This is a genomic window from Pedobacter sp. (assembly GCF_965227205.1).
Taxonomy (GTDB): Bacteria; Bacteroidota; Bacteroidia; order Sphingobacteriales; family Sphingobacteriaceae; genus Pedobacter.
In genome coordinates this window covers 1,557,134-1,614,804 of sequence record NZ_OZ245727.1, presented here as the reverse complement: position 1 = coordinate 1,614,804, position 57,671 = coordinate 1,557,134, and the positions used below count along the sequence as shown (strand labels likewise).

The window sequence follows — 57,671 nt, the reverse complement described above, 5'->3', positions numbered from 1 at the left end:
ATCCCGGCAAAGATTTTAGTTACAGCACTTAGTGGCACTGGTACAAATTGGGATGTTGTTTTAAGACCAACAACAGCTGCTGCAAAGGCTGCAATTCCTTACTCTGATTATAGATACATTTGGCCAATTCCGACTGATGAATTAAATGCAAACCCAAATATCAATCAAAATCCAGGATATTAGATTTTTTTAGTTTCCTATTTTCAACAAAGCTTTCTCGAAAGAGAAAGCTTTTGTTTTATATGTCCAAATAAGCCTGATTAAAACTCTAATTAATCGTGTTTAATTAGTTGAAAAACAATTATTTAATGTTAATAATTGTTAAAATAAATATTAAATATTATTGGTCGATACAATGTATTTATTCATCGATACACACTTTAAAACAGCCTTATTTTTCAAGACCTTTGATTCATCAAGAGAGAAAAAAAACTTGAATTAAAAAAAAATAATCGTCAAAGCTTGAAAAATCTGAGACGTTTTTATAAAGGCACTTCCTAGTAAAATTTAGGTTAGTTAATGATTAGTTAAAGAAAAGAGATATGGCTGGATAGCGTATCTCTTTTCATTTTTATATGTTTTTATGGTGCCAACCTGTTTTTTACCCAACTACCTTTTAAAAGTTCAAAGTTTATTCTATCGTGTAAACGGCTTCTGCGACCTTGCCAAAACTCAATTCTGGTTGGTTTTACAATATAACCACCCCAATGTGCTGGTTTAGCGATTGTCTTTCCATCACTTTTAGTTTTCAATTCCTCGAATTTTTCTTCTAAAAAAGTTCTGTTAGGGATAATCTGGCTTTGAGGAGATGCTACAGCACCAATCTGACTTGCAACCGGACGAGTAATAAAATATTCTTCAGATGTTTCTTTATCTAATTTTTCTACTGTTCCTTCAATTCTTACTTGCCTTTCTAAATCAGGCCAAAAGAAAACTAAAGCAGCGTAAGGATTGCGTTTTAATTCTTTTCCTTTGGCGCTTAGATAATTGGTGAAAAATCTAAAACCATCCTCATCAACACCTTTTAGTAAAACAATTCTGGCATCTGGCTTTCCGGCTTTATCGGCAGTGGCCAAAGTCATTACATTTGGTTCATAAACCTGTGCTTCCACGGCATTATCAAACCATTTTTTAAACTGAATAATAGGATTGTTATCTACGTCAGATTCATCTAACGTGGCGCTGATGTAATCTTGGCGCAGGTTTTGTAGAAATTCATTTGTAACTTGCATAAAACAAAAATAGGCATCTTTTACGGTGCTACAAATGATTATCATCATGCTTAATAATATAAAACCAAAAACCGGCCGATTATTGATTTCAGAACCATTTATGGCTGACCCAAATTTTAAACGTTCGGTAGTTTTATTAACCGAACATGGAGCCGATGGAACTGTGGGCTATATTCTAAATCAGGTTGGAAATTTATTATTGAAAGATGTTATTCAAGATTTGTGGGATGCAAACAATCACATCTATTTTGGTGGCCCAGTTGCTGCAGATACCTTACATTTTATCCATCGTGCTTACGATAAGCTGCAAAGCGGCGAAGAAATTGGTAATGGAATTTATTGGGGCGGAAATTTCGAAACCTTAAAAATTCTAATCAATACAAACGCAATCGACGAGAGTGAAATAAAATTCTTTATGGGTTATTCTGGTTGGGATGATGGACAACTAACCCGAGAATTGGAGCAGAATGCGTGGATGGTTGGCGATATTTCGCATCCCGATTTAATTTTTAATAACGATGATGAAAAACTTTGGAGAGATGTTATTGTAAACTTAGGTCCGAAGTATGCACATGTAAGCAATTTCCCTACTGACCCAAGTTTGAATTAAATAAGTTGTCATCTTGAGCTTGTCGAAAGATTATGCGTTTCTACAAGCTCAACGTGACATTTTATATTTGGTTCATTTCGTTTGCGCTTTCCTCAACTTTTCTTCTCAACTCATCTTTATAAGCCTGCATTTTAACCGTTAAAGATTCATCAGCCGTAGCTAAAATTTGAGCAGCCAATAAGCCTGCATTTTTCGCTGCATTTAAAGCCACAGTTGCAACTGGAATACCATTCGGCATTTGAAGAATTGATAGAATACTATCCCAACCATCAATAGAATTAGAAGATTTTACAGGAACACCAATAACTGGCAATGTAGTTATAGACGCAACCATGCCCGGTAAATGAGCCGCACCACCAGCGCCAGCTATAATTACTTTTAATCCCCTACCTTGTGCCTCTTTAGCATAATTGAACATGCGCTCTGGTGTTCTGTGGGCAGAAACAACCGTAATTTCATAGTCAATTCCAAATTCTTTTAAAACATCAGCAGCATCTTGCATAACGGGCAAATCAGATTTGCTGCCCATAATTATTCCAACTTTAGCACTCATTTTATATCCTAATCTTTAAATCTTTTTTCTTTATTCCTTAATCCTTGCTGTTTACTCTTTTAAGCAATAACTTTCAATGTTTTCTGTACGTATCTTGCTTTTTCAATAGCCTTTTCTCTATCAATATCAACAATCGTTACGTGACCCATTTTTCGGAAAGGCTTTGTATATTTTTTACCGTAAAGATGAACGAATACGCCATCAATCGCTAAAATCTTTTCTAAATTTTCATACTTTGCAACACCTTCAGAGCCCTTTTCGCCAAGCAAATTTATCATAATTGCATTTGTAATGCTGGTTGTATCGCCCAATGGCAAATTGTAAATAGAACGCAAATGTTGTTCAAACTGAGAAACATAATTTCCTTCAATAGTTTGGTGACCGCTATTGTGAGGGCGAGGAGCAACCTCATTCACCAACAACTCACCATCTTTACAAACGAACATCTCAACAGCCAAAATCCCTGTAATGTTCATCGAAGAAGCAATGTTTTTAGCAATGTTTTCAGCCTTTTGTTGCAAACTTTCGGCGTAAGTAGATGGAGAAATTAAAAACTCAACCAAATTAGCTTCCGGATTAAATTCCATTTCCACCATTGGGAAAGTTTTCATGTCGCCATTCGAGTTTCGGGCAACAATTACGGCAACTTCCTTTTCAAAATCGACTAATTTTTCAATAATACAAGGCGCATCAAAGGCCTTATCTAAGTCCGCAACGCCATTAATCCGCATTACGCCTTTACCATCGTAACCATCTTTGCGCAATTTTAAAATGTAGGGAAAAGGAATATGGCTATTTACCATATCCTCTTTTGTATTAACAATTTGAAAAGGAGAAGTAGGGATATCGTTTTCTTTAAAAAACTGTTTCTGAACGCCTTTATCCTGAATTAAACGAATCACTCTCGACTGCGGAAAAACCTGTTTTCCCTCTTTTTCGAGTTGCTCTAAAGCCTCAATATTAACCTTTTCTATTTCAATAGTGATAATATCGGCTTTCTTACCAAAATTATAAACCGTATTAAAATCGGTAATCGAACCATTTTCAAAATAGTTTGCAATATGCTTGCAAGGTGCGTCTGGGTCTGGGTCTAAAACTAACGAATTTACATTATAATTAATTGCCTGTTGAATGAGCATTCGGCCCAATTGTCCGCCTCCTAAAATACCTAGCTTTAATTCGCTTATCTGTTTTGCCATCAATAAAAGAGATTTTAAGTCGCAAAAATAGCAAAAAGAACAAGGATAAAGGCACAATGACAAATTTGTATCATTTAAGTTTCGAAGCGCAATTACACTGCAACTATTAAATGTCAGTCCCGCTTTTCGTTACAATCTTTTTGTCATTGTCACACTGAGCTTGTCGAAGTGCTGCACCAAAAAGTATTTCCACTTCAATCGAGGCTATTAAAAACAGATACTACAATAAACCTAAAACTTATAACTTTGCCACATGAATGCTGATGCAATAATTATTGGTGCAGGTGCTTGCGGATTAATGTGTGCAGTACAAGCTGGTTACTTAGGTAAAAAGGTTATTGTACTCGAAAAAAACGAAAAACCTGGCGCCAAAATCTTAATTTCTGGTGGCGGTCGTTGCAATTACACCAATCAATTTGCCTCAGCAGAACAATTTATTTCTGCAAATCCACATTTCATCAAATCATCTTTTACACAATGGACGGTTGATGATACCATCAGCTTTTTTGAAACCTATGGCATTCAAGGTAAGGAAAAAACATTAGGACAATTATTTCCTGATGATAAAAATGCTAAGGATGTTGTTCAAGTTTTTACATCCATTTGCGAAGATTTTGGTCAAGAGATTCGTTGCAATGCTGATGTGAAAGATATTGAGATATTACCAGATGGTTTCCAGGTTACTTATGAAAAGAATGGAAAAAAAGTTGTTTTAACATCCGAAAAACTCGTTATCGCCACTGGCGGATTACCAATACCAAAAATGGGCGCAACAGATTTCGCTTTGCGTTTCGCCCGAAAACACGATTTAAAAATTGTAGAAACTGCACCAGCTTTGGTTCCACTTACCATCACTGGAAAAGATGAAGAATGGTTTGCCCAGCTTTCTGGTAATTCTGTTTTTTGTGAGGTAAGCAACGATGAAATTTCTTTTGAAGAAAATATTTTATTTACGCACTGGGGTTTAAGCGGACCGGCAATTTTGCAAATTTCTTCATTCTGGAGAAGAGGCGAAGTGGTTAACCTAAATTTACTACCACATCATAATATCGCTTCGCTTTTAGATGATGAACGAAAATCTAACGGTAAAACGCTTTTATCAACTTTGTTGAATCGTTTCTATACTAAAAAATTTACCGATGCTTTAGGTAAATTCTTACCATTAACTAAACCGGTTGCAGCACTTACCAATCCTGAAATTCAATTAATAGAGCAAACCATTCACGAATTTAAAGTAAAACCCGCTGGCGATAAAGGTTACGATAAAGCCGAAGTAATGCGTGGTGGAATCGACACAAACGAAATTTCTTCTAAAACTTTAGAATGCAAAAAGATTCCAGGATTATTTTTCGGCGGAGAATGTTTGGACGTTACAGGTTGGTTAGGTGGTTATAATTTTCAATGGGCATGGGCAAGTGGTTTTGTAATCGCTCAGAATATTTAAACTTAGCTTTAAATTACTTCATTGCGAGGCACGAAGCAATCTTAAAGCGATAGGTATGAATAGCGAACGTTGTAGGATTGCTTCGTGCCTCGCAATGACGACCGCCTTAAAAGCCGCTTTAATCCCATTTTTTCTGTGCTTCCGTGACAATGCCTTAAATATTTCAATCTTAAAGCGATAGGTATGAATGGCGAACGTTGTAGGATTGCTTCGAGCCTCGCAATGACGACCGCTTACGAAAAGTATTAAATTCTGTGTTTCCGTGGCAAAATCACAAATAAACATTCGGCATGATTTCCCAAGCCCAAGGCTTTTTAAAAGTTTTAAAAGTCCTTAATTCAGAAAAATACAACACTTCACTGGTTTTACGATTGGTTACATCTCGTCGATGCAAATTACCAACTGTTGTAAACAATTCTCGGGTATTAAAATCGTAAATCCTTTCGGTCATGTCGCCTGTATTTTGGTTAAAATAGAGGTTTATTGCACTCGTTAAAAACCAATCTTTATTTTGAAATTTGAAAGTATAACCCATTTCCCAACGCCATTCTGCACCACCTTGAAAACGTAAATACAGTTGTTGGTCTTTAATGGCAATTTGTTGCAAAGGGTCGCCGAGTTTTCCGCCCTCTTCAGAACGAAGAATAAAATCGTTATTCTGGGTAGAGAGCTTGTAATTTCCGGTGGATTTATCCTTTAAAAAGATTGCCAGAATACGTGGTTTTTGAGTTTCTTTGATAATTTCAGAGTTATTATCGCCGTAAGTTCTGGTTTCACTGGTAATTTTATCCGATTCAAAAATTACGGCCATATCAAGTGCTCCATCATTATTTAAATCGCCATTGGCAGTTTCTATAACAGTCCAGTTGGTAGGAGTAAGTTGCTCAATGGAGTTTCCTTGAGGTTTTATTTTAGGGAATGTAAAAGTTTTTTGTGCAAAACTGATTTGAGCAAAAATCATTAGAGAAAATAAATACAAAACTTTCATTTTGGTAGAAATGGCGTTGATGTACTTTTAAAACGTTTGGAATGGAAATTTAGTTTAACAACTATACTAACAAACTCGTTATGCTGAATTTATTTCAGCATCTTGAAAGCGTAAAGATTCTGAAATAAATTCAGAGTGACGAAGGTATTATAACCCCAATCTTCTAAAATTCCCTTACTTTTGCAGAAAAAACACAATTCCTTTTGAAAGCCGAAATTTTTGCCATTACGCCGCCATTTACCCAACTGAATACTCCTTATCCAGCAACTGCGTATATCAAAGGTTTTTTGAATACTAAAAATATTTCTTCAACCCAAGCCGATTTAGGTATTGAAGTGATTCTGGAATTATTTTCAAAAAAAGGTTTAACCGATTTATTTGAGGTCAACAATCAGAAACCTAAAAGCGATAATGCAAAACGTATTTTAGCGCTAAAAGATGAATATTTAAAAACCATCGATGCTGTAATTGCATTTCTGCAAGGAAAGAATCCAACATTGGCATTGCAGATTTGTGGAGACGATTTTCTGCCGCAGGCTTCTCGCTTTGCGCAATTGGAAGAATTGGATTGGGCATTCGGTGCTATGGGAACGCAAGATAAAGCCAAACATTTGGCAACGCTTTACCTCGAAGATATTTCAGATTACATTGTGGAGTGTATTGATGAAAACTTTGGATTTAGCCGCTATGCTGAACGTTTAGGTAGAAGTGCCAACTCATTCGATGAATTGTATGAGGCTTTACAACAGGAACCAACTTACATTGATAATATCTTAATTTCAGTTTTAAAAGATAAAATTGAAACGATTCAGCCTAAGCTGTTTTTAATTTCTGTTCCATTCCCTGGAAATTTATACAGTGCTTTTCGTTGTGCACAATGGATAAAAACCAATCATCCCGAAATTAAAATATCGATGGGTGGTGGTTTTCCGAACACGGAATTACGTTCACTATCCGATAAAAGAGTTTTCGAGTTTTTCGATTTTATCACTTTGGATGATGGAGAATTGCCAATCGAATTGTTAATTCAGAACGTCAGTGGAACCGTTCCAAAAGAGATGCAAATGTACAAACGTACATTTCTTTTAGAAAATGGAGAAGTTGCTTATAAAAACGATTCGTTTAGAAAAGATTACAAACAAGCTGATGTTGGTACGCCAGACTATGCTGGTTTACTTTTAGATAAATATATTTCGGTTATCGAAATTGTAAACCCCATGCACCGCATGTGGAGCGATGGGCGATGGAATAAATTGACAATGGCGCATGGCTGTTATTGGGGAAAATGCACTTTTTGCGATATTTCTTTAGATTATATTAAAGTTTATGAGCCCGTTCAGGCGAAGCAAATTGTTGATAGAATTGAAGATTTATATACCAAAACTGGGCAAAACGGATTTCACTTTGTGGATGAAGCAGCTCCGCCAGCTTTGATGCGTGAGGTTGCCTTGGAAATTATCCGCAGAAAATTAGCAGTAACCTGGTGGACAAATATTCGTTTTGAGAAAAGTTTTACAGCCGATTTATGTTTATTACTTAAAGCATCGGGCTGTATTGCGGTTTCTGGTGGTTTGGAAGTTGCATCCGATAGATTATTAAAGCTAATCGATAAGGGCGTTACCGTTGAACAGGTCGCAAAAGTTACCCGGAATTTTACTGAAGCGGGCATTATGGTTCACGCTTATTTGATGTACGGTTATCCAACGCAAACCATTCAAGAAACTGTTGATAGTTTGGAAATGGTTCGCCAGTTATTCGAGGCTGGAGTTTTACAATCCGGTTTCTGGCATCAATTCGCTATGACTGCTCATAGTCCTGTGGGAATGTACCCAGAGAAATTTGGCGTTGTAAAGGAAACTGAAGCCATCGGTACTTTTGCCAATAACGATATTAATTACATTGATAAAACGGGTATCGACCATAATAAATTTAGCTTTGGATTGAAGAAATCGCTTTTCAATTTTATGCATGGAATTTGTTTTGATTACGAACTGCAAGACTGGTTCGATTTTAAAATTCCCAAAACAAAAATTCCAGCTGATTTTATTGAAAAAGCCTTGAATGATGATAATCATTTTAATACTAAACCAACCGCAAAGGTAGTTTGGATAGGAGGAAAACCTTCAGCAGAATTTTTTACCAAATCGAAAAAAGGAAATACCTGGGAAATGGCTTCACTCACTTTTCATGATAAAAAAGAAAGTTTTACCGTTCAAACCAATAAAGAAGAGGGTAAATGGCTTGTATCGATTTTGGAAAAAATCCATATTTTAAATGAAAAAGTTTTTTCTTTTGCTGAGGTTAAAGCCGATTTTGAAACGGAAATGGAAAATTTCGAATTGTTCTGGTATTCCAAACCAATTAATACTTTAAGGGATTTTGGATTGTTGGTTCTTTAACCATACTCAGAAGATATTGTCACGTTGAGCTTGTCGAAACGCTCTTATAAATTAATTGTTAAAAGTCCTTCGACAAGCTCAGGATGACATTTCGTGTAACAGAAATTTTTAGGCTGTCGTCATTCCCGTGAAAACGGGAATCTTAAAACGAACGTACATCACCTAAAACATTAAGATTCCCGCATATACGCGAGAATGACGAAAGCGTAGACCATATAAGGAACATAAGTTTCATTTAAGCTCAAAGCTTTGTATTTCCTTACGTCCCTTATATGGTAAATAAAAATAATTTAATCGCAATGTGGAACAGTATAATTCCACGTTTCTGATTCTCCATTTGGAATAATGAAACCAGTTCCTTTTGCACCTTCAAACCATAATTTTCCACGAAGTTTTTCTCTTGTACCAACTTCGTTCATGGTTACGCTATCATACAAGCGACCGTTAATCATCACATATTTAATTTTTTCAGAGTTGCGAATATCATCCAAAGGATTAGCATCCATAATTACTAAGTCAGCTAATTTTCCAACTTCTAGCGAACCGATTTCTTTATCCATCCCTAAATAATGTGCTCCATTTAATGTTGCATTTCTGATGGCTTGTAACGGAGAGAAACCACCTTGAACAAACATCCAAAGCTCCCAATGTGCACCTAAACCTTGAATTTGTCCGTGAGCACCTAAGTTTACTTTTGTACCACCATCAGCAATTTGTTTAGTTGCTTTTGCAATATCGATGTGATTGTAATCACTATATTCAGAAGTCGTTCTACGTCTCGCTCTCGAATCGATAATCGAACGTGGTGTATAAGTCATCAACTTTTCGTTTTCCCAAACATTGGTTCTATCGTACCAGTAATTTTCGCCCCACTGACCACCGTAAGCAACAATTAAAGTAGGCGTGTAACCAACAGTGGTACTATTCCAAAGCGTGGTCACATCTTTGTAAACTGGTAAAACCGGGATACTGTGTTCAATTCCGGTATGCCCATCTGCAACCATATTCATGTTATGGAAAAACGTAGAACCGCCTTCAGGAACAACTTCCATTTTTAATTGGCGAGCCGCTTCTAAAATTTGCTGACGCTGTTCTCTACGTGGTTGATTGTATGATTTTACCGAAAATGCACCAACTGCTTTTAAACGTTTTAGATTCGCCAAAGCATCATCCAAACTATTAATTACTACTTTGAAATCGCCATCGGCACCATATAAAATTCCGCCGGTTGAGTACACTCTTGGTCCAACCATTCTACCAGCTTTCAGCATTTCACTCTGACTGAAAACCATTTCCGTATTGCTTGATGGGTCGTGTGAAGTAGTAACGCCAAAAGCCAGATTTGCTAAATAACTCCAATCGCTTTGTGGTGAAATTCCATCCGGACTGGTGCGTAAATGCGCATGCACATCAATAATTCCCGGCATAATGGTTTTGCCGTTTACATCAATCACTTTTGCATTTGCCGGAATCGTTATAGCATCGGCTTTGCCAATTGAAGTGATTTTATTTCCATCGGTTAAAATTATCCCGTTTTCAATTACTTCATCGCCTTTCATCGAGATGATTCTTGCACCTTTAAGCGCCACTATTCCAGTTGGTGCATCCGATTTTAAAGTCAAATTGATATCAATTGAACTGGCCAGAGTTTTCGGTGTAGAACCATCAAAATTGAAAGCACTGTTTACATCAATGGTAAAATATTTCGGACCCAAAGTCCAGTGTAAATTTTTGCTGTCTGCACTCCATTGAATGTAAGTTCCGCCATCTGTAGTCACTTTTGCAACCGGAATGGCTTTATTTCCAGCCGATGCATCTTGCGCAACGCCAACATTTATCATCGGTGTGATGTAAACATTAAATAATTCATTAAAAGCTAACCATTTATTGTCTGGACTAACGATGAACTGATTGGCATATTGAGAAGTAAAATGCGTTCTTTCGTTTGCTCCGTTCAAATCAATACTTTTTAAAGCTTTCTTTCCGTCAGCATAACTTTGAAAATAAATTCTGGTATCAGTGTTATTAAATGATGGTTTTATTCCATTTTCCGAAACTAAAGTCTTAGCACCGCCGTTTGATGCCATCGTGAAGATTCCTGTTCCACGGCCATAATTGTATCCTAAAACATCATTTCCACTTCCTTTTCTGAAAACGATTTTATCACCTTTGGTAGAATATTGCGGTGAATAATAAAAGCCTTTTTCATCACTCAATGTAATAGTTTTGCCCGATTTTAAATCTGCTCTTTTAATTGACCCGCGAAGTTCATCGCTCCAACTAACATAAACAACATATCTTCCATCCGGACTAAAAGACGGTTCAAATTCAAAATCTAAACCATTTGTTAAACGCTCAGGAGCGCCATTTGGTAATTCCTGTTTGTATAAAAATCCGGCAGCATTAAATACAATTGTTTTGCCATCAGGCGATGTAGTTAATTGGCGTAACATTTTGGCAGAGAAATCATTATTGAAAACTTGTTGCTCAAAATGCAGAGCTTGTTGAACAGTTTGAACTGTATTTGCCTGAAAAGGAATTGTTGAAGTAATTAGCGATGCTAACTCAGTTTTCCTGATTTTTCCTTTTGCATAAAAAACTAAACTTTTGCTGTCTGGAGTCCATGCAAAGTTTGGATAAACACCAAAAATTGCCCAGGTTTCTTGCTGATCGTGAGATAAATCTTCGTTAACCGGCCATTCCTCCCCGGTTTTAATATTCTGAACATATAAGGTAGATTTTAACCTAACACGTTTAACGAAAGCAATTAAATTTCCATCAGAAGAAACCTGCGGACGACAAGCGCCACCTTGCTCATTAATTAAAGTTGTTAATTTTCCTGTCGTCAAATCCAATTGGCGAATGGCGTAAATTGTTCCATTTGGGTCTTTACTGTACTCAAAATTTGGTCCGGGTGTTACATCTTCGCTGAAATAAACATATTTTCCATCAGGCGAAACATTTGGCTCTCCTGCATCTTGCTGGTCGTTTTTACGTTTGGTTAGCTGCACGCCATCGCCGCCATTAATGTTGTACATCCACATTTCGCCTGCGCCTAAAGAACGGCCTGCGGTGAAGTGCTTTCTAGCAACAATATATTCGCTATTTGGCATCCAAGTTGCGTTGTTTAACAACCTAAAACTTTCTTTGGTTACTTGTTTTTTATTGGAACCATCGCGAGCCATAATCCAAATGTTATCGCCACCGCTTTTATCACTCGTATAAGAAATATATTTACCGTTGGGGCTAAATCTTGGCTGCACATCATAAGCGACTCCGCCACTTATCAGCTTTGCTTGTCCGCCTGCAATTGGCATCGTGTAAATATCGCCCAATAAATCGAAAACAATTTCTTGTCCATCCGGACTAACATCCAGATTCATCCAAGTACCTTCATCAGTATTTAATGTAAAGTTTTTAGTTGTGCCTTGGTATTTCTCTACATCCCATTTTTTTTCCTGGGCATTTGTAGTTAGAAATAATAAAGAGAGTGCTGAAAGAAAATAGAGTTGCTTCATTATATATTGAAATCTTATTTAAATAATTCGTGTATTTTTTGTTGTAATAATTTTTTATCGGGTAATTGGGTTTTGTATTCTGATACCAAAGTTGGCGAAAGACTTCGACTTAAAGCATATTCAACAACTTCATTGTCTTTATCTTTACAAAGCAAAATCCCAATACTTGGATTCTCATTTACTTTTTTAACATCTCTATCTAACGCTTCTAGGTAAAAATTTAATTGCCCTAAATGCTCTGGCTTAAACTTATCGACCTTTAATTCGAAAGCTACTAGGCATTGTAAACCACGATGATAAAAAAGTAAATCAATGTAGAAATCGCTTTTTCCAACTTGTATTTTGTATTCTTCGCTGATAAACAAAAAATCCTTTCCTAATTCCAGAATGAAATTTTTCATCTGGAGGATTAGACTTTTCTGCAAATCGCTTTCGTTATGAGGTTCAGGGAGATTTAGAAATTCGAAAACATAGCTATCCTTAAAATTGCTTTCTATGTCTTGATGCATTTCTCTCAGCACTGCTGAGAGTTTTATATTGCCTGAAATAGAGCGCTCAAAAAAACTTGTATTAATTTGTCTTTCCAATTCCCTTGAACTATAATTCTCTCTCTTACAAATTTTCAAATAGAATTCCTGCTCTTCAATTGATTTTGTGCGTGACAAAATGATTAGATTATTGGTCCAGCTAATTTCTCTCACCAGTGGCGAGAGTTTTGGGAAATCTTTATAATTCTCATAAAATTGTTTCATACGCCAAAGATTTTTATCCGAAAAACCCTTTAAATTAGGTTCCTGCTTTGATAAAAATTCTGCCAATTGTTTTACTACCGATTGCCCCCATTCGGCATTATTAACCTTGTTATGGATGTGTTCTCCAATGTTCCAATAAAGATTTATAAGAGCAGAATTTACGTTTTTTAAAGCTGTATTTCTAGCATCTTTAATTAAAGCAACGATATGTGCAAACTGATTTTCTAACATTAAATATTCTGTAAAACAAAGTTAATAATCTTTTTCAAGATGATTATTTTCAAATTCAATCAATTATCAATAATGAATTTGGAATAAATGTATAGTTTTGATACCGCCGATTTATGACAGCAATAGAGATTTTACAAAAATATTGGGGACACCAGGCTTTCAGACCCTTGCAGCAAGATATTATTACCTCGGTTTTAGAAGGAAATGATAGCTTAGCGTTGTTGCCAACTGGTGGAGGTAAATCTGTTTGCTTTCAGGTTCCGGCTTTGGTAAAAGAGGGGATTTGTATAGTGGTTTCTCCATTAATTGCCCTGATGAAAGATCAGGTCGAAAATCTGAAATCGAAAGGAATTGAAGCCATTGCCATTTACGCAGGAATGGGGAAACGTGAAATTGATATTCTGCTCGATAATTGCATTTACGGCAAAATTAAATTCCTGTATTTATCGCCCGAAAGGTTATTGTCTGATTTAGTTCGTGTGCGGATTTCTTACATGAACGTTAATCTAATCGCTGTTGATGAAGCACACTGTATCTCGCAGTGGGGTTACGATTTTCGTCCGCCGTACCAACAAATTGCAAAGCTTCGGGAAATTCATCCCGATGTTCCGGTTTTGGCTTTAACGGCAACGGCAACAGATTTTGTACGTAAGGATATTATCGAGAAACTGGAGATGAAAAATCCTCGGGTTTTTGTTAAAAGCTTTGCCAGAGATAATTTAAGTTATGTAGTTTTTAATAAGGAAGATAAATATAAAAAGCTAGTAGAAATTTGCAGAAATGTAAAAGGCACAGGTTTGGTTTATGTTCGCAATCGGCGGGAAACTGCAGAAGTTTCTAATTTTCTAAACCGCAACCAAATTAAAGCCGATTTTTACCATGCAGGTTTAGAACGCGATGTTCGTTTTCAAAAACAAGAAGATTGGAAATTGAACAAAATACGCATTATGGTGGCTACAAACGCTTTTGGAATGGGAATTGATAAAGCCGACGTTCGCTTCGTGGTGCATTTGGATTTGCCGGAAAGTTTAGAAGCCTACTATCAGGAAGCGGGTAGAGCAGGACGAGACGAAAAACGAAGTTATGCTGTTTTACTAGCTAATCAATCTGATATTTTAAGTCTTGAATCAAAATATATAAACAGTTTTCCATCACCAGATGAGATTAGAAAAGTTTATCATTATTTAGGAAATTACTTTCAATTGGCTTTTGGAGCAGGAGAGGGTTTAACCTTTACTTTTGATATAGCTGATTTCTGTAAACGATTTAATTTAAGTGTTTTAAAAACTATTTCTGCATTGAAATTTTTAGAACACGATGGGTATATCACACTTTCCGAAAGTGTTTTTCTTCCTTCACGGATGATGTTTCTTGCAAGTCACGAAGATATTTATCGTTTCCAAATTGAAAATAAAGCTTACGATAGCATTATCAAAACCATTTTACGATCTCACGGTGGCGCTTTCGATGGTTTCGTAAAAATTAATGAGGCAGATTTAGCCAAAAAAACCGGGTTATCTTTCAAAGAAATCATCGCTTTGCTGAATAAGTTACAATCTATAGAACTGCTAACTTATATCCAACAAACCGACCAGCCACAATTGCAATATATTCGCCCAAGAGTAGATATGGATCATTTTGATTTAGATGTAAAATACCTGGAGCTACGAAAAGAAATTTTGCTTAAACAAATCAATGCAGTGGTTGCTTATGCATCTTCTAATCTTTGCCGAAGCATTCAATTATTATCTTATTTTGATGAACATAATGCTTCAAAATGTGGCGTTTGCGATGTTTGTCTGGCCGAAAAGCGCATTGAAAATGAAGTTCATTTAAACGATGAAATTGAATTTGAGATTATTTCTTTACTTCAGCAACAACCTTTAAATTTAGATGACTTGGTTACCAGCGTAAAGAACGGCACTGAAAATGAACGATTGGAATCAATTCGTGAATTATTAGATGCCGGCAAAATTAAAACTGACGGTAAGAAATATTATCTTTAACCACTGTTTGGTTAATCGTAATAACTGGAGAAATTGGTTAAGCCACCATAACAATTAAACGATTTATCAATTTAAACAGTTAACCTCTTTAAAATTCAATGATAGAAAAAGACAATAAGAAAACCATCCGCTCATGGGCTTTCTTCGACTGGGCAAATTCAGCCTATAATTTAGTTATCACTTCAACAATTTTTCCGGTTTATTATGTTGCCATTACAACTACAAAAGAACATGGCGATGAAGTAACTTTTTTTGGCAAAACATTTATAAATACAGTTTTATCAAACTACGCTTTGGCATTTGCCTATTTAGTTATGGTGGTTCTACTACCAATTCTATCATCATATGCTGATGCAAAAGGTAAGAAGAAGTTTTTTATGAAGCTGTTTACCTATGTTGGCTCATTTGCTTGTATGGCTTTGTTTTTCTTTGATTTAAAACATTTGGAATTAGGAATAATCTGCTTTGTTCTAGCAGCAATGGGTTATGTTGGCGGGGTGATGTTTAACAATGCTTACTTGCCAATAATTGCTTCAACCGAAAACCAAGATAAAGTTAGTGCACAAGGATTTTCTTACGGTTACGTTGGTAGTGTTATTCTACAGCTTATTTGCTTTGTATTTGTTTTAAAACCAGAACTATTTGGAATTACAGATAAATCGCTTCCTGCTCAAATATCTTTTCTTTTGGTAGGTATTTGGTGGTTTTTGTTTGCTCAAATTCCTTTCAAGGCATTACCTAAAGATGTTGCTAATGAAGATTCCTTAAGCAAAGGCTTTATAAAAAGTAGCTTCAGCGAGTTTGCAAAAGTTTGGAAGCAATTAAAGCAGATGAGTTTCTTAAAAACCTATCTATTTGCTTTTTTCTTTTATTCGATGGGTGTACAAACCATTATGCTTGCAGCCGCTGGTTTCGGAGCGAAGGTTTTAAAACTGGAGTCAGGCAGTTTAATTGCAGTAATTTTAATTATTCAACTGGTAGCAATTTTAGGTGCATGGATGATGTCGAGATTAGCGAAAAAACTAGGTAATATAAACGTTCTGATAATTGTTGTAGTGATTTGGATTGCTTGCTGTATATATGGTTATTCTATTACTACTGAAAATCAATTTTATGGTTTAGCAGCAATTGTTGGTTTAATTATGGGCGGAATACAATCATTGTCTCGTTCTACGTATTCAAAACATATCCCTGAAAATACAACCGAAACGGCGTCCTTTTTTAGTTTTTATGATGCAACAGAAAAATTAGCAATCGTTATTGGCTTATTCAGTTTTGCTTTTATAGAAGGAATTACCCATAACATGCGCCAATCAATTATCGCTTTGGCATCATTTTTTATAGTTGGTTTAATCTTTTTGCTAATCTTGAGAAAAATCGAACGCAAAGAAACTCTAAAATTGTAAGTTTGTAGCTCGAATCGTAATTATAATAGATGAAAGTAGAATTGTTTGTTCCCTGTTTTGTAGACCAATTATATCCCGAAACCGCTTTTAATACTTTAAGATTATTAGAAAAATCGGGATGTAAAGTAGAATACAACTCAAAGCAAACCTGTTGCGGTCAACCTGCGTACAATGCAGGTTATTGGGATGAAGCCAAAGAAGTTGGGACTAAATTTTTGAACGATTTTACCGAAAACACCTATGTTGTTGCGCCATCTGCATCATGCGTGGGTATGGTAAAAGGTGGTTTTAACGATTTATTTACCAATACAATCGTTCATAACAAATGCCGCAGTTTGCAATCAAACATCTGGGAACTTTCCGATTTTTTAATCAACGTAGCTAAAAAAGATTATTTCGGAGCAGAACTAGAGGGCAAAGCCGTTTATCATGATTCTTGCAGTGCCTTACGCGAATGTAAAATTAAAGACGAACCTCGTCAACTTTTATCGAAAGTTCATGGTTTAGAAATGCTCGAATTACCTGATAACGATATGTGTTGTGGTTTTGGAGGTACATTCGCCGTAAAATTCGATGCAATATCTTCTGCAATGGCAGAACAAAAGGTTAATCATGCGCTTGCCCAACAAGCTGATTATATCATTTCGACAGATTTATCGTGTTTGCTGCATCTTCAAGGTTATATTGAAAAAAACAATCTTCCGATTAAAACTATGCATATTGCTGATGTTTTATGCAATGGGTGGTTAGAAAGCACTGAATATTAACAACTTTATTACCTCTGATTATTAGCTATTTAACACTTTTTAACAAGCATTAAGTTAAATCTAAAATACCTTTGTTAAACCTTTTTTTATCTTTCGTATCTAACAACAAAAACATAACAAAATGAAAAGAGTAATCTTCGCTTTATTAGGCGTTTTATCTTTAGCATCAGTGGCAAATGCACAAAAGAAAACTTCTGGAGCAATACAATTTGAAACCACAATAGACCCTGCCGCAATGATGGCCGCTAGTGGTGTTAAAATTCCTGAGCAAATGGCTGCAAGAATGCCATCAACTAGTAAATCAAATTTCGAATTATTATTTAATGCAACCAATGCAAGTTACATGCCTGTTGAAGAAACAGAAGACAGTAATGGTGCTGGTGGTGGTGGTGGCGGAATGGGCAGAATGATGAGAGGTTTCGGTGGTGCAGGTGGCAACAGAGAATATTATTATACGTTTGCTGATAAAAAATTAGTTGAAGTTTTCGATTTAAGTGATACTACTTACGTTATGCAGAGCGGATTAAAACTAAATACTTCAGGTCCAATTAGCACATTTGGTGGTATGGGAATGGGTAGAAATAATCCAAACGATACAACTAAACCAAAGCCAATTGTTCCTCCAAAAATTGAAGTTGTTAAAACTGATGCAACCAAACAAATTTTAGGCTTAACCTGTAATGAGGTTATCGTAAAATCTACACGTTCAGTTAAAATTTTGGATATGGATAAAGACGTAACTGAAGAAACGCACATTTGGTACACAAAAGATTTAGGTTTTGATTTTTCTCCAAACCCAAATATGTGGACTGAAGGAACGGTTTTAGCTATCGAAGGTAGAGGAAACAGCACTATTGCAAAAAGTATAGAATACAGAGGCGTAAGTGCAAAAGACGTAACAGCACCTAAAAAAGCAACAGCTATTACTGAAGCTGAATACAAGATTAAAATGGAAAATATGATGAAACGTTTTAGAGGAAACGGAAATAACAGACCAGGTGGAACTGGTGGACAAAGAGTTATTATGGTTAACTAGTTTCAAAAATAATTTTTAGAAGCCTGCTCAGTTAAATCGAGCAGGCTTTTTTTGTGAAAATTTTCATCATTAATAAAGTATATTTTTGGTTACACTTGGTTTAAATGGCAGCATATTTTTCAGGGCAATTACAAAATGATTATTATTGAGCAAAATTCATATTCTAAGCCAAATGCAAAACGATAATTCACTACTAAAAACAAAAAAACATTTCGAAATTTTAGATGGATTAAGAGGAGTAGCTGCAATATCGGTTGTATTATTTCATTTTATGGAGATAATATATCTCCCTAAAGAAAACTTTATGGCGCACAGTTTTATGGCTGTAGATTTTTTCTTTTGTTTATCAGGTTTTGTAATTGCTTATGCTTACGACAGCAGGATTGAGAAAATTGGTGTTTGGCAGTTTATAAAACTTAGATTAATCAGGTTACATCCTTTAGTAATTATTGGTTCAATTTTAGGTTTATTAACTTTTTTAATAGATCCTTTTAGTGATTTTTACTCCACATACGGATTTGGTAAAACAGTATTGTTGTTTTTATCATCGGTTTTTTTAATCCCATATCCGGTAATGTCTGAGCGTTTTTTTAATCTATTTAATTTAAACGCCCCCGCTTGGTCGCTTTTTTGGGAATACGTAGCCAATATTTTTTATGTATTAGTTTTATATAGATTAGGCCGTAACACCTTACAGATTTTTACATTTATCGCTGCTGGTTTAATTTGTTTTATTGCATTCAAGTCAACAAATTTAATGGGAGGTTGGAGTGGACCAACATTTTGGGATGGTGGTGTAAGAGTGCTCTATTCTTTTTTAGTTGGAATGTTAATCTATCGTTCAAACTGGGCAATTAAAAATAATTTCGGATTTGTAGGTTTATCAATATTGCTACTTTTAGCATTCATAGTTCCATTTAACGATAATTATAACTGGCTAACCGAACCATTAATTGTGCTGATTTATTTCCCGGTATTAGTTGCTTTAGGTGCAGGCGCAACGCTTAAGCCAAAATTAGAACCATTGTGTAAACTTTCTGGAGAAATTTCGTATCCACTATATATGACGCATTATCCATTCATCTTGATTTTTCTAACATATTTTGTAACTGTAAAACCAGATATGTCTTTACTTAAAATTACTGTGCCAATTTTTCTGGTCTTATTAATCATTTTCGCTTATTTGATAATGAGGTTTGTTGATGTCCCACTTCGTAATTACCTGAAAAATAAGTGGCTAAAAAGTAACTCTTAAATAGCTTGAATATTAGTTGTTAAAATAGATTCATTCAAGCCTAAACTTGCTTTTCTCTTTAAAAAACCGCATCTTTGCAGCAAATAAAATCACTTTGTATGTGATTTAGAAATAACATTATTTTTAAACCGTTCCAATATTCCAGCGTGATGAGGGGCAAAATCATAGTTGTAGATGATTAATATTACATTACCTGACGGCTCTGTTCGTCAGTACGAAAAGGGCACATCTGCTCATCAAATTGCATTATCAATTTCTGAAGGTTTAGCAAGAAACGTTTTAGCAGCCGAAGTTAATGGCGAAGTTTGGGATTCAACACGTCCAATCGAAGCAGATTCTTCTGTTAAATTATTAACCTGGAATGATGCTGAAGGGAAAACTACTTTCTGGCATTCATCTGCTCACTTAATGGCCGAAGCTTTAGAAGCGCTTTATCCGGGTACTAAATTCGGTATTGGTCCGGCAATTGAAACTGGTTTTTATTATGATGTAGATTTCGGCGACAAAGAATTTTCTTCGGATGATTTTAAGGCCATCGAAACCAAAATGATTGAATTAGCGAAGCAGAAAGAAACTTTCACTAGAGAAAGTGTTAGCAAAGCTGATGCAATTAAATATTTCACAGAAAAAGGCGATGAATACAAACTTGATTTAATTGATGGTTTGGAAGATGGTAAAATAACTTTTTACTCTCAAGGTGCTTTTACTGATTTATGTCGTGGTCCACACATTCCAAATACTGGTTTTGTAAAAGCAGTAAAACTGATGAATGTTGCAGGCGCATACTGGAGAGGTGATGAAACTAAAAAACAATTAACCCGTATTTACGGCGTAACTTTTCCAAAAGCAAGCGAGCTTACTGAATATCTAGCAATGATTGAAGAAGCTAAGAAACGCGATCACCGTAAACTTGGTAAAGAACTTGAGTTATTCGCTTTTTCAGAAAAAGTTGGTATGGGTTTACCATTATGGTTACCTAAAGGAACTGCTTTGCGTGAACGTTTGGTGAATTTTTTAACTAAAGCACAAGCAAAAGCTGGCTACGAACAAGTTGTAACCCCACACATCGGACATAAAAATCTATATGTAACTTCTGGACACTGGGAGAAATATGGTAAAGATTCATTTCAACCAATAAAAACGCCACAAGAAGGAGAGGAGTTCTTCTTAAAACCGATGAACTGTCCGCACCACTGCGAGATTTACAAAACTAAACCACGTTCTTATAAAGATCTTCCGGTTCGTTTTGCTGAGTTTGGTACTGTTTATCGTTACGAACAAAGCGGCGAATTACATGGTTTAACTCGTGTACGTGGGTTTACTCAAGATGATGCACACTTATTCTGCATGCCAGAACAAGTAAAAGAAGAGTTTAAAAAAGTAATCGATTTAGTGCTATATGTGTTTAAATCTTTAGGTTTTGAAAACTATACTGCTCAAATTTCGTTAAGAGATCCAGAAAACAAGTCGAAATACATCGGTTCTGACGAAAACTGGAGATTATCTGAAAATGCGATTATCGAAGCTGCAGCAGAAAAAGGTTTAAATACTGTAATAGAATATGGCGAAGCGGCTTTTTATGGCCCTAAGCTAGATTTTATGGTAAAAGATGCATTAGGTAGAAAATGGCAGTTGGGTACTATTCAGGTAGATTATAACTTACCAGAACGTTTCGAATTGGAATATACTGGTAGCGATAACCAGAAGCACAGACCGGTAATGATTCACCGTGCTCCATTTGGTTCACTAGAACGTTTTATTGCAGTTTTGATTGAACATTGTGCCGGAAACTTCCCATTATGGTTAAGTCCGGAGCAATTTATTATTCTTCCTATTTCAGAAAAATATGAAGAATATGCAAAAAAAGTTTTAGATGAATTAAATAATTCCGATATTCGCGGGCTGATTGACTTTCGAGATGAGAAAATCGGTCGCAAAATCCGCGATGCGGAGGTTAAAAAAATCCCTTATATGCTCATCATTGGTGAGAAAGAAATGGCTGAAGGTAAAATTTCAATCAGAAAACATGGAGAGGGAGATTTAGGAGAAATGACGTTGGAGGAGTTCAGCGGATTATTATTAAAAGAAGTAACAGTTTAAATTAAAAATTAATATTATACAAATTTGGCATTAGGAAGACCAGGATTTAACAGGGGACCACGTCCACCTTTTAAGAAAAAAGAAGCAGAACATAACATTAATCAGTTTATTAAATCGCCCGAAGTGCGTTTAGCTGGCGATAATGTTGAACCAGGGATTTATCCTTTGGCTAAAGCTTTGGCACTTGCTGATGAACTGGAATTAGATTTGGTAGAAATTTCTCCAAATGCTGTACCTCCGGTTTGTAGAATTATTGATTATAGCAAGTTTGTTTACGAGCAGAAGAAAAAGCAGAAAGAGATTAAAGCAAACGCTAAGCAAACCGTTATTAAGGAGATTCGTTTCGGTCCTAATACCAACGACCACGATTTCCAGTTTAAATTAAAACATGCCATTAGCTTTTTAGAGAACGGTGAGAAGGTTAGAGCTTATGTGCATTTTAAAGGTAGAGCAATTGTTTACAAAGAGCAGGGAGAGATTTTATTATTAAAATTTGCTCAGGCTTTGGAAGATGTTGGGAAAGTAGAGTTATTACCTAAGTTAGAGGGTAAACGTATGTTCTTAACAGTTGCGCCTAAAGTAGCAAAAAAATAAAAATAGGTTTATAAATTAAAAAACAGGTTATGCCAAAAATGAAAACCAATTCCAGTGCTAAAAAGCGTTTTTCGCTTACTGGAACAGGTAAAATCAAAAGAAACAACGCATACAAAAGTCACATCTTAACAAAGATGAGCACTAAACGTAAACGTGCACTAGGAAACGCTAGCATGGTAACAGCAGCAGATACTGGTAACGTTAAACGTATGCTTTGTATCGGAAAGTAATTTATTAATTCACCAGGTATCAGGCATTAAAGTTCCTTAAATTAAACAGGACGCCGCTTACCAAAAAACAACAACAACATGCCACGTTCGGTAAACGCAGTAGCTTCGAGAAGAAGAAGAAAAAAAATCCTTAACCTTGCAAAAGGTTATTGGGGAGCAAGAAGTAAGGTTTATACTGTTGCTAAAAACACAGTAGAAAAAGGTTTGCAATATGCATACCGTGACCGTAAAGTTAAGAAAAGAGAATTCCGCGGATTATGGATCCAACGTATTAATGCAGGTGCTCGTCAGCACGGTATTTCTTACTCTCAATTAATTGGTAAACTTGCTTCAAAAGAAATCGGTTTAAACCGTAAAGTATTGGCTGATTTAGCAATGAATCACCCAGAAGCTTTCAAAGCTGTAATTGATGCAGTAAAATAGAAATTTTCGCTTAGGCGATAATCATATTTGAAAAAGTCCTGATGCAAATCAGGACTTTTTTTGTTTTAAAGTGTTTGATCATCAATAGATGCATCGGGTGCATTAGTTTTTACAGATGCTATCCCGTTATCTCTAGAGCTTTCGCTTTCGTACATTTGGCTCGAACCAATAATTTGACCATTTGTTGCTTTCAAATTGAAATAAGCTTTACCATTAGTTGATGTTTTCTTTTCAAATTTCGAATCATCTTGCGAATTCTTTCTTACAGATTCGATTCCATTTTCGCAGCTGGATTTAGCTACGTAACCTTCGCTGCTTAAGATGGTTTGTCCATTACCTGCGTTTAGGTTAAACTGAAATTCACCGTTTTTTCTTTTACTGATTACAAATTTTCCCATTTCTAATTTTTAATTTATTGATTTAATTATTTATTAGGGACGATTTGAATTAAAGTTATAAATTCAGTTTTAAATAAAAAACTATTTGTAATCCATCTTGAATTTATTAAAATTCGGTTTATTGGCTTTCTTTCTATATAATTCAGATTCATAAATAGTTCTGCCTAAATTTTTCATAAAAGGAAAGCAAACGGTTTCATACTCATATTTGTTGTCATTGTAAATTCCATCTTCATTACTTTGAACCACCGCAGTTAATAGAAATTCAATTCCATTTTTAAAATCCACGAAGTAAGCGTTATCAATAATGAAACCGTAACTGTCTCCATATTTATTAAAAATCCTGATGTTCGAATCGAGATTTACGTTTTGTTCTCTTCCGTAATAAAGCATTTTAGCATAAGTTGGCCAAAATTCCTTAGCATCATATTTTCGAAAATCGCTTTCGGTAGGCAACTTGCTCATATAGGTATAAATCAATTTATAATCATCGGGTGTTAAATTATATTGTTCATTTTTTGGAAAAGCTTCAGGGAAAATTAGTTTTTTCATCAGTTTTTGTTGGTCTTCTATTGCAAAAGCATTTTTATTTTCCAAGCTAAAAGGTTTGTTTACTAATTTATCTGCGCTATCTAAATAACCTTTTCCCATAATTGTATTGGTTAATGTTAAATTATATTCTTTTGGGTCATACTGCGCATCTTGATTATAAACCAATTTCTCTCCATTATAAAATTTAATTGGATTGGTATGTTTTGACGTTTCTCCAGCATCGCCAACAGCCAAACGATTTAAAATTCTACTATTTATTAATCCGTTCTGCTTTAATTTTTCGTTTATTTCAGCACGACCAACAAATTCAAAAAGTCTGTTAAAAGCATCGTTATCGCTGGTAAGCAAAATCTTTTTTATGTAATGTTCTATTGATGCTAAGCCGTTTTTGCTAGAGGTATCTTGAGTAACTTTAGTTTGCCCTTTGAAAGCACTATCAGTTATCATTGTGCTTTTGGCAGTTAAGCTTGTATTTTTTAATCGATTAACCTTTTCTAAAGCAAAAATTACAGCAGCTAATTTGACTGTACTTGCAGGATAAAAATAATGATGGGCATCTAAATTATAGCTGAAACTTTTAAAACTTGGTTTATTTTTCGAATCGCGATTAATCTGGGTATATAAAATCTGAACTTGATTTTTATCTGGATGATTCAAGATGTTACCAAACAGTTCGGGTTTTGCCTTCATTAGCTTTTCTAAGAGCACTGTATCTGTTTTTTGTGCCATTGATGATAAACACATGATTAAAAGGAGTGAGGTAAAGAATGATTTCATGTTTTGCATTTGATCATTAAAGTTAAAATAATCATTTCTTAATCTTTTATTAAAATAGCTTAAAAAGCTTTTCGCTTTACACTTTGGTCTTTCATCTTTAATACCTACTTTTGCAGCGCTTTTGGTTTCCGGCCTTACAACCGGAATTAAAAGGGAATGCAGTGTAATTCTGCAACTGTCCCGCAGCTGTAAGCTCCAGAACGATTTTTCATTCAAAAAACCACTGATTCATATTCTGACTCGGGAAGGTAGAAAAAATCGGGAGTAAGTCAGAAGACCTGCCTTTAGCGAATAATTTCATAGCTTTCGGGGATTGAAGCTAGGATTGAGGTACTTAACGTTTTTCGTATTTTCATTTCCTTTCCTAATCTGTTGGCTGTGGGCAAAACTCACAATCAAATGAACAAAAAAAGAATTTTAATTGCAGCATGCCTGGGGTTTGCGCAGTTAACCTTTAGTCAATTAGCTAAAGCACAAGACAGTTTAAAACTGGAAGATGTTGTTATTAAAGCAACTAAAAACGACCAAAAGCAATCGCAAACTGGTAAGGTTGTAACTATCATTTCAAAAGAAGTTTTAGAACGTAGTCATGGTAAATCGTTACCAGAATTAATTAGCGAGCAGGCTGGAATTATCGTTGCTGGTTCAAGCAGTAATCCAGGTTTAAATAAATCAGTGTTTTTTCGTGGTGCCGGAAGTGCATACGCTGTTGTTTTAATTGATGGTATTGTACAAAACGATCCCTCTGGTAACGGTGGTGCTTTCGATTTGCGTTTAATCTCAATCGACCAAATTGACCAAATTGAAATTTTAAGAGGCGGACAATCGACTATTTACGGTTCTGATGCGGTTGCTGGTGTAATCAACATTATTACTAAAAAAGGTGGACCAAAAGGAAACACAATTTATGGTGTTGCAACTGCTGGTAGCTACGAAACTTACAAAGGAACAATTGGATTAAATGGTGGTGTTGAAGGATTTAACTATAACATCAACTATACTCAACACAAAACCAATGGTATTTCTGAAGCTGCAAACCCAGTTGGGAACAATACTGAATTTGATAAAGATGGTTTTAGAACGGGTGCTTTAAATGCAAACTTCGGAATTGAATTGGATAAAAACTTCACAGTTAACCCTTTTGTAAGATATTACTATGGCAACTATAGCTTTGATGGTGGTTCTTTTGTTGATGCTGGAAACTATTCAATTTTAAAGAATGTTGCCGCTGGAACAAATGCGAAATATGAATTTGGAACTGGTAAAATAACCTTAAATTACAGCTACGAGAGTACATCAAATGATGCACATAGCAGTTTCCCTAGCTTTAGTCAGGGTAAAATCAACATTGTTGATTTATTCTACAACCAAAAATTAGGAAACAAACTTGATTTATTGGTTGGTTTGGATAATAGATCAATGAAACTAAAATCAGGTACTCAAAGTCCTAATTCTAACATTTTTGCAGCATACACTTCATTATTCTTACATGATTTAAGCATCTTCAATTTAGAAGTTGGTGGTAGGTATAACAAACACGAACAATATGGAGAAAACTATACTTACTCTGTAACTCCAACAATTAATATCATTAAAGAAATTAAATTATTTGGAACAGTTTCAACAGCATTTAAAATTCCAACACTAAACATGTTGTTCGGTCAGTTTGGAGCTAATTTAGATCTTAAGCCTGAAAAATCTCAGAATTACGAAGCAGGTGTTAACTTCAGCTTTTCTGATGATAAATTTAGCTTAAGAATTGCAGGTTATAAACGCGATTTAACTGACGCAATTATTTATGCTTTTCCAGCGGGTTATGTTAATCAGGTAAGCCAAAAAACTAAAGGTTTTGAAGTTGAGCCTGCTGTTAAGTTTGGAAAATTTAACTTAAACGGTTATTACGGTTATGTTGAAGGAAATGAATTTAACTTCGTTGATAATGCAATTGCAGATTATTTATTCCGCAGACCAAAACACACATTTGGGGTTAATGCAGGCGTACAAGCTACCAGCGATTTATATGTAAGCGCAAATTATCGCTATTTTGGTAAACGTACTGATGGTAATTTTGCTACTTATACAGTAGATAATTTACCAGCATACAAACTGCTAAATGCTTATGTAGAATATGCTTTAGCTAAGAAACGCGTAAAGATTTTTTTTGATGCTAAAAACATCCTAAACGAGAAATACAACGAAATTATTGGTTATAATACCATGGGTTTCAACTTTAATACAGGCGTAAGTTTTAATATCCGCTAATAAAAAATTAACTTTGCGATATGATATCAGGCTTAATTCCTGATACTTTATACTTAATACTTTATACTACTCATGGCTCATTTAAAATTTAATCCACGTACGGCAATTTTATTATTGATGATTTTGATAATTACCGGATTTCGTTTGCTGGTAACTTTCAACTCTGATGAATTGAAATTTGCTAATTTTTCATCGATAGGAGCAGTTGCATTATTCGGTGGTGCTTATTTTAAAGATAATTTAAAAGCTTTTGCTTTTCCATTACTGAGTTTATTCTTAAGTGATTTTGTTTTAGCAACCACTATTTTTAGTAAATACAGTAATGGCTTTTTATACGAAGGCTGGTATTGGGTTTACTTAGCTTTTGCTTTGATGGTTTTAGTAGGCAGAGTTTTACTTAAAAATGTAACAGTAGTTAATTTGTTAACTTCAACATTTGCAATTGTTTTAATCCACTGGATTGTAACAGATTTTCCAATTTGGTACAATAATCCATCATATACTCAGGATTTAGCTGGTTTTTGGCTTTGTTTAGAAAGAGCAATTCCTTTTGAAATTAGATTCTTAGAAGGGACGATCATTTATGGTGCGATTTTATTCGGTGCTTTTGAAATTTTAAAGTCGAAATATCCAGTATTAAAATTGCAGACACAAAAAGTATAATTATTCTTTATACGAATTACTAAATCCTCTTTTGAAATTAATCAAAAGAGGATTTTTTTTAACTTTATTTCAGGTTCCATCATCCATTTTACCTATTACATCTTATGAAAGTTGTCTCTTTTCTTCCCGCTGCTACAAAAATGATTTACGACATGGGTTTGCAAGAATACCTCCATGGTGTTACTTTCGAATGTCCAAAAGAAGCTTCGGCTATGCCTAAAATTGTGCGATGCATATTAGAAGGTAAAAATTATTCAAGTATAGAAATTGATAAAATATTCTCTGCATCAAAAGCGCAAGGGAAAAGTTTGTATTGGGTAGATGATGAACTTCTAGAAAGTATTGCTCCAGATATTGTTTTTACTCAAGACATCTGCGAAGTTTGTAACATTGATACCGTTTGCACCGAAACTGCGGTAATGAAATTAAGCAAGCAACCTAAGCTTGTTCCGCTTTCGCCTAACAATTTACAAGATGTATTTGAATGCGCAATTACAATTGCTAAAGCTTTAGATAAGGAAGAAGTTGCATTGAAATACCTTGCTGGTTTGCAACAAAAAACTGATGCTATTTTAGACAAACTTAGAGCAAACAGAGCGCCATTAAAAAGAGTGATGTTGATGGAATGGATTCAACCAATTTACAATTGCGGACATTGGATTCCTTTTCAAATTGCTGCTGCAGGTGGTGTAGATATGCTTTCTAATCCTGCGGGGGATTCTATAGTTACCCAATGGGATAAAATTTTGAAATATAACCCAGAAGTTTTAGTAATTGCGCCTTGTGGTTTTGATGTTAACCGAAGTGCTGAAGAAATGAGTTTATTAACTTCAAAACTAGGATGGGATAATCTTGAAGCCGTAAAAAGTAACCAGGTTTACATAGCAGATTTTGACATGTTTACACAACCAAGCATTGGAACGTTGGTTGAAGGTATTGAAGCTTTAAGTTGTATGTTACATCCTGATATTTTTACACCAGATGAAAATATCGGCAAGAAATTTATCAATTACTCAGAAATAAAGGTTCATCATTAATTATGAAATTGGTTGTACTAACAGGAGCAGGGATTAGCGCAGAAAGTGGTTTAAAGACCTTTAGAGATTCAGACGGTTTATGGGAAGGTTACAATTTTTACGATGTGGCTACACCTGAAGCATGGGATAGAAATCCGGAACTTGTACAAAACTTTTATAATGAAAGGAGAAGGCAAGTTTTAGCGGCCCAACCAAATTTAGCACATAAATTATTAGCAGAATTAGAAAGCAATTTCCATGTTGAAATCATCACTCAAAATATAGATGATTTGCATGAAAGGGCAGGTTCTACTAAGGTTACGCATTTACATGGTGTGATAACTAAATCACAATCATGTAAAAATGCTTCGCTTACATATCTTATTGATGGTTCTGAAATTGAAATGGGACAACTCTGCGAACTTGGTTCGCAACTAAGGCCACATGTTGTTTGGTTTGGTGAGTCTGTTCCGATGATAGAATATGCAGCACAACTTTGTCAAAATGCAGATGTTTTTGCTATAATTGGAACATCGCTTGCGGTTTATCCAGCCTCAGGATTAATCGATTTTGTACCAAAAAGTATCCAAAAATATATTATCGACCCGAAAACGCCTGATGTTAAACGATACAACAACATTTTCAATATTGAAGATACAGCTGTAAACGGAGTAGAAAAATTGAAGAACATCTTACTAAATGCAAATTAAAAAACAGTGCATTTTTAACTGGAGTGGTGGTAAAGATAGTACACTCGCTTTGCATTATGCACTTCTGGATAAATCAATAGAAATAAAATACCTTGTTACCACTGTAACTGAAAAGTACAATAGAGTTTCTATGCATGGTGTTAGAGAATCTTTATTGATAAAACAAGCGGAAAGTATTGGTATTCCACTATATCAAATTCGTTTGCCGGAAATGCCTGATATGAAAACCTACGATGATGTGATGAAGATTCACATGAATAGATTTAAGTCGGAGGGCATTACACATTCTATATTCGGAGATATTTTTCTGGAAGATTTGAGAAAATACAGAGAAGAAAAATTAGTTGAAGTGGGCATGAAAGCGCTATTTCCACTTTGGAATAGAAATACCACTGAAATAATTGATGATTTTTTACAACTCGAGTATAAAACCATAATTGTTTGCTGCCAGCAGAATTTAAAAGCATTCTGTGGACAAGTCATCACTAAAGAGTTAATCGATAGTCTTCCAGCAGAAATAGATTCATGTGGCGAGAATGGTGAGTTTCATACTTTCGCTTTTGATGGGCCAGTGTTTAAAAATAAAATCAGTTTTAGCCTTGGCGAATTGGTATTTCGAACATACAATCAGCCCGCTAATATTAATCAGGATGATAATTTATCTACCAGTAAATCAGATACTTTAGGTTTTTGGTATATCGATTTGGAATAAATATTTTAAAAGATTAAAACTTTTTGGCATCATTTTTTCTTTACTATCTATAATTAACTAAAAAAAACACACCCAAATGAAATCTTTTTAGTTTTAGGTAACTAAAAGGTTTATTTTAAAAGATTTATGTTATGAAAAAGATATTGGTAGTAATCGCATTAAGTAGTTCGGTATTATTTGCTTGTAACAATAAAGCAAAAGAAGAAGCTGCATTAAAACAAGCAGAAGCCGAAAAAGCAATGGCTGTTAAAGCTGTTAAAGATAGTTTAAGGTTAGATAGCTTTAAAAGAGCTGAAACCGCAAAAATTGAAGCTGAAAAAGAAGCGCAACACCAAGCAGAATTAGCGGCTGCTAGAAAAGCAGGTCAACGTTCTTCAGCTGGTCGTTCATACTCTAGCAGTAGTTCAAGCTCATATGGTGGTACTCAACCAACAGCTAAAAAACAAGGTTGGAGTGATGCTGCAAAAGGTACAGTGATTGGCGGTGCAGCTGGTGCAGTTGGTGGTGCTTTAATCGATAAGAAAAAAGGTAGAGGTGCTATTATTGGTGGTTTAGTTGGAGCTGGTGGCGGTTATTTAATCGGTAGAGGCGAAGACAGAAAATCAGGTCGTGTGCAACCTAAAAACTAATTTGCATTAAGCATTTTTAATTTACCATAATATAAATGGCAATCAGTTTATCTGGTTGCCATTTTTTTGTTTTAGGATTTTAATTTTGACGATGATAATTAAGCCTCTTTGTAATTACAAGGTACGAAGCAATCTTAAAGTGCATGCTTATCAAACCCAAAGTAGTAAGATTGCTTCGTGCCTCGCAATGACGTAACGTATAAGTTGGTAGTCATTCTGAACTTGTTTCAGAATATCTTTATGATTATTGCATTTATAAAATAAGTTATTTATATAACGATGCTAAAGCCAACTCGTCATTGCGAGGTACGAAGCAATCTTAAAGCGGTTAAAGGCATCGACAGTTACAAGGTTGCTTCGTACCTCGCAATGACGTGATGTATAAGAAGCCCGTCATTCTGAACTCGTTTCAGAATCCCATTTTTAATTATAGGGTATTTATTTGAAAATGAATGCTTAGATTCAATGGCAGCCTCAGTCCCGCCAAACACTTTACTTCTCCCGATGAAAAATCGGGATTCGTGTTCGTTTATGTCGGGTTTAGGTACTTAGGCTTGTGCGTGAAACCCTTCAAAATAGTTCTACTTTATGTTTACTAGCCCCGACATAGCGAAAATACTTTTGGTTGCATAAACTTTCAGCATAGTGCAAACTTTAACTAAAAGATTGTAGCATTGGTGGGGCTGAAGTAACCTATCTTTACTGCCTTTGCGCTTCAAATTATTTATGAAAGAATACTATCTTAAGCTCGTTCGTCGTTGCAAGGGCCAATTTAATCCCGACCATTTGAGAGGCAATCTTAATTCGTTTAAAGGTAGCGACAGTTGTAAGATTGCTTCGTGCCTCGCAATGACGTGGCGCATATACAAAGGTTACAATTCATTTCAAAATACCTCAGAAACAACAAAGCCCCGATGAAATAAATCCATCGAAGCTTTTAGTGCTTTTTAAAGCTAAGCTATTAATACAATGTAAATTCTACACGACGGTTTTCTTGACGACCCGCTGCAGTTTTATTTGTAGAAATCGGTTGATCTGGACCATAACCTGTAGCTTCGATTCTTGATGCATTAGCACCTTGAGATACTAAATAAGCTTTTACAGATTCTGCTCTATCTTTAGATAAACGTAAGTTTAACTCTCTGCCACCAGTATTATCTGTGTGTCCGGCTAATTTTAAGCTAAAGTTTTTCTCTACCAATAAGTTAGCAACACGGTCTAAAGTAGCGTTAGATTTTGAACGGATTGTTGATTTACCTAAATCAAATTCTAAGTTAGAAATGGCATCTCTAACAACTTTACGGTCAGCTTCTGTAACAACAACCTTAGTTTCTTTAACAATTTCGCGTTGAACTTTAATAGGGCAACCAGAACCATCAACAACTGTACCTGATGCTGTTCCAGGACATTTGTCGAATTTGTTAGCTACACCATCGTTATCATCATCAGCTAAATCTTTAGCATATTGTGCTCTGTCTCTTGCTGCATTTTCTTCAGCTGTGGATAATGCTCTTCTCAATTCATTACTTTCTTCAGCAGTTTGTTTACGTAAATCGGCAACAGCGCTGTAGTTTTGTAATTGAGAATTTTCTTTATTACCTAAAGCAAATTCAACACCAACGTGCGAGTATGAATATCTGTTTTCTAGATAAGCACTTTTAACAGTTGGAGAAGATTTGATGAAGTTGATGTCATAACCTAAATCGATGTTAATTCCTTTAGATACACCAAATTTAAATCCAACTCCAGTTGGGATATACCAACCTTCTCTATCTTGAAAAACTTGAGTTGTTCCAACTTGCGAATCTGACGACATGTAACCAGCACCCGCTTTAACGTAAGGAATTAAAACTGCGTTTTCAGTATTTAAGCTGAAGTTAGCAATGTTTAATACTGCAGTTAATGAACCAGCCCAATTGATGCTGTTTTTTTGTTCGATAGTGCTAGAAGCGTTTAGCGTTTTAATTTCGCCACGCAAGAAATCGGCTTGTAAACCTAAAGCTGGTAAGATTTGCTTTTTAACAAAGGCACCGTAACCTACGCTTTTAAATTCTCTAGCTTTAACACTTCCGCCACCTAAAATAGTATTTTGACTGAATATACCAGCTTGAGCACCTACACTCCATGTTCTTAAATTTTGTTTGCCAAATCTGCCAGAAGCTGTTGGCGTTTCTTGTGCAAATAATTGCGATGATAAGCCTAATAAGGCAACCAACATTGTTGATTTTGTAATTCTCGTATTCATATTTATATTCTTATAACAGTGGTTAAACAGCTTTTTTTTAATTCTGTTTGGTCATGAATAAGAAAAAATCTTGCCAAAAAGTAGTTTTGAGGCACAATTACCAATAAATCAATAAGTTAAATGCTTAAAAAATATTCACAAAAAAGTTACTTTCATGTAAAATGACAAGACTTTGATGTATAGAATAGAAGACAAGACTACTGTAGAAATTACTTATCTGTTGGATTTTTCTTTCCAGACAATAGCATTTCTAGGGTTTTTTCTAATCTGGAAAGTTTAGTTTTTTCCTGTTTAGCAGATAAAATCCAGAGCACATATTCTTTTTTGTGTGAGTATGCAAGTGTTTGAAAATGATTAAAGGCTTTTGGTTCTTTTTCTAAAAGCGATTCTAAATCTTCTGGTAATTTGACTGTTTTATTAACCACATCGATATAATCTGAATAATCGTTTGTTTTAATGTGGTCGTTTCTTAAGCCTGATGGTTTAATTTCAGTTATAAACTTTAATCTGAGGGCAGTCCAGGTTTCGTTTACAGCAGCTGATGCACAAGGGTTTAGTCCGTAAACGTCTAACTCTTGCCAGGTTTTCATTAAATCTAAATCAGTTTTAATTTTAGATGATTTTTTGGGCGTGAAAACCCAGAAAATCGTTTTTGTATTTAACTGCTTTAAATGACTTTCGATCTGCGTTTTCAGCTGATTTTGAGAAGTAGTGAAAATAATCAGTACATCGAAATTATCTGTATTATCATAACTGAATAAAACATCATCAGGAATATTGCCAAAGATAGATGGTGCATTATCTGGTGCATCTACAACGTTAACAATAAACCCAGATTTTACTTGTAACTTTTTTAGAAGCAGATTATCCATTTCAATTTACAACCTAAGTTTTGCAAAGAAATCCCAAAAAACAATACCGGCAGAAATGGTAATGTTAAAAGAATGCTTCGTTCCAAATTGAGGAATTTCAATACATTCATCTATTTTTTTCATTACCTCATCACTCACACCATCAACTTCGTTACCAAAAATTAAAGCATATTTTTTGTTCTTGTCGGGCGTAAATGTATTTAGCATCGTACTATTTTCAGCTTGCTCGATGGCTACAATCTCATAACCTTGTGCTCTTAATTCATCAACTGCTGTAGTTGTTTCACCGTAATGAATCCAATCTACAGATTGTGTTGCGCCTAGTGCAGTTTTTTCAATTTCGCGATGCGGAGGTTGTGCCGTAATACCGCACAACACAACTTTTTCTAAAGCAAAACCATCGGCTGTACGAAATATAGAGCCTACGTTATGCATGCTTCTAACATTATCTAAAATTGCTACAACCGGCAGTTTCTCTTGTGTTTTAAACGACTCAACATCCGTTCTGTTAAGTTCATCAAGTTTTAATTTTTTCATTTCAATAATATAGATGTACTCAAATTTTAATGAGTAACATTTAGTTTTTCTATGTTATAATTTAGTTGGTCCGTTACCGATTTCGCTTACATAAATCTCTGCCGGATAACCAATACGTGCTACATAATAATCAGTTAAGTGTTTAGCAAAATCTTCTTCAAAACCTTTTTCTAAAAGTGCAATTGCGCATCCTCCGAAACCAGCGCCAGTCATTCTTGCTCCAATAACATGTTCGTAATCGGCACAAAAATCTACAACTGTATCTAATTCATTGCCGCTAACTTCATACAAAGTTCTTAAAGATTGGTGAGAAGCATACATCAACCGTCCAAATTCTTCTAATTCGCCAGCATTCAGGGCTTTCGCTGCCAAATGTACTCTGTCATTTTCTTTAACAACATGTGTTGCTCTGTTTAAAATCGTTTCATCGGCGATAACATGATTATGTAACGCAAATTTCTCAGCATTCAAATCGCATAAATTGTTAAGTTTTATTTCCTGATTTAGCAATTTCCTTGCAGTTTGACATTCTTCAACACGTTCGTTGTATTTCGAATCTGCAAGTTCTCTAGGTTTTTTAGTGTTGATTATCGCCAAAACGTATTTACCTAAATCAACATCAACCATTTTATATTTTAGTGTCTCACAATCTAAAACAATAGCTTTATCTTTTTCTCCGTAAGCAACCGCAAATTGGTCCATAATTCCAGAATTTAGACCAATAAATTCATTCTCCACTCTTTTGGCAATCTTAACTAAATCAAGATTATCATAACCTAGATTAAAATAATTATTTAAAGCAAATGCTGTAGCAATTTCAATCGAAGCCGATGATGACAAACCCGAACCAATTGGAATATTTCCAAAATAAAGAAAATCTAACCCGGTTATTTCCTTTCCATCCTTAATAAATTCATTTATAATGCCGATTGGATAATTAGCCCATAAACTGCCATTCTTTTGATGTAAAACATTGCTTTCAACCTCAGTTTGTTCGTTAAAATTCAAACTCTTAAATCTAAATTTGCTGTCGTTATTTGGTGATATTGCCAACCAGGTTCCTAAAGTAATTGTACAAGGCATTACCAAGCCACCGTTATAATCAATATGTTCACCTATTAAATTTACACGTCCGGGTGTAAAATAAACTGCATCAGCATTTTTTTGATATTGTTCTGCAAATTTTTCTTCGAGTTGAGATTTCATCCGTTTAAAATATTTATAAAAGCAAGTATTAATAGTATGTTTGTTCAGTAAACAAAAGCCCTAAGTTACAATTTATGAGCATTAAGCAAATACCTACCGGAAATATAATTAATGGCGAAGAAGTTATCGCAATTGAATTGACCAATAGTAATGGCACCTATGTTAAAATATATAATTACGGAGCCATTATCAATAATTTCATAGTAAAGAATGCCAAAGGCGATATGCAAGATATCGTTTTAGGTTTCGATGATTTTAACCAGTATTTTGATGAGGAATACCTTGAAAACAATCCACATATTGGTGCAGTAATAGGCAGATATGCTAACCGAATTAAGGGTGCATCTTTCAAAATTGATGGTGAAACTTATCAGTTAGCAAAAAATAACCAGAGTGATAGTTTACACGGTGGGATTGATGGTTTTGATAAAAAGGTTTGGGATATTGTTGATTTTAATGAAGACACCCAATCTGTTACGCTACAATATGAAAGCGTAGATGGAGAAGAAGGATTTCCTGGTAATTTGATTGTTGATTTAACTTTTGAATTAACAGACAACGATGAATTAATTTTAAGTTACGAAGCAGAAACTGATAAAGCTACGGCGTTAAATTTAACACACCATGGCTATTTTAATTTGGCACCAAACGGCGGAAAAGTTGATAAACACAAACAACAGATTTTTGCAGAAAATTATCTGGAGCAAGATGCAAATTACTGTGTTACAGGTAAATTGATTCCGGTTAAGGATAGCCCGTTGGATTTTACTCAATTAAAAGAAATTGGAAAAGACTGGAACCCTGAAGAGGGTTACGACCAAACTTACGTTTTAGATAAAAACTACGGAGATTTATCTTTAGCAAGCAAAACAATTGAAGATGAAAGCGGTTTAGTTCTTAGCATCTACACCACAGAGCCTGTTGCGCATTTTTACACATCAAAATATTTAAAGGTTAAGAACGGCAAAGAAGGGAAGGATTATAATGGTTTTGAAGCTTTTTGTGTAGAAACTCAACATCATCCAAATGCTGTAAATATTGACGAATTTCCATCAACCATTTTATACCCAGATGATTTGTACACGCAAACCACAATTTATAAGGTATCAACTAACAAATAAATTATGTTTACGATAGAAGAAATAAAATCTGCAGAATCGAAAATTAAAACCGGAGCAGATTTCCCTCAGTTTATTAAAGAAATTAAAGATTTAGGTGTAATTAGAAATGATGTTTATGTTTCTAACGGCTTATCTGTTTATTTCGGTAATGACGATCATTCTGAACAGGCAAGTCCCGAAGAATATCCTCAACTGATTATTAATGATGAATCTTCCGTTGAAAAACTGGAACATGCTTTAAAAATTCATCAACAAGGAGAAACAGATTATTTTACTTTTTGCAAGCAAGCTGCAGATGCGGGAGTAGAGAAATGGGTTATAGATATTCCTAAAATGACTTGTACTTACCTTGATACAGAACAAAAGGAACTGGTTAAAGAAACTATTCCCAACGCATAAAATAGATTTCATATTTGTCACATTGAGCCTGTCGAAATGCTATGTGTAGTCTTTCGACAGACTCAGAATTATAGAAAAGTATTAAATTCTTTCCAAGACAGTTTCAATCGCTTTAGCAACAATTTTTTCTGGGTTGCTACTAAATTCATACTTAACGCGGCTTGCTAAAATTGCATTAACAGAAAGTGCATTATGGCCTAAAACTTTTGCCAAAGCATAAATACCTGCAGTTTCCATTTCTAAATTTGTGATTCTTTCCTGATTACTTTTAAAACCATTAATTAAACTAACAAAATCTGGAACAGCATTTTTTGCTCTAACTTTCCGGCCTTGTGGGGCATAAAAACCCGGTGCAGTTACCGTAATTCCGGTAACCATACCTTTACCAATAGTATTAATTAAGGAACTACTCGCTGCAGTTAAATAAGGCTTAATATTTTTTAAATGCCCAAAATGGGTATTTATATCGTTAAGCAAATTTTGCTCATCTCCATCTAAATTATGAACGTAATAATTCATTAAAGCATCCAAACCTAAACCATAAGAAGAAGCCAAAATTGTTCCCATAGGTATATCAGGTTGAACGGCACCAGAGGTTCCGATACGAATAATATCAAGTGATTTTAGTTCGTTTTTTACCTCACGGGTTTCAAAATTTATATTAACAAGTGCATCAAGTTCGTTAAATACAATATCAATATTATCGGTTCCAATTCCTGTTGATAAAACTGTAATTCTCTTTTTTCCTACAAAGCCTGTGTGTGTAATAAATTCTCTCTTACCTTTCTTAAGTTCAACACTATCAAAATATTTGCTTACTTCGCTAACCCGATCAGGATCTCCAACAGTAATAACGGTGTCCGCTACATCTTCAGGCAATAAATTTAAATGGTATATGGTTCCGTCATGATTTATAATTAAGTCACTTTCAGGGATTTTCATGGTATTTTTGGTTAGATTATTTATGAACGAAGATTAGGTCGTTTCGATGTATTTCAATGTAATGCCTTCAATTTTATCAAACTTAATTAAAACTTGGTTCAATTGTGCTTTTCTGATTTCAAATTTAATCATACAGTTTATATCAAAATTCTGATTAATTACCTCTAGACTTTCGTCTTTAATTAATTTCATAATATCGTTCATTTGCAAATAATCGAAATTAACTTCATACACGTCGTTTATGGTTTTGCTAATCTTCGTCGAGCTTTGCAAAGCCTCTACTGTTGCCGATTTGTAAGCGTTTATTAATCCGGGTACACCTAACAAAGTCCCTCCAAAATAACGAACTACCACAACTAAAACGTAAGTTAAATCTTCTGATAACAAACAGTTTAAAATTGGTCGGCCAGCCGTTCCAGATGGTTCTCCATCATCATTAATTCTAAAAACCGAACGGTCTGTTGTTAATCTGTAAGCATAACAAAAATGCCTTGCTTTAGCATGTTCGCTTCTTAAAGCATTTATTATTGGCTTAACTTCTTCATCCGAACGGATAGGATAGGCGTAAGCTATAAATTTGCTCCCTTTATCTCTAAAAATCCCCTCTGAAGCTTCCTTTGTGGTTTTATATGAATCGTCAAAAAGCATTCAATTGAGATAATGTGATTAAAATAACGGCACAAATTGCAAACGCAATTCCTATATAATTTATGCGAGATAGTTTCTCTTTAAAAACTAATACACCAATTAAACTTCCAACAACAATTACACCCAAATTCATTGCAGCAAACACTGTAGATGGATTTTCAGCAAGCGCTTTGTGCGCTTTCATGTAAAACAAAATATTACCAAAGTTGAATAATCCTAAAATTAACCCACAGCCAATATTTACAAGTTGAATTTTAGTCTTTTTCATTAAAACCATGCTTGCAACGATTAGTATTGAAACTATAAATGCAAGGCAGAAAACAATAAATAGTGATGTTGTGTATGGAAATTCTTTGTGCAGAGCAATTTGTTTAAAAAGCACATCGATAACGCCAAAACCTACAAAAACGGATATGGGAAAAATCCATTTATTGGTATTACTCGATTTATCGTTTTTACGGATGAACGTTAATACAATTGCAGCAAATCCTACAGCTAAACCTGCAAATTTTAGTTGGTTAAAATCTTCCTTAAAAATAAAGTAAGCTGCAAGTATTGGAATGAATAGAGACAAGCGCTGCGCAATGTCAGTTTTTACAATTCCTAAATTTTTTACTGATGCGGCTAATACTAAAAATATTGATGGTAGTAATATTCCTAATGAAATATAAATAGGCCAAGGTGCTGCCGAATTAATTAGACTAACATCAGGCTTGAAAAATAGAAAACATAAAAATAATGCAGTCAGATAATTAATTGTAACGGCTTGTATAATGCTAATTTTGTACCTTTTTGCAAGCTTTAAAAGTACAGCTACTGTAACACTACAAAAAACACTTAATATTATGAATATCATTAATTTATGTTATTTATATAAATGGAAAGTTTATCATTTTCTATTTGAATTTGCTCAGTTAAATTTCCCTTAATTGCTGGCGATGGAACACCTTCAGTCCAACTGTTTGAGGAAGAAAAAATTCTTGCTTCATCCCATAGTCCGGCATCAAGAAATTGCTTTAAAATATTTGCGCCGCCTTCAATAATTACAGATTGAATATCCATCAAATAAAGCTGAAAGGCAACCTTTTGTGCAAGATAAAAGTGTATATCTTCCATCTGAATGTAATGGATATTATCTACAACATCAGTCTTTACTTCATTAAAAATTATTGTTTTTGCTTCCTTATTAAAAATATTATTCGAAGCTGGAATTTGAAGGTTTTTGTCAATAACCAATCTTACCGGATTTTTTCCGGGCCACAATCTACTGGTTAATTGCGGATTATCAATTACTGCGGTTTGCTTTCCAATTAAAATAGCATCTTCTTCCGTACGCCATTGGTGTGCCAATCGCTTTGCTAAAGCTCCACTAATCCATTTTTGATGACCATCTAAACTGGCAAAAAAACCGTTAGCAGTTTCTGCCCATTTCAGGATGATGTATGGTCGTTGTTTTTCTATTCTTGTAAAAAATCTTCTGTTAAAATGCCTGCATTCAGCGTCTAGAATTCCACTTACAACTTCAATACCGGCATTTTTTAGCTTTTCTATGCCTTTTCCATCAACTCCAGAAAAAGGATCTCTGTTTCCAATTACAACTCTTTTTAGCTGATGTTTTACAAATAAATCTGCACATGGAGGTGTTTTACCAAAGTGTGCACAAGGTTCTAAATTTACATAAGCTGTTGCCGTTTTAAGCAATTGCTCAGCATGTGCTCCGAATTTATCGAAAACAGCTTTTACAGCGTTAGGTTCTGCATGTGATTCGCCGTATTTTCTGTGATAACCCTCACCAATTATTTCTCCGTTTGAAACAATTACACAGCCAACCATGGGATTTGGGTTAACATTACCAATTGCATTAGAGGCTAATTCTAAGCAGCGCTTAATATAAAATTCATCGCTCATTAACGCAAAAGTAGTTAAATTATGACAAGGATACTTACTCTATTTATTACTTTTGCAGTAGATGAATATTAAAGAATTAGAGAAAGAATATATACAGAGTTTAAGCGATTTATATGGTGCCGATGAAGCAAAAGCTTTATTCATATTATCAACATCGAATATTTTAAAACTTACACAAAGTGAAATACTTTTGAAACAAGATAGGGCAGTTGCTGTTAAAGAATCTAATAAACTTTTAAAAATTTTGGAAGATTTAAAAAAGGGCAAGCCCATTCAGCATATTCTTGGAGAAACTTTATTCTATAGATTACCATTTAACGTTAATGAAAACGTTTTGGTACCCAGACCAGAAACCGAAGAACTGGTAGATTGGATTATAAATGAAGTTAAAGACAGCAAAAAAACTTTGCTTGATATTGGAACAGGCTCTGGCTGCATTGCAATAACGTTAAAGAAGAATTTGCAGCATCTTGATGTTTCTGCAATTGATATTTCTGATAAAGCATTAAGCGTTGCAAAAGATAATGCTACGTTAAATAAGGTAGAAATTAACTTTATTGAAACAGATATATTGACTTACAGTACAAATGAAAGCTATGATATAATCGTTAGTAATCCACCATATATTCGTGAATTGGAAAAGGCAGAAATGCATAAAAATGTTTTAGAACATGAGCCGCATCAGGCTTTGTTTGTTAGCGATGAAAACCCACTTGTTTTCTATGAGGCAATTGCAAATTTCGCAGTCAAAAATCTAAATCCAAACGGCTATTTGTTTTTTGAAATTAACGAATACTTATGGGCAGAAACACTTCAGATATTAATAGATAAACAATTTAAAAACATAGAGTTAAAAAAAGACATGCAAGGAAAAGATCGCATGATAATGGCAAGAACAAATCCTTAAGAGCGTGGGTGATATTGCGTGATTACTTCCTTTAAGTAATCTCTATCAATGTGCGTGTAAATTTCGGTTGTAGTTATGCTTGAGTGACCGAGCATTTCCTGTACTGCCCTTAAATCTGCTCCACCTTCTATTAAATGCGTTGCAAAAGAATGGCGTAATGTATGCGGACTAATTGTTTTTTTTAAACCAATAGCATCAGCTAAGCCTTTAATTAATGTAAAGATGGTTATCCTTGATAATTTTGCTCCAAAACGATTAAGAAATACAAAATCATCATTTCCCTTTTTTATAGTTTGATGAACTCTTACCTGTTTCAGGTAAATATCTATCAATTTCAATGCAACGCTACCAATTGGCACCAATCGCTCTTTATTTCCTTTTCCAATAACTTTTATAAATTCTATCTGCGGATAAAGATTTGAAATTTTTAAATCGGTTAATTCCGAAACACGTAAGCCACAGCCATATAAAACCTCAATTATTGCCTTATTACGCATTCCTTCTGGTTTGGAGGCATCAATTGCATCAATTAGCTGGTTAATCTCATGTATATTTAAAATGTCTGGTAATTTCCGACTTAGCTTTGGCGCTTCAATTAAAGCCATTGGGTCAGTTTCAATAATTTCTTCCTGTATTAGATAGGAAAAAAAGGCTTTTAAACCAGAAATAACTCTGGCCTGCGTTGTGGCCAACATCCCCAATTCATTCAACCAGCTGATGAATAATTTAATATCAGCAACCTTAATATCGGCGAGTTTGGGTTCTTTATTTACCGATTCGAAGTACTGCCTGAGTTTGTCAACATCGTTTAAATAAGCATTAACAGAATTTACAGATAAAGAACGTTCTAGCTTTAAGTAATCGTTAAATCCTTTAATATATGTTTGCCAAAGCATGTTTTGTTTGAGATTTTTTATAACATTGCAACGTTACAATAAATAATGCGATAAAATTAAAATGAAAGTACAAATTATCAACGGCCCAAATCTTAATCTTTTAGGTGTAAGAGAACCTTCAATTTATGGAAACACAAGCATCGAAGATTACATTAAGGAACTAAAAGCCATTTATACAATTGTAGAAATTGAGTATTTCCAAAGCAATGTTGAAGGTGAACTTATTAATAAGCTTCATGAAGTTGGATTTTCTTTTGATGGAATTATTTTAAACGCAGGCGGTTACACGCACACTTCTGTTGCTATTGCAGATGCCATTGCAGCTATAAAAACACCGGTTGTTGAGGTTCATATCTCGAACATTTATGCTAGAGAAGAATACAGACATGTTTCTTTAACCGGAAAAAATTGCCAGGGTGTTTTAACGGGATTTGGTATGAATGGTTATCGCCTCGCTTTAGAAAGTTTACTAATTAATACCAATAAATGATGATAAAAAACACGCTCTTCATCTCTCTAATCCTTTTTTCTTTTTTTTGTAGTGCACAAACAACAACTACATCAACTGTAAGTAAAACACCTGGTCCGCTTAACGAAAGTTCAATTGTTAGGGGAGAAGATGGTTTGGTTTATCCTTACAATGTCTGGCAAGCCTTAATGCGAACTGGAAAATACTCCATTCGAAGTCGAAATACTAAAACTGAAAAAGGAGAACCAGAATATCTTCTTGTTGAATTATCTGCGCAACAGCGTAAGGAACTATCAGATCGGATGCCTAAACCACGTCCAAGCGACTCATTTAAAGAAGGAGAAATTTTTAAAGGCTTCAAGGTTTCTGATATCAACGGTAATAAATTCGATTTAAGAACAAACACAGGGAAAGTGATTGTGTTAAATTTTTGGTTTATTAACTGTCCGCCTTGCAAGGCAGAAATACCAGAATTAAATGAATTGGTTAAAGATTATGGTGAAAACAAAGATGTTTTGTTTTTAGCTGTTGCTTTAGATACGAAGTCTGAAATAAAAGATTTTTTAAAAACCAATCCATACAATTATAATATTATCGATGATGCCAGATTTATTGCTGATAAATATGGCGTTAGATCTTATCCAACTCATGTTGTAATTGATAAAACCGGAACAATTAGGTTTAGTACGGTTGGTTTGGCTTTTAATACGATATCCTATATTAAAAAATCGATAGACGAAGCTTTAAATACTAAGTAAGGTTAGAGAACCATTTTATCTTCTTGATAAAAAAAGCCCAAACGATGCTGTTCTTATAAACACCTGTATGTTGTAAGTATGGTTTTTGGTAGTTAGATCTTTTCTCTGCTGTTTTAAACAATGCTTTGATAAAATGCCAATGGCCTTTACTTACAGCCATCGTAAATTTTGGTTTGCCCGATAAAAGGAAATGCCACCAGGCGATAAAATCAATCCACATTCTAATTGATATGCGGAAAATAGCATCGCCAACTGGCAAATTCTTTTGCATAATAATTAGATTGTTTCTGAAATTCAGGTATGTTTTAAAAGGATTTTCGGTTTGCAAAGTTCCGCCGCCAACATGGTAAACTTCACTATCAGGACAATAAACAACTTTGTAATTCAGGTTTTTTAATCTCCAGCACAAATCAATTTCTTCCATTTGGGCAAATAAATCGGCGTCTAGTCCGCCAGTTTCTTTCCAGCATTTACTTTTGATAAAAAAAGCGGCTCCACTTGCCCAAAAAATCTCCTTAGTTTCATTGTATTGTCCGCTGTCGTACTCATAAACATTAAACAATCTGCCGCGGCAAAACGGAAAACTATAAACATCTAAATAACCACCAGCTGCGCCAGCATATTCAAATTGATTTTTAGCAAGTTGAGATTTAATTTTTGGTTGTGCTGCAGCAATCCTATCATCGCTTTGCATTAAATTGATAACAGGTTTTATCCAATTTGGCGTTACTTCAACATCAGAATTTAAAAGGACAAAATAATCAGCTTCAACACGTTCTAAAATTTTATTGTAACCGCCTGCAAAACCATAGTTTACTTCGTTTTTTAAAATTTTTACCGTCGGAAAATTTACCGCTAAAAATTCTACCGAATCATCAGTTGAGCCGTTATCGCCAACAATAACCTGCAAATTATCATATTCTGATTTTAAAACTCCAGGAAGGAATTTTTCGAGCCAGTTTTTACCATTCCAGTTTAAAATTACAACTGCTACTGAAGGATTCATTTATGTTGTTTCGGGTTTAAATTTCCAACGTTTATGGCTCCAAAGCCAATACTGTGGGTTTTCTTTTATTATATCTTCTAAAAATTTGAAGTGCAAATTAGTAATTTCTCCATCAACTGTAGCCGAAGGATTTAAACACATTGGCAAAACTTCAATGTTGTAATAGCCAGGTTTAGCCGGACTAACTTTAAAATAATAGATTGGTCTGTTGGTAGATTTTGCAATTTTTTCTACACCAAGAAGCGCTGGCGTTGGCTGATTTAAAAAATCAACAAAGAATTTACTTTCTTCTTTAACAGGAGATTGGTCGCTGGCAAAACAAAGTAAACTTGGTTCGTTTTTGTAAGTTGCCATACAACGTAAAGTTTGCCTCATGGCTACAAAAATATTTCCGTACTTGGTTCTACACTCGTCAAACCATTTTTCGAAAATTTTATTATTAATCGGCTTATAAATTACTATTGTTTTAGCCGTTATATTTAAACCAAGCGCTAAAGTGCCAAGTTCCCAATTGCCGTAATGGCCTGTACAAGCCAAAACACTTTCGCCATTAGCAAAATGTTTTTCTAACTGCTCCAGTCCTTTAAATTTAACTCGTTTAAGAGTTTCTTTTTTTGAGATTGAACTCAGTTTTATAATTTCAAAAATCAGCTGTGCTAAATATTTAAAATATTTTTTTTCTATTGATTTTATTTCAAGTGATGTTTTCTCAGGAAAAGAATTGCGAAGGTTTTCGTTAACTACTTTTTTTCTATAACCAATTACATAATAAAGGAGATAATATAGTAATCTTGCAAAAACCAATAATACTTTTAGTGGCAAAAGCGAAATTAGGTATAATAAAAATACGCCTACATGCGCAAAACCCCTTTTAATCATTAATTTTGAAATGTTTGAACTACAAACATATATTTTCAAATGCAGAATACAGCTATACTTCCATTATTTTATCTTCCTCCAGTAGGCTATATCAGTAAACTACAATCAGTTAGTGATAATTTTTTATTAGAAAAATATGAGCATTTTCCGAAGCAAACGTTTAGAAACCGTGCAAGTATTTATTCGCCTAATGGGAAATTAGATTTAACAGTCCCGGTTGTAAAGGGTTCTAAAATGCGTACCGCACTTAAAGATGTTAAAATAAGTTACGATTTTAATTGGCAGCGATTACATTGGATGAGCTTTGAAAGTTCTTATCGCAGTTCTGCATATTTTGAATATTATGAGGATGAACTTGCGCCGTTTTACAATAAAAAGTACGATTTTTTGTTCGATTATAATTTTGAACTTTTAGAATGGATTAGTAAAAAACTGAAATTAAACATCGACTATAATTTTACAACAGATTATATTGATGATTTAGCTTCAGATTTGGATTACCGCAATTTTATGAATCCGAAGAAAACAGAAGATTATTTAAACAATAAGCCATATTATCAGGTTTTTGAAGATAAACACGAATTTATTGCAAACCTTAGTATAGTCGATTTACTTTTTAACCAAGGTCCGCAAGCAAAATTATACCTATAGTTATGGCTAAAAACAAACCTCGTAATAGAAGCAGACATAAACATTATAAGGTTCCCGAACCAGGAACAAGTCCGGGTTTATACGCTATTGATGAAAATGCTTTAGAGCCAATAATAACACTTCATACCTACAACGATAAATCGTACAAAAAAGAAGAGTTAAAAAACATCAATAATATTGATAAGCTAACTGAAAATAAAGATTTCTATTATTGGTTTGATATTAAAGGTTTAGCTGACCCGAGCATTTTTGAAACGCTTTACGCTAAATTAAATATCAGTCGTTTGGTTTTGGAAGACATTACGAGTTCGTACCAGCGACCAAAGCTTGATGAATATGATAATGATGAATATGTGTTTGCAGTAAGCAGGCATCTTTACATAAATGATGAAAGCGATTTATGCAACGAACAAATCTCTTTTGTACTCACATCAAAATGCCTGATTACTTTTCAGGAGAATTACGAAGATTGTTTTAACCCCGTTAGAAAGCGTTTAGAAGTAGGGAAGGGCAATATTCGTATTGGTGGTCACAGCTATTTAATGTATGCCATGATGGATGCAATAGTGGATAATTATTTCACACTGTTAAATTATTGGGGAGAAGAACTCGATGCTATTGAAGATAGATTGTTTGATAATCCGGATAAGCGCATTATGTACGATACGCAAGGCATTAAACGTTCTTTAATAACAATAAGAAAAGTTGCCTGGCCAGAACGCGATAAGTTGAATGATATCATCAGAAGCGACAGCAATTTAATTTCTGATTTGACGAAAACTTATATGAAGGATGCTTACGACCATTGCATTCAGATTATCGATTTCATCGAATCTCTAAAGGAAATTGCTTCGGCTAATATTGATATGAATTTATCAATCATCAGCAACCGAATGAATGAGATAATGAAAGTTTTAACAATTATTTCTTCAATATTTATTCCGCTTACCTTTATTGCAGGTATTTATGGAATGAATTTTAGTAGGGAAGACCCAACCACAGGTAAAATATTAACAGATAATATGCCTGAGTTATACGCCGAACATGGTTATTTATATACCTGGTTGGTAATGCTGGTAATTGCGATAATACAAATAATTTATTTCTGGAGAAGAGGTTGGTTTAAATAACAATACTTTAAGATAGATTAACCGTTAAAAATGTATTAGAATTTCTATTTTAGGGGAATTAAACTATGCAGTCATCATTCGAAATAGATAAAAGCGACGTTGTAAAAGTTAAGAATGCAATCTTAGCTGGTGATGAAATCCTAAAAAAGGTTTTAGAGGAATACCATGCCTCAGAAATTGCAATTCTTTTTGAAAGATTAGATAAAAGTGAGCAGCAGCACATTATTAATTTGCTGCCTGCCGAAATTGCTTCGGAAATTATTTCGGAGATGGATGAAGAATCCCATCCTGAAGACTTGCTTTTTCAACTTCATCCAGATAAACGTACTGAAATTGTTGAAGAGTTAGATTATGATGATGCAACAGATATTATCTCGCAGCTCGAAGACCATGAGCAAAAGGAAATTCTGGAAGATTTACAGGATGAACACGCATCAGAAATACGAAATCTTTTAACCTACGACGAAAAAACTGCTGGTGGTTTAATGAATACAGAACTTATCTGTGTTAACATTAACCTCACTAAAAAAGATGCTATTGATGAAATTATTCGCCAAAGCGAAGAAATGGAAGAGTTTTACACCATTTATGTTGTAGATGACAGTGAAACTTTCAAAGGCATTGTTTCTTTAAAAGATATTATAAAGGCTAAACACGACGCGAAAATTACAGAATTAGTTTTTACTGATGCGGTTTATGTTTATCCGGGTACCGACCAGGAAGAAGTAGCTCAGTTAATTTCGCAATATAATTTAACCAGTATTCCGGTAATTGATGAAAATCAAAAACTTTTAGGACGGGTAACTTTCGATGATGTTATTGATGTAATGGAAGCTGAGAGTACAGAAGATATCTTAAAAATATCTGGTGTATCAGAAGATGAAGAATTAAGTGGTAATTGGGTTGAAGCGGTAAAATCTCGTTTGCCTTGGTTAATTATCAACCTTGGAACTGCATTTCTGGCTTCATCAGTCATCCGATATTTCGATCCAACGATTAAACTTATTCCATCACTAGCCGCTTACATGACAATTATCGCCGGTATGGGTGGGAATGCGGCAACTCAAGCTTTGGCTGTTACCGTTCGTCGTATTTCATTATATGATTTAAGTGATAACCAAGCTTACAGAACCGTTTTAAAAGAATTTACAGTTGGTTTGATAAATGGTGCAGCAAATGGTTTAATTGTATTTGCCTTTGCGTTTTTCTTTGATGGAAACCCAATGTTAGGTTTAGTGATTTTCTTAGCGATGACAGGCAACTTACTTATTGCAGGTATTACTGGTGCAAGTATTCCATTAGTATTAAAACGAGTAGGTATCGACCCGGCAATTGCTTCATCAATAATCATTACCACATTTACCGATGTTTTTGGCTTTATGCTAATACTAGGTTTGGCAAGTAAGCTCCTGCTTTAAGACCAATAGATTTTAAAATAGAAAAAGCAGACTAATAATCTGCTTTTTCTATTAGTTATGGCTTATATCGCCGTGACTCTTACTTCAATATTTCCTTTAGTTGCTTTTGAATAAGGGCAAGTTTTATGTGCCTTATCTGCAATTTTCTGAGCTTCCTCGGTAGTTATACCTGGAATATGAACATCCAAATCAGCTGATAAGCTAAAAACATTTCCATCTTTATTGAACGAAACTTGAACACTTACATTTGCTTCACTTGTATCAACACCTTCGTGTTCTGCAATAGAGCCTAAAGCACCTAAATAACACGCACCCCAAGCCGCTGCAAACAGTTGTTCAGGATTTGAAGCACCGCCTTGTCCACCAAGTTCCTTAGGTTTTCTTAATTCAAAATCCAATATGCCATCGCTCGATTTTATGTGTCCGTCACGTCCTCCAGTAGCTGTAACTTCAGCCGTATATAATTTTTCCATGATCTTACCTTTTAAGATAGACTAACAAAGAATTAAAAGCATTGTTTTAATATAATTTTAAGATTAAACGGCTAATTTTCGTGTAAAAAAGCTACAAATCGGTTTAAAATTAAAATCCACAATCATCATCTATACGTGCTAATTTCCAGCATCTTGACAACCATAAAAAGAGTGAAAATATTCCCAAAAGGAGTAAGACGTGTAAAATTTGCTTAAATTAGACTAACGAAATTAATTCGGATTTATTTAATAGATAATTTTGAGTTGTTAAGTTAATACAAACAAATCTCCCTAAAGTGAATTTTAAATTTATGACGATGCTCATCGTGGCTTGGATTGCCGCAACATCGAATTTGAATGCGCAATTGTGCCCAGAAAACATAGATTTTGAAAATAGCAATTTCGAAAAATTGGAAGATTTATAGTGGTTCTATTTCAACCACTTCCTTGAACCTTGATGATATCCCACAAGCAATATCTGGCAGACATACTATTATAAGCGACAAAGATGCAATTGACCCTTATGGTCAGTTCCCTATAATACCTAAAAATGCAGGTAATTACATTGTAAAATTGGGCAATAATGGTACTGGCGCACAGGCAGAAGGGGTTTCATATTTAATTAATGTTCCTGCAAATCGACCAGAGTTTACACTTACTTATCAATATGCTGTAGTTTTAGAAGACCCTAATCACCACGAAATAGAGCACAAGATTTATTGCCAGAGTTAAAGATGTTCAAACAAATCAATACATTTCGTGTGCATCTTACGAATATATTGCAACAGCGAACTTACCAGGATTTAAAAAATCGTACACCAATTCAATTGTAATTTATAAAGAGTGGACTCTTGTTACCCTTAACTTATCAGGTTATCAAGGTAAACAACTTGTACTAGAATTTATAACTACAGATTGTACTTTAGGTGGTCATTTTGGTTACGCTTATGTTGATGTGAACAGCTTATGCGGCGATTTAATTATTGGAAATACGTACTGTAAAAGTTCAGAGCAATTAACCGTATCTGGCCCGAGCGGTTTTCAAAGTTATAACTGGTATAATGAAACCAGAACAGTAAAATATGGAACAACACAATCTGTAGTAATTAAACCTACACCTCCTGATGGAAGCAAAATCATCTTAGATTTGGTACCATTTACAGGTTTCGGTTGCCCAAGTACCATCACAAGCGTAGTACAAAAGGTTGATTACCAACTTCAGCTTCGACCAAAAAACACAGTATGCGATGGAGCTATTATTGATTTATTATCAGATAGTTATATTTTAAACAAGCATCCAGATTTTTCATATTTCGTTTATGAGGATAAAGATTTAACAATTCCTATTATTAAGCCGATTACTGTAACTCAAAACAAAACGTACTACGTAAAGGCTACAAATTACAAAGGTTGCGAAAGTGTAGCCTCTATTGATATTTCGATGTTCGATTTAGCGTTTATGCAAATTATTAATCCGCCACAAGCTTGTTATACAGAAACTATTGACATTACCAAAGCAGAATTTTATACTGGAGATTTAACAAATACTGAGAGAGCATATTATACCAACCAAGAGGCTACAGCCACTCTTGCAAATCCAACAGCTATTAGTATGAGTGGAAGATATTATGTTAAAATAATATCAAATATAGGGTGTGTAAAAGTTCTTCCAATTGATGTTTTAATAAATTCTAAACCAAGTTTAAAAATCACAAATCCGGCAATTGCATGTTTCCCATCAAGTGTTAATATTACTGAAAAATCTATTTTTACAGGAAGTGATGCAGATCTAAAGTATTCTTTCTATCAAGATGAAGCTTTAAAACAGGAAGTGGCTAATCCAACCGCTGTAACCAATTCAGGAACCTATTACGTAAAAGCCATAAATAATCAAGGTTGCGTTGTTTCAGGAAAAATTGTTGTTGATATTAATGAGCCACCAATATTATCTATTAAAAATCCTGATGCTGTTTGCTATCCTTCCACTGTAGATATTACGGTTGCTGACTTGTACGAGGGAACTACCAATAACGTGAGATTTGAATATTTTAAGGATAAAGATTTATCAATAAAACTTAATCAACCTGGAAAGATAGCAGAAAGCGGAACCTATTATGTTAAAATTATTAATCCAAATGGGTGCTCAGTATCTGATAAAATAATTGTAACCATTAATAAATTACCAGTAATAGTTTTAAATCAGCCAAAGCCAATATTCGATCATGATTATATAGATTTAACCGCTGCTGAAATTGTTAAAGGAAGTAAAGATTTTGTAAAGGTAAATTATTTTACTGATGCAGCATTAACTATACCATTAGCAGAACCTAACAAAGTTAACAAAGCAGGTACATACTATATATCAATTGAAAATGATAGAGGATGCAGTATTTCAGCATCGTTAACACTTATTATTTTGCCGTCACCAAAAATTTTCGTTCCCACAGCATTCACTCCTCAAAAAAGCACAAATAATAGGCTTTATCCTTTTTTTACAAGTATTCAAAAATTAAGCAGTTTCAAAGTTTATAATAAATGGGGGCTGTTAGTTTACCAAACCGATAATATGTCTGCTGATGGTTGGGATGGACAGTTTAAATCAAGAATGCAACCATTAGAAACTTTTTCATGGTTTGCAGATGGCATTGATGCGTTAGGAGGGAAGTTTCAAACTAAAGGAAAAACTATATTAATACTATAATGTACAAAATTCAAATCACTCTATTTTTGTGCTTTATTACAGTTTTTAGTTCAGCACAAGACCCACGGTTTTCGCAATATTTTGCGGCTCCGCTTACATTAAACCCAGCTTACACTGGCTTTTTTGATGGTAATTACAGAATTGCTTTAAACACACGACAGCAATGGGGAAATCTTGGCGATCCATATAATACTTACAGCGTTTCAGGAGATTTAAAATTGATGAAGGATGAAAATTTCACTAATGCTGTTTTCAGCATCGGTTTAAGTGGTTTATTTGATGAATCATTTAACAAAGCACTTAAATCTCAGTACATTAATGCAAGTGCATCATATTATCAATATTTAGATGTGCTTCATCGTTTTAAGTTCGGTTTGGCGCCACAAATCTCTTATGTATCAAGATACTTAGATCATAATAGGCTCACCTTTGCCTCACAATTTACAGGGAGTGGTTTCGATCCATCAATGCCAAATTATTTAGATTTAGAAAATGATAGGTTATCTTATTTCGACTTAAACATAGGGTTAACTTTTTCGGCAGAATTTAATAGGTTTAGCGTTGTTGCCGGGTATGCTCATTATCATTTAACAAAACCTGTCGAAAGTTTTTTAGGAACCAATAATAAATCGGTACCTGCAAGAAGAACTTTAAATCTAAGTTTCTTATATCCCGTTAATAATTATGTTGATGCAAATTTTAGTGCTATATATAATTTTCAGGGCGTTATAAATGATAGAATTGTGGGAACCGTTATCGGATTGAAACCAAGCGAAGCCTCAAAAATAAAAATCAACACTGGTTTGTGGCATAATTTTAATGAATCATCCTTTATCCGTATTTGGGATTGGTTTATGGAAATGTAAGTGCTGGTATAAATTATACACTTTACGGAAATAAAATTTTGAGTTCAACACCACGCACCTACGAAATTTCCTTAATATATCGCCATAATAATTTTAAAGGCTATAAAGTACCTTGCCCTAATTTTTAAACCATGAAATCGTCCATTCTAATCTTTTTTTGCCTCTTTTTGGCTAAATTATGTTCGTCTCAAAGCGTAGTAAAAAACATAGATTATCAATACTATCGTGATGATAAAACATATTATGCTTTTGAGATTTATAGAAATCCAACTTCAACAGAAAGTCTGCTCTATTTAAATTTCTCTACTAACAAAGCTTTTAAAAAAGTAGAAAAAGTGTATTTACTGCAAGGAAGTAAGGAGCATAAATTAAAAATTAAGGTAAACGATAAAACTGCAAGTTCTGATAACCCTGAAGTTAAATTCTACTCACTGATAATTAATCCATCAGATTTTATTAGTGAAGATACAAGCTGCAACACAACAATTGTATTTAAACTTGATGATGGAGCAACATTCTCACTACCTTTTAATAAGTGTTTAATAACAGAAAGTTTAGCAAAGAATTAGATTTTTATCTTAACTGATAACTTGTAAACATCATAAGCCACTTTTTGAATAGAATCGAATTGTTCGGGAATTAAATCTTCACCAGTTACAACTTTCAAAGATGAATCACTTAATCTTATTAATGGTACGTTATCAATTGTAGTTTGTCTTTTCTCAAGATTTTCGATTGATGTATCGAGCAAATAAATGGTGTTGTTTGCAATGGGCTTTAAAGAGTCGAAGTTCTCTGTATGAAAATCGTGCTCTTTGTTGTAAAGCGATAACGTAGCTGTATAAGATGAAATAAGGTGACTTAATGCCGTAAATTGATGCACCTCTTTAATAAATAGTTGCTTACTCTTAGGTTCTGAAAACATTCTTTGAAAAAGAGATGCAAGATTAGCTGTACTTACATAAACCTCTTTTCGGGCTAACTTATATTCTGTTCGGTTATAGGTTTTATCAAAATACAGCTTTACAATTTGCTCAAAATATGCTTTGTTTGCTTTGAGTATATCAATCATTGCTTCTTTTAGTTTTTCATGTTCCCAAGTAGGGAAAAGCGAGTAACTTGCCAACAATGCAATGCCCGAACCGATAAATGTATCGTAAATCCTTTCTCTGGCTAAAGCAATAGAACCCATGCCTAAGAAATCGAACAGAATTAAAATATAAGGCGTCATAAATAAAACGCTTACAACATAATTTTTCCTTTGAAAACTGTAACAGCCAATCATACAGGATAATAGAATGCCGAAAAGCGTGTTTTTATCGTGTATGTAACTTACAACGCCCATCCCAATAAAAGCACCAATTGTAGTACCAATTAAACGCTGGTAATTTCTTTGTTTAGTTAAACTAAATCCTGGTTTAGATATTACCAGGATGGTCAATAAAATCCAGTAACTATGCGAAAAATTTAAGATTTGCGATACGATAAAGCCCAATAGCATAACCACTGTTACACGTAACGAATGTCTGAATGTAGATGAACTATAACTTAAATTCTCTGTAAATAACTTCCAGTCAAATTTTTGTCGGGTGATGAATTTTTCGGTATCAACCTCAGCTTTGCGAATATCTTTACTGTTTCTAAGTTTGAAATAACTGTTTATCGTTTTAACACGGGCAAGGATATTTTCGATGTTAACTTCTATGTTTTTTAAGGCGATGATTCCCGAAGTACTAAATTTCTGGTCGCTGTTATTTTTTTCGAAATGATTTATCTTAATCTTTAAACGTTCAATTTCTATTAATAAACGTTTTGAAATGGTTGGTTTACCACCGCTTTTTAAGGCGAAGGCAATATCATCCAAAGCATAAGAAATTCTTTTTATCGCCATCTCATAATCAGATAAAATTCCGGCAGAATCAAACTGCTCATGAAGTTGCTTGTAATTGTAATAGGTAGACATTACCTGCTCAAACAAATCAACCATATCCACGAAAACCAGCATCAAAAATCTACCTTCAGGTGTAGAATCTCTTATGATTTCTCTTGTCCTAAAAAGTAATTCTCTAACTGCATCTTGCTTTTCGTGAACGGAAACCTGTAGTTGCAATAAATCGGCATATGTTTTATCATAATTATTATTTCGATGATAAAACTTGGCTTTTTCGCGTAGAAACTCTGCAACCTCAAATATCGAATCGCTTAGCGATTGTTGCACTAACCTAAACGGACGCAATCTGTAAACAAAATAACTTAAAGCTGTGTACCAAATGCTGCCCGCTAAAATCATCAAACCATGGGTTAATACTTCTTGCCAAGGTCTTATATCATCAATACTTAATACAATTATAAGTAGGGTAGCGGTTCCGATAGATGCTGCTCTAATACCATATATGTAGAACATGCTGAAAACAAAACTCGAAGCGGTAAGTAAAAATCCGATGAAGAAATGATTTTTATTAGTTAATCCCGTTAAAATTGAAAATACAAAAATTAAAACCGTGGTAATCAGCATTGCATTTCTACGGTGAACCATTGGTCCCGGACTATCGACCACGCTTACACACAAGGCGCCAAGAGAAAGTGTCATTCCGTATTTTAACATTCCAAATTGCGCCAAAATTAAGGATGGAAGTAAAACACCAATGGTAATGCGTAACCCATCAGCAAAGTATGTGCTTAATAAAAAATCCTGAACACTTCTAATGGGTTGCTTAATCTGCATGTGTACAAAAATAACATATTTACAAGTGTTTTTGTTGAGGGATTTTTCATTACTTTTTCAATTTTCAGGCAGATTATCACTATTTATGAAATGTAGTTTTTAATTATTTTGTTAATAAGCTGATTATCAGACAATGTTAATAAGATTTAGGCAAACATCAAATTTAATCTACAAAGGCATATTTACCCAAAGATAACTGTTAATAACGCTGATTTTCAGGTTAATAACTTTGTTTATAAAATAATTGATTCAGCTATTGACAAATGTTCATTTCTGCACTAAATTAGATTATATCAAATACGGAGTAATTGAAAGTTTGAAATAGAGCATCCAAAAGAAAAAATTAACCGAAAGGATAAATTTTTCGGATACATCTAGTAAGGATATGATAGTTCTAAAGGGTTAAACCAGAAGAAAAAATAGAATGCCGAAAGGTTGATGTTTTAAATCAGAAGACTTAACAAACATTATTAAAGATAGTATTGTTCTATGGAATATCGCTATCGGAAATAATTTCTTAACGAGTTACAAAAGTTTGCAAAAACCAAGTAAAAACGGAGAAATTCAATTACAAATATTAGATACCTGACAAACAATTACGGTTGTTTTTAGGGTTAAACGGGGAACAGAATCGAAAGAAGACGGTCCCCGTTTTTTTTTGCGCTTTTTACAAAACTCGCCTTACAATCTTGCGCCTAAAACATTAAATTTACAAAATGGCTAAGAAAAGTAAATCAGATACAACTTCAAAAAAGATTTTCGTTTTAGATACTTCTGTTATTTTGTATGATCATGATGCAATTAATAACTTTCAGGAGCACTATGTAGCCATCCCAATTCAGGTTTTAGAAGAATTGGATAATTTTAAAAGCGGCAACGACACCCGAAATTTTGAAGCCAGAAGTTTTATCAGGTTAATTGATAATGTAGCAAAACAGAAATTAATAAGCAACTGGGTGCCACTGCAAAAGCCAAATACTGGAATGTTTAAAGTAATAATGGGCGAAAAACCTAAGCTTATAAATGCTGAGGATATTTACGGAAAAGGCAAAACAGATAATAAAATATTAAATGCAGCACTGATTTTAAAAGAAGAAAATCCTAATAAAAAGGTAATTCTTGTATCAAAAGATATTTGTTTAAGATTAAAGGCAAAAGCATTAGATGTAAATGCTGAAGATTATGAAACGGGCAAAATTAAAAACGTTGATGAGCTTTATGCCGGTAAAACGGAATTAAACAATTTCCCGGAAGATTTTATTGAAATGCTTAAAAGAAAAGAAGCTATCAATCTTGATGATTTGAATTTACCTGTTAAGAATGCGAATCATTTTTACATCCTTAAAAATAAGAGGAAAACCTTAAATATTTTCTACAATTACCACTTAAAAACGGTTACTACTGTAGCTAACGAATCTATTTTTAAAATTAAACCAAAAAATCCTGAACAAGCTTTTGCTATTGATGCCTTACTGAACCCAGATATTAAATTGGTAAGTATACAAGGCAATGCAGGTACAGGAAAAACACTTTTAGCTTTGGCAAGTGCACTAGAGCAACGTCGTGACTTTAGGCAAATTTACATCACCAGACCAATTGTATCGCTAAGCAATAAAGATATTGGTTTTCTTCCCGGCGATGCAAAATCGAAAACAGATCCTTTTATGGCGCCAATTTGGGATAACCTACGCTTTATAAAAGAACAGTTTAATGGAGATGAAAAGATGATTGCCAAAATTGATGAGCTAATCAATACAGAAAAAATTGCAATTGCACCGCTTGCATTTATAAGAGGGCGAACGTTGACAAAAATATTTTTCATTATAGATGAAGCGCAAAATTTAACACCACACGAGGTTAAAACCATCATTTCCAGGGCAGGAGAACACACCAAAATCGTATTTACTGGCGATATTTATCAAATCGACACGCCGTATCTCGATTCTGAAAGTAATGGCTTGAGTTACTTGATAGAGAATGCAAAAAACCATCCGTTATATGCGCATATTACCTTGCAAAAAGGGGAGCGGAGCGAACTAGCCAATCTTGCTAATGAATTACTTTAAATTACTATATTGCTTCAAAAAAATGTAAAAACTAACCTCTTCTACGCCAAATGTTCTCTTTATTTATTTTACTCGTAGGTATTCGTATGATGAATAAATACCTGGATACAGACGCTCAAAAACTAGCTTTAACTCAAAATCCGAATACAGAAAATGGTATTATAGAAAACTATTTCCCGATAATTTTTCATTCAACAATCATCATCTTAATTCTAATTTCTTGTTTCACGCCTGGAATTTTAAATGATGAAAGAATTCACGTTTTAATTGCAGATGGGGTATTTCAGTTTGTTAGCACCTTGCTGATTTTAATTATCGGAATAATAAATCCTTTCATATCATTCTCAGCAGAAACCAGGATGAAATTACAGGAAAAAGCAACAGAA

The 57,671-nt window shown here is 34.3% G+C and carries 54 protein-coding genes and 1 riboswitch (2 of these 55 running past the window's edge); of the genes, 33 read left to right on the top strand and 21 right to left on the bottom strand.

The features are described from left to right. Nucleotides 1-183, top strand: partial view of a RagB/SusD family nutrient uptake outer membrane protein gene (locus tag ACO05K_RS06990; RefSeq protein ID WP_421943727.1) — the 3' portion only. Its footprint begins 1,425 nt before the window's first position; the window shows 183 of its 1,608 coding nt (coding positions 1,426-1,608); the start codon falls outside the window, past its left edge; its stop codon occupies nucleotides 181-183. 398 nt (nucleotides 184-581) lie between these two features. Here the strand turns inward: ACO05K_RS06990 and pdxH are convergent, their stop codons facing one another. Continuing rightward, entirely contained in the window at nucleotides 582-1,232 is a 651-nt protein-coding gene (pdxH, locus tag ACO05K_RS06985) for a pyridoxamine 5'-phosphate oxidase (protein ID WP_421946283.1), read from the bottom strand. A 46-nt stretch (nucleotides 1,233-1,278) separates the two neighbouring features. Here pdxH and ACO05K_RS06980 point away from each other — a divergent pair, with 46 nt between their 5' ends. After that, on the top strand, nucleotides 1,279-1,842 hold the full coding sequence (locus ACO05K_RS06980) for a YqgE/AlgH family protein (RefSeq protein ID WP_421943726.1): 564 nt from the start codon (nucleotides 1,279-1,281) through the stop codon (nucleotides 1,840-1,842). A 61-nt stretch (nucleotides 1,843-1,903) separates the two neighbouring features. Here the strand turns inward: ACO05K_RS06980 and purE are convergent, their stop codons facing one another. Together purE and ACO05K_RS06970 are read right to left on the bottom strand one after the other, a co-directional pair. Next, nucleotides 1,904-2,395: a 5-(carboxyamino)imidazole ribonucleotide mutase gene (gene purE, locus ACO05K_RS06975; protein ID WP_421943725.1), complete on the bottom strand. Its 492-nt coding sequence runs from the start codon at nucleotides 2,393-2,395 to the stop codon at nucleotides 1,904-1,906. A 59-nt stretch (nucleotides 2,396-2,454) separates the two neighbouring features. Next, nucleotides 2,455-3,594, bottom strand: coding sequence for a 5-(carboxyamino)imidazole ribonucleotide synthase (locus ACO05K_RS06970; RefSeq protein WP_421943724.1), 1,140 nt, complete (start codon nucleotides 3,592-3,594; stop codon nucleotides 2,455-2,457). A 253-nt stretch (nucleotides 3,595-3,847) separates the two neighbouring features. On the opposite strand from ACO05K_RS06970, the gene ACO05K_RS06965 reads away from it, so the two are divergent. Further along, nucleotides 3,848-5,038, top strand: coding sequence for an NAD(P)/FAD-dependent oxidoreductase (locus ACO05K_RS06965; RefSeq protein ID WP_421943723.1), 1,191 nt, complete (start codon nucleotides 3,848-3,850; stop codon nucleotides 5,036-5,038). 271 nt (nucleotides 5,039-5,309) lie between these two features. On the opposite strand, the gene ACO05K_RS06960 is transcribed toward ACO05K_RS06965, so the two are convergent. Continuing rightward, complete coding sequence (locus ACO05K_RS06960) at nucleotides 5,310-5,999, bottom strand: hypothetical protein (protein ID WP_421943722.1); 690 nt, start codon at nucleotides 5,997-5,999, stop codon at nucleotides 5,310-5,312. A gap of 230 nt (nucleotides 6,000-6,229) precedes the next feature. Here ACO05K_RS06960 and ACO05K_RS06955 point away from each other — a divergent pair, with 230 nt between their 5' ends. Further along, a complete protein-coding gene (locus tag ACO05K_RS06955; RefSeq protein WP_421943721.1) occupies nucleotides 6,230-8,425 on the top strand; it encodes a B12-binding domain-containing radical SAM protein in 2,196 nt (731 codons plus the stop codon). Between the two features lie 290 nt (nucleotides 8,426-8,715). On the opposite strand, the gene ACO05K_RS06950 is transcribed toward ACO05K_RS06955, so the two are convergent. Further along, nucleotides 8,716-11,943: an amidohydrolase family protein gene (locus ACO05K_RS06950; RefSeq protein WP_421943720.1), complete on the bottom strand. Its 3,228-nt coding sequence runs from the start codon at nucleotides 11,941-11,943 to the stop codon at nucleotides 8,716-8,718. 14 nt (nucleotides 11,944-11,957) lie between these two features. Continuing rightward, nucleotides 11,958-12,926, bottom strand: a complete 969-nt coding sequence (locus ACO05K_RS06945; RefSeq protein WP_421943719.1) for a PDDEXK nuclease domain-containing protein — start codon at nucleotides 12,924-12,926, stop codon at nucleotides 11,958-11,960. 113 nt (nucleotides 12,927-13,039) lie between these two features. Between ACO05K_RS06945 and ACO05K_RS06940 the strand changes: the two genes are divergently transcribed. From ACO05K_RS06940 to rplT, 9 genes are all read left to right on the top strand, one after another. Continuing rightward, the gene (locus ACO05K_RS06940; protein ID WP_421943718.1) at nucleotides 13,040-14,932 is read left to right on the top strand and encodes a RecQ family ATP-dependent DNA helicase; all 1,893 of its coding nucleotides are present in this window, start codon (nucleotides 13,040-13,042) and stop codon (nucleotides 14,930-14,932) included. A gap of 98 nt (nucleotides 14,933-15,030) precedes the next feature. Next, nucleotides 15,031-16,338: an MFS transporter gene (locus tag ACO05K_RS06935; protein ID WP_421943717.1), complete on the top strand. Its 1,308-nt coding sequence runs from the start codon at nucleotides 15,031-15,033 to the stop codon at nucleotides 16,336-16,338. A gap of 29 nt (nucleotides 16,339-16,367) precedes the next feature. Then, the gene (locus tag ACO05K_RS06930; protein WP_316737274.1) at nucleotides 16,368-17,105 is read left to right on the top strand and encodes a (Fe-S)-binding protein; all 738 of its coding nucleotides are present in this window, start codon (nucleotides 16,368-16,370) and stop codon (nucleotides 17,103-17,105) included. 121 nt (nucleotides 17,106-17,226) lie between these two features. Then, nucleotides 17,227-18,141 carry a hypothetical protein gene (locus tag ACO05K_RS06925; protein WP_421943716.1) on the top strand — a complete coding sequence of 305 codons (915 nt, stop codon included), beginning with the start codon at nucleotides 17,227-17,229 and terminating at the stop codon, nucleotides 18,139-18,141. A 172-nt stretch (nucleotides 18,142-18,313) separates the two neighbouring features. Next, nucleotides 18,314-19,396 carry an acyltransferase family protein gene (locus tag ACO05K_RS06920; RefSeq protein ID WP_421943715.1) on the top strand — a complete coding sequence of 361 codons (1,083 nt, stop codon included), beginning with the start codon at nucleotides 18,314-18,316 and terminating at the stop codon, nucleotides 19,394-19,396. A gap of 174 nt (nucleotides 19,397-19,570) precedes the next feature. Further along, a complete protein-coding gene (gene thrS / locus ACO05K_RS06915; RefSeq protein ID WP_421943714.1) occupies nucleotides 19,571-21,496 on the top strand; it encodes a threonine--tRNA ligase in 1,926 nt (641 codons plus the stop codon). A gap of 24 nt (nucleotides 21,497-21,520) precedes the next feature. Beyond that, nucleotides 21,521-22,090, top strand: a complete 570-nt coding sequence (gene infC, locus ACO05K_RS06910; RefSeq protein WP_421939479.1) for a translation initiation factor IF-3 — start codon at nucleotides 21,521-21,523, stop codon at nucleotides 22,088-22,090. Between the two features lie 29 nt (nucleotides 22,091-22,119). Beyond that, nucleotides 22,120-22,320, top strand: coding sequence for a 50S ribosomal protein L35 (gene rpmI, locus ACO05K_RS06905; protein ID WP_056872807.1), 201 nt, complete (start codon nucleotides 22,120-22,122; stop codon nucleotides 22,318-22,320). Between the two features lie 78 nt (nucleotides 22,321-22,398). After that, complete coding sequence (rplT, locus tag ACO05K_RS06900; RefSeq protein ID WP_025144714.1) at nucleotides 22,399-22,743, top strand: 50S ribosomal protein L20; 345 nt, start codon at nucleotides 22,399-22,401, stop codon at nucleotides 22,741-22,743. A gap of 65 nt (nucleotides 22,744-22,808) precedes the next feature. On the opposite strand, the gene ACO05K_RS06895 is transcribed toward rplT, so the two are convergent. Both ACO05K_RS06895 and ACO05K_RS06890 read right to left on the bottom strand, forming a co-directional pair. Next, nucleotides 22,809-23,141, bottom strand: coding sequence for a YegP family protein (locus ACO05K_RS06895; RefSeq protein ID WP_421943713.1), 333 nt, complete (start codon nucleotides 23,139-23,141; stop codon nucleotides 22,809-22,811). Nucleotides 23,142-23,222: 81 nt separating this feature from the next. Continuing rightward, nucleotides 23,223-24,470 (bottom strand): serine hydrolase, encoded by a 1,248-nt coding sequence (locus ACO05K_RS06890; protein WP_421943712.1) that lies wholly within the window; start codon nucleotides 24,468-24,470, stop codon nucleotides 23,223-23,225. Nucleotides 24,471-24,575: 105 nt separating this feature from the next. After that, nucleotides 24,576-24,770: riboswitch (cobalamin riboswitch) on the top strand. A gap of 99 nt (nucleotides 24,771-24,869) precedes the next feature. Here ACO05K_RS06890 and ACO05K_RS06885 point away from each other — a divergent pair. The 6 genes from ACO05K_RS06885 (at nucleotide 24,870) to ACO05K_RS06860 (ending at nucleotide 30,462) form a co-directional block, all read left to right on the top strand. Continuing rightward, nucleotides 24,870-26,732, top strand: coding sequence for a TonB-dependent receptor plug domain-containing protein (locus tag ACO05K_RS06885; RefSeq protein ID WP_421943711.1), 1,863 nt, complete (start codon nucleotides 24,870-24,872; stop codon nucleotides 26,730-26,732). 72 nt (nucleotides 26,733-26,804) lie between these two features. Further along, complete coding sequence (locus ACO05K_RS06880) at nucleotides 26,805-27,395, top strand: DUF6580 family putative transport protein (RefSeq protein WP_421943710.1); 591 nt, start codon at nucleotides 26,805-26,807, stop codon at nucleotides 27,393-27,395. A 104-nt stretch (nucleotides 27,396-27,499) separates the two neighbouring features. Beyond that, entirely contained in the window at nucleotides 27,500-28,432 is a 933-nt protein-coding gene (locus ACO05K_RS06875; protein ID WP_421943709.1) for an ABC transporter substrate-binding protein, read from the top strand. Nucleotides 28,433-28,434: 2 nt separating this feature from the next. Then, entirely contained in the window at nucleotides 28,435-29,121 is a 687-nt protein-coding gene (locus ACO05K_RS06870) for an SIR2 family NAD-dependent protein deacylase (RefSeq protein ID WP_421943708.1), read from the top strand. Beyond that, a complete protein-coding gene (locus ACO05K_RS06865) occupies nucleotides 29,111-29,833 on the top strand; it encodes a diphthine--ammonia ligase (protein ID WP_421943707.1) in 723 nt (240 codons plus the stop codon). Before ACO05K_RS06870 ends, ACO05K_RS06865 begins: the two co-directional genes overlap by 11 nt. 131 nt (nucleotides 29,834-29,964) lie before the next feature. Beyond that, nucleotides 29,965-30,462: a YMGG-like glycine zipper-containing protein gene (locus ACO05K_RS06860; protein ID WP_421943706.1), complete on the top strand. Its 498-nt coding sequence runs from the start codon at nucleotides 29,965-29,967 to the stop codon at nucleotides 30,460-30,462. A gap of 961 nt (nucleotides 30,463-31,423) precedes the next feature. Here the strand turns inward: ACO05K_RS06860 and ACO05K_RS06855 are convergent. From ACO05K_RS06855 to ACO05K_RS06840, 4 genes are all read right to left on the bottom strand, one after another. Then, the gene (locus ACO05K_RS06855; RefSeq protein ID WP_421943705.1) at nucleotides 31,424-32,707 is read right to left on the bottom strand and encodes an OmpA family protein; all 1,284 of its coding nucleotides are present in this window, start codon (nucleotides 32,705-32,707) and stop codon (nucleotides 31,424-31,426) included. 209 nt (nucleotides 32,708-32,916) lie between these two features. Then, nucleotides 32,917-33,579, bottom strand: a complete 663-nt coding sequence (locus tag ACO05K_RS06850) for a YdeI/OmpD-associated family protein (protein WP_421943704.1) — start codon at nucleotides 33,577-33,579, stop codon at nucleotides 32,917-32,919. A gap of 6 nt (nucleotides 33,580-33,585) precedes the next feature. Further along, nucleotides 33,586-34,116 (bottom strand): RNA methyltransferase, encoded by a 531-nt coding sequence (locus ACO05K_RS06845; RefSeq protein WP_421943703.1) that lies wholly within the window; start codon nucleotides 34,114-34,116, stop codon nucleotides 33,586-33,588. Between the two features lie 54 nt (nucleotides 34,117-34,170). Next, the gene (locus ACO05K_RS06840) at nucleotides 34,171-35,322 is read right to left on the bottom strand and encodes a galactokinase (protein WP_421943702.1); all 1,152 of its coding nucleotides are present in this window, start codon (nucleotides 35,320-35,322) and stop codon (nucleotides 34,171-34,173) included. A gap of 74 nt (nucleotides 35,323-35,396) precedes the next feature. Here ACO05K_RS06840 and ACO05K_RS06835 point away from each other — a divergent pair, with 74 nt between their 5' ends. Both ACO05K_RS06835 and ACO05K_RS06830 read left to right on the top strand, forming a co-directional pair. After that, nucleotides 35,397-36,443 carry an aldose epimerase family protein gene (locus ACO05K_RS06835; RefSeq protein WP_421943701.1) on the top strand — a complete coding sequence of 349 codons (1,047 nt, stop codon included), beginning with the start codon at nucleotides 35,397-35,399 and terminating at the stop codon, nucleotides 36,441-36,443. Between the two features lie 3 nt (nucleotides 36,444-36,446). After that, nucleotides 36,447-36,842, top strand: a complete 396-nt coding sequence (locus ACO05K_RS06830; protein WP_421943700.1) for a DUF1398 domain-containing protein — start codon at nucleotides 36,447-36,449, stop codon at nucleotides 36,840-36,842. A gap of 81 nt (nucleotides 36,843-36,923) precedes the next feature. Here the strand turns inward: ACO05K_RS06830 and ACO05K_RS06825 are convergent, their stop codons facing one another. Genes ACO05K_RS06825 through ribD form a run of 4 tightly spaced genes read right to left on the bottom strand, consistent with a single transcriptional unit; the run spans nucleotide 36,924 to nucleotide 40,340 of the window. After that, nucleotides 36,924-37,784, bottom strand: coding sequence for a nucleoside phosphorylase (locus tag ACO05K_RS06825; protein WP_421943699.1), 861 nt, complete (start codon nucleotides 37,782-37,784; stop codon nucleotides 36,924-36,926). A gap of 33 nt (nucleotides 37,785-37,817) precedes the next feature. Then, entirely contained in the window at nucleotides 37,818-38,432 is a 615-nt protein-coding gene (locus ACO05K_RS06820; RefSeq protein ID WP_421943698.1) for an IMPACT family protein, read from the bottom strand. Continuing rightward, the gene (locus ACO05K_RS06815) at nucleotides 38,422-39,288 is read right to left on the bottom strand and encodes an EamA family transporter (protein WP_421943697.1); all 867 of its coding nucleotides are present in this window, start codon (nucleotides 39,286-39,288) and stop codon (nucleotides 38,422-38,424) included. The genes ACO05K_RS06820 and ACO05K_RS06815 overlap by 11 nt, the downstream gene beginning before the upstream one ends. Then, a complete protein-coding gene (ribD, locus tag ACO05K_RS06810) occupies nucleotides 39,288-40,340 on the bottom strand; it encodes a bifunctional diaminohydroxyphosphoribosylaminopyrimidine deaminase/5-amino-6-(5-phosphoribosylamino)uracil reductase RibD (protein ID WP_421943696.1) in 1,053 nt (350 codons plus the stop codon). The genes ACO05K_RS06815 and ribD overlap by 1 nt, the downstream gene beginning before the upstream one ends. A 61-nt stretch (nucleotides 40,341-40,401) precedes the next feature. Between ribD and prmC the strand changes: the two genes are divergently transcribed. Further along, the gene (gene prmC, locus ACO05K_RS06805) at nucleotides 40,402-41,247 is read left to right on the top strand and encodes a peptide chain release factor N(5)-glutamine methyltransferase (RefSeq protein WP_421943695.1); all 846 of its coding nucleotides are present in this window, start codon (nucleotides 40,402-40,404) and stop codon (nucleotides 41,245-41,247) included. Here prmC and xerD read toward each other — a convergent pair. Then, complete coding sequence (gene xerD / locus ACO05K_RS06800; protein ID WP_421943694.1) at nucleotides 41,244-42,143, bottom strand: site-specific tyrosine recombinase XerD; 900 nt, start codon at nucleotides 42,141-42,143, stop codon at nucleotides 41,244-41,246. The two genes, prmC and xerD, sit on opposite strands and share 4 nt — an antisense overlap. Before the next feature lie 61 nt (nucleotides 42,144-42,204). Here xerD and aroQ point away from each other — a divergent pair, with 61 nt between their 5' ends. Both aroQ and ACO05K_RS06790 read left to right on the top strand, forming a co-directional pair. Next, nucleotides 42,205-42,633, top strand: a complete 429-nt coding sequence (gene aroQ, locus ACO05K_RS06795; protein WP_421943693.1) for a type II 3-dehydroquinate dehydratase — start codon at nucleotides 42,205-42,207, stop codon at nucleotides 42,631-42,633. Next, nucleotides 42,630-43,370 (top strand): TlpA family protein disulfide reductase, encoded by a 741-nt coding sequence (locus tag ACO05K_RS06790; RefSeq protein WP_421943692.1) that lies wholly within the window; start codon nucleotides 42,630-42,632, stop codon nucleotides 43,368-43,370. The genes aroQ and ACO05K_RS06790 overlap by 4 nt, the downstream gene beginning before the upstream one ends. On the opposite strand, the gene ACO05K_RS06785 is transcribed toward ACO05K_RS06790, so the two are convergent. Next, on the bottom strand, nucleotides 43,363-44,376 hold the full coding sequence (locus ACO05K_RS06785) for a glycosyltransferase family 2 protein (RefSeq protein ID WP_421943691.1): 1,014 nt from the start codon (nucleotides 44,374-44,376) through the stop codon (nucleotides 43,363-43,365). The genes ACO05K_RS06790 and ACO05K_RS06785 overlap by 8 nt on opposite strands. Then, the gene (locus ACO05K_RS06780) at nucleotides 44,377-45,255 is read right to left on the bottom strand and encodes a lysophospholipid acyltransferase family protein (RefSeq protein ID WP_421943690.1); all 879 of its coding nucleotides are present in this window, start codon (nucleotides 45,253-45,255) and stop codon (nucleotides 44,377-44,379) included. Nucleotides 45,256-45,294: 39 nt separating this feature from the next. Between ACO05K_RS06780 and ACO05K_RS06775 the strand changes: the two genes are divergently transcribed. From ACO05K_RS06775 to mgtE, 3 genes are all read left to right on the top strand, one after another. Then, complete coding sequence (locus ACO05K_RS06775) at nucleotides 45,295-45,906, top strand: WbqC family protein (protein ID WP_421943689.1); 612 nt, start codon at nucleotides 45,295-45,297, stop codon at nucleotides 45,904-45,906. Between the two features lie 2 nt (nucleotides 45,907-45,908). Further along, a complete protein-coding gene (corA, locus tag ACO05K_RS06770; protein WP_421943688.1) occupies nucleotides 45,909-47,036 on the top strand; it encodes a magnesium/cobalt transporter CorA in 1,128 nt (375 codons plus the stop codon). Nucleotides 47,037-47,101: 65 nt separating this feature from the next. After that, on the top strand, nucleotides 47,102-48,454 hold the full coding sequence (gene mgtE, locus ACO05K_RS06765) for a magnesium transporter (protein ID WP_421943687.1): 1,353 nt from the start codon (nucleotides 47,102-47,104) through the stop codon (nucleotides 48,452-48,454). 62 nt (nucleotides 48,455-48,516) lie between these two features. Here mgtE and ACO05K_RS06760 read toward each other — a convergent pair whose 3' ends face one another. Continuing rightward, nucleotides 48,517-48,927 (bottom strand): organic hydroperoxide resistance protein, encoded by a 411-nt coding sequence (locus ACO05K_RS06760; protein ID WP_421943686.1) that lies wholly within the window; start codon nucleotides 48,925-48,927, stop codon nucleotides 48,517-48,519. A 387-nt stretch (nucleotides 48,928-49,314) separates the two neighbouring features. Here ACO05K_RS06760 and ACO05K_RS06755 point away from each other — a divergent pair, with 387 nt between their 5' ends. From ACO05K_RS06755 to ACO05K_RS06740, 4 genes are all read left to right on the top strand, one after another. Further along, the gene (locus tag ACO05K_RS06755) at nucleotides 49,315-49,659 is read left to right on the top strand and encodes a hypothetical protein (protein ID WP_421943685.1); all 345 of its coding nucleotides are present in this window, start codon (nucleotides 49,315-49,317) and stop codon (nucleotides 49,657-49,659) included. 223 nt (nucleotides 49,660-49,882) lie between these two features. After that, entirely contained in the window at nucleotides 49,883-51,628 is a 1,746-nt protein-coding gene (locus ACO05K_RS06750) for a hypothetical protein (RefSeq protein WP_421943684.1), read from the top strand. Next, complete coding sequence (locus ACO05K_RS06745; protein WP_421943683.1) at nucleotides 51,628-52,494, top strand: PorP/SprF family type IX secretion system membrane protein; 867 nt, start codon at nucleotides 51,628-51,630, stop codon at nucleotides 52,492-52,494. The genes ACO05K_RS06750 and ACO05K_RS06745 overlap by 1 nt, the downstream gene beginning before the upstream one ends. 131 nt (nucleotides 52,495-52,625) lie before the next feature. Next, nucleotides 52,626-53,063 carry a hypothetical protein gene (locus ACO05K_RS06740; RefSeq protein WP_421943682.1) on the top strand — a complete coding sequence of 146 codons (438 nt, stop codon included), beginning with the start codon at nucleotides 52,626-52,628 and terminating at the stop codon, nucleotides 53,061-53,063. On the opposite strand, the gene ACO05K_RS06735 is transcribed toward ACO05K_RS06740, so the two are convergent. Continuing rightward, on the bottom strand, nucleotides 53,060-55,219 hold the full coding sequence (locus ACO05K_RS06735) for an FUSC family membrane protein (RefSeq protein ID WP_421943681.1): 2,160 nt from the start codon (nucleotides 55,217-55,219) through the stop codon (nucleotides 53,060-53,062). The two genes, ACO05K_RS06740 and ACO05K_RS06735, sit on opposite strands and share 4 nt — an antisense overlap. A 716-nt stretch (nucleotides 55,220-55,935) precedes the next feature. Here ACO05K_RS06735 and ACO05K_RS06730 point away from each other — a divergent pair. Both ACO05K_RS06730 and ACO05K_RS06725 read left to right on the top strand, forming a co-directional pair. Beyond that, on the top strand, nucleotides 55,936-57,285 hold the full coding sequence (locus ACO05K_RS06730; protein ID WP_421943680.1) for a PhoH family protein: 1,350 nt from the start codon (nucleotides 55,936-55,938) through the stop codon (nucleotides 57,283-57,285). Between the two features lie 50 nt (nucleotides 57,286-57,335). After that, a protein-coding gene (locus ACO05K_RS06725; protein ID WP_421943679.1) for a hypothetical protein crosses the window boundary here: on the top strand, nucleotides 57,336-57,671 show its beginning. Its footprint extends 429 nt past the window's final position; only the first 336 of its 765 coding nucleotides appear in the window; its start codon is at nucleotides 57,336-57,338; its stop codon lies off the right edge, out of view.

What these genes read in the sequence shown, in the direction of transcription:
- pdxH (WP_421946283.1), bottom strand. Translation starts at nt 1,232, where the DNA reads ATGCAAGTTACAAATGAATTTCTACAAAACCTGCGCCAAGATTACATC.
- ACO05K_RS06980 (WP_421943726.1), top strand. Translation starts at nt 1,279, where the DNA reads ATGCTTAATAATATAAAACCAAAAACCGGCCGATTATTGATTTCAGAA.
- purE (WP_421943725.1), bottom strand. Translation starts at nt 2,395, where the DNA reads ATGAGTGCTAAAGTTGGAATAATTATGGGCAGCAAATCTGATTTGCCC.
- ACO05K_RS06970 (WP_421943724.1), bottom strand. Translation starts at nt 3,594, where the DNA reads ATGGCAAAACAGATAAGCGAATTAAAGCTAGGTATTTTAGGAGGCGGA.
- ACO05K_RS06965 (WP_421943723.1), top strand. Translation starts at nt 3,848, where the DNA reads ATGAATGCTGATGCAATAATTATTGGTGCAGGTGCTTGCGGATTAATG.
- ACO05K_RS06960 (WP_421943722.1), bottom strand. Translation starts at nt 5,999, where the DNA reads ATGATTTTTGCTCAAATCAGTTTTGCACAAAAAACTTTTACATTCCCT.
- ACO05K_RS06950 (WP_421943720.1), bottom strand. Translation starts at nt 11,943, where the DNA reads ATGAAGCAACTCTATTTTCTTTCAGCACTCTCTTTATTATTTCTAACT.
- ACO05K_RS06945 (WP_421943719.1), bottom strand. Translation starts at nt 12,926, where the DNA reads ATGTTAGAAAATCAGTTTGCACATATCGTTGCTTTAATTAAAGATGCT.
- ACO05K_RS06940 (WP_421943718.1), top strand. Translation starts at nt 13,040, where the DNA reads ATGACAGCAATAGAGATTTTACAAAAATATTGGGGACACCAGGCTTTC.
- ACO05K_RS06935 (WP_421943717.1), top strand. Translation starts at nt 15,031, where the DNA reads ATGATAGAAAAAGACAATAAGAAAACCATCCGCTCATGGGCTTTCTTC.
- ACO05K_RS06930 (WP_316737274.1), top strand. Translation starts at nt 16,368, where the DNA reads ATGAAAGTAGAATTGTTTGTTCCCTGTTTTGTAGACCAATTATATCCC.
- ACO05K_RS06925 (WP_421943716.1), top strand. Translation starts at nt 17,227, where the DNA reads ATGAAAAGAGTAATCTTCGCTTTATTAGGCGTTTTATCTTTAGCATCA.
- ACO05K_RS06920 (WP_421943715.1), top strand. Translation starts at nt 18,314, where the DNA reads ATGCAAAACGATAATTCACTACTAAAAACAAAAAAACATTTCGAAATT.
- thrS (WP_421943714.1), top strand. Translation starts at nt 19,571, where the DNA reads ATGATTAATATTACATTACCTGACGGCTCTGTTCGTCAGTACGAAAAG.
- rpmI (WP_056872807.1), top strand. Translation starts at nt 22,120, where the DNA reads ATGCCAAAAATGAAAACCAATTCCAGTGCTAAAAAGCGTTTTTCGCTT.
- rplT (WP_025144714.1), top strand. Translation starts at nt 22,399, where the DNA reads ATGCCACGTTCGGTAAACGCAGTAGCTTCGAGAAGAAGAAGAAAAAAA.
- ACO05K_RS06895 (WP_421943713.1), bottom strand. Translation starts at nt 23,141, where the DNA reads ATGGGAAAATTTGTAATCAGTAAAAGAAAAAACGGTGAATTTCAGTTT.
- ACO05K_RS06890 (WP_421943712.1), bottom strand. Translation starts at nt 24,470, where the DNA reads ATGAAATCATTCTTTACCTCACTCCTTTTAATCATGTGTTTATCATCA.
- ACO05K_RS06885 (WP_421943711.1), top strand. Translation starts at nt 24,870, where the DNA reads ATGAACAAAAAAAGAATTTTAATTGCAGCATGCCTGGGGTTTGCGCAG.
- ACO05K_RS06880 (WP_421943710.1), top strand. Translation starts at nt 26,805, where the DNA reads ATGGCTCATTTAAAATTTAATCCACGTACGGCAATTTTATTATTGATG.
- ACO05K_RS06875 (WP_421943709.1), top strand. Translation starts at nt 27,500, where the DNA reads ATGAAAGTTGTCTCTTTTCTTCCCGCTGCTACAAAAATGATTTACGAC.
- ACO05K_RS06870 (WP_421943708.1), top strand. Translation starts at nt 28,435, where the DNA reads ATGAAATTGGTTGTACTAACAGGAGCAGGGATTAGCGCAGAAAGTGGT.
- ACO05K_RS06865 (WP_421943707.1), top strand. Translation starts at nt 29,111, where the DNA reads ATGCAAATTAAAAAACAGTGCATTTTTAACTGGAGTGGTGGTAAAGAT.
- ACO05K_RS06860 (WP_421943706.1), top strand. Translation starts at nt 29,965, where the DNA reads ATGAAAAAGATATTGGTAGTAATCGCATTAAGTAGTTCGGTATTATTT.
- ACO05K_RS06855 (WP_421943705.1), bottom strand. Translation starts at nt 32,707, where the DNA reads ATGAATACGAGAATTACAAAATCAACAATGTTGGTTGCCTTATTAGGC.
- ACO05K_RS06850 (WP_421943704.1), bottom strand. Translation starts at nt 33,579, where the DNA reads ATGGATAATCTGCTTCTAAAAAAGTTACAAGTAAAATCTGGGTTTATT.
- ACO05K_RS06845 (WP_421943703.1), bottom strand. Translation starts at nt 34,116, where the DNA reads ATGAAAAAATTAAAACTTGATGAACTTAACAGAACGGATGTTGAGTCG.
- ACO05K_RS06840 (WP_421943702.1), bottom strand. Translation starts at nt 35,322, where the DNA reads ATGAAATCTCAACTCGAAGAAAAATTTGCAGAACAATATCAAAAAAAT.
- ACO05K_RS06835 (WP_421943701.1), top strand. Translation starts at nt 35,397, where the DNA reads ATGAGCATTAAGCAAATACCTACCGGAAATATAATTAATGGCGAAGAA.
- ACO05K_RS06830 (WP_421943700.1), top strand. Translation starts at nt 36,447, where the DNA reads ATGTTTACGATAGAAGAAATAAAATCTGCAGAATCGAAAATTAAAACC.
- ACO05K_RS06825 (WP_421943699.1), bottom strand. Translation starts at nt 37,784, where the DNA reads ATGAAAATCCCTGAAAGTGACTTAATTATAAATCATGACGGAACCATA.
- ACO05K_RS06820 (WP_421943698.1), bottom strand. Translation starts at nt 38,432, where the DNA reads ATGCTTTTTGACGATTCATATAAAACCACAAAGGAAGCTTCAGAGGGG.
- ACO05K_RS06815 (WP_421943697.1), bottom strand. Translation starts at nt 39,288, where the DNA reads ATGATATTCATAATATTAAGTGTTTTTTGTAGTGTTACAGTAGCTGTA.
- ribD (WP_421943696.1), bottom strand. Translation starts at nt 40,340, where the DNA reads ATGAGCGATGAATTTTATATTAAGCGCTGCTTAGAATTAGCCTCTAAT.
- prmC (WP_421943695.1), top strand. Translation starts at nt 40,402, where the DNA reads ATGAATATTAAAGAATTAGAGAAAGAATATATACAGAGTTTAAGCGAT.
- xerD (WP_421943694.1), bottom strand. Translation starts at nt 42,143, where the DNA reads ATGCTTTGGCAAACATATATTAAAGGATTTAACGATTACTTAAAGCTA.
- aroQ (WP_421943693.1), top strand. Translation starts at nt 42,205, where the DNA reads ATGAAAGTACAAATTATCAACGGCCCAAATCTTAATCTTTTAGGTGTA.
- ACO05K_RS06790 (WP_421943692.1), top strand. Translation starts at nt 42,630, where the DNA reads ATGATGATAAAAAACACGCTCTTCATCTCTCTAATCCTTTTTTCTTTT.
- ACO05K_RS06785 (WP_421943691.1), bottom strand. Translation starts at nt 44,376, where the DNA reads ATGAATCCTTCAGTAGCAGTTGTAATTTTAAACTGGAATGGTAAAAAC.
- ACO05K_RS06780 (WP_421943690.1), bottom strand. Translation starts at nt 45,255, where the DNA reads ATGATTAAAAGGGGTTTTGCGCATGTAGGCGTATTTTTATTATACCTA.
- ACO05K_RS06775 (WP_421943689.1), top strand. Translation starts at nt 45,295, where the DNA reads ATGCAGAATACAGCTATACTTCCATTATTTTATCTTCCTCCAGTAGGC.
- corA (WP_421943688.1), top strand. Translation starts at nt 45,909, where the DNA reads ATGGCTAAAAACAAACCTCGTAATAGAAGCAGACATAAACATTATAAG.
- mgtE (WP_421943687.1), top strand. Translation starts at nt 47,102, where the DNA reads ATGCAGTCATCATTCGAAATAGATAAAAGCGACGTTGTAAAAGTTAAG.
- ACO05K_RS06760 (WP_421943686.1), bottom strand. Translation starts at nt 48,927, where the DNA reads ATGGAAAAATTATATACGGCTGAAGTTACAGCTACTGGAGGACGTGAC.
- ACO05K_RS06745 (WP_421943683.1), top strand. Translation starts at nt 51,628, where the DNA reads ATGTACAAAATTCAAATCACTCTATTTTTGTGCTTTATTACAGTTTTT.
- ACO05K_RS06740 (WP_421943682.1), top strand. Translation starts at nt 52,626, where the DNA reads ATGAAATCGTCCATTCTAATCTTTTTTTGCCTCTTTTTGGCTAAATTA.
- ACO05K_RS06735 (WP_421943681.1), bottom strand. Translation starts at nt 55,219, where the DNA reads ATGCAGATTAAGCAACCCATTAGAAGTGTTCAGGATTTTTTATTAAGC.
- ACO05K_RS06730 (WP_421943680.1), top strand. Translation starts at nt 55,936, where the DNA reads ATGGCTAAGAAAAGTAAATCAGATACAACTTCAAAAAAGATTTTCGTT.